Annotated in this window: 54 protein-coding genes, 1 tRNA gene and 1 pseudogene (1 of these 56 only partly in view); 25 read left to right on the top strand and 31 right to left on the bottom strand. The window is 60.0% G+C overall.

Annotation, left to right across the window (positions count from 1 at the left end; genetic code table 11):
• Positions 1–505 carry the 3' portion of a hypothetical protein gene (locus tag GA0061102_RS19565; RefSeq protein ID WP_092852323.1) on the top strand. 212 nt of this gene lie to the left of the window's left edge, so 505 of the gene's 717 nt are visible here — the last part of the coding sequence; the start codon falls outside the window, past its left edge; its stop codon occupies positions 503–505.
• 37 nt (positions 506–542) lie between these two features.
• On the opposite strand, the gene GA0061102_RS19560 is transcribed toward GA0061102_RS19565, so the two are convergent.
• Positions 543–619: transfer RNA gene (locus GA0061102_RS19560), tRNA-Pro, on the bottom strand.
• A gap of 86 nt (positions 620–705) precedes the next feature.
• On the bottom strand, positions 706–1,095 hold the full coding sequence (locus GA0061102_RS19555; RefSeq protein ID WP_092852321.1) for a BA14K family protein: 390 nt from the start codon (positions 1,093–1,095) through the stop codon (positions 706–708).
• Between the two features lie 175 nt (positions 1,096–1,270).
• Between GA0061102_RS19555 and GA0061102_RS19550 the strand changes: the two genes are divergently transcribed.
• Entirely contained in the window at positions 1,271–1,525 is a 255-nt protein-coding gene (locus GA0061102_RS19550) for a hypothetical protein (protein ID WP_092852391.1), read from the top strand.
• 78 nt (positions 1,526–1,603) lie between these two features.
• Here GA0061102_RS19550 and GA0061102_RS19545 read toward each other — a convergent pair whose 3' ends face one another.
• From GA0061102_RS19545 to GA0061102_RS19510, 8 genes are all read right to left on the bottom strand, one after another.
• Positions 1,604–1,948, bottom strand: a complete 345-nt coding sequence (locus tag GA0061102_RS19545; protein ID WP_092852319.1) for a hypothetical protein — start codon at positions 1,946–1,948, stop codon at positions 1,604–1,606.
• A 259-nt stretch (positions 1,949–2,207) separates the two neighbouring features.
• The gene (locus tag GA0061102_RS19540; RefSeq protein ID WP_092852317.1) at positions 2,208–3,311 is read right to left on the bottom strand and encodes a porin; all 1,104 of its coding nucleotides are present in this window, start codon (positions 3,309–3,311) and stop codon (positions 2,208–2,210) included.
• Positions 3,312–3,675: 364 nt separating this feature from the next.
• The gene (locus GA0061102_RS19535; protein ID WP_092852315.1) at positions 3,676–4,224 is read right to left on the bottom strand and encodes a MerR family transcriptional regulator; all 549 of its coding nucleotides are present in this window, start codon (positions 4,222–4,224) and stop codon (positions 3,676–3,678) included.
• Between the two features lie 229 nt (positions 4,225–4,453).
• Positions 4,454–4,792 carry an integration host factor subunit alpha gene (locus tag GA0061102_RS19530; protein WP_007692773.1) on the bottom strand — a complete coding sequence of 113 codons (339 nt, stop codon included), beginning with the start codon at positions 4,790–4,792 and terminating at the stop codon, positions 4,454–4,456.
• 108 nt (positions 4,793–4,900) lie between these two features.
• Positions 4,901–5,872 carry a beta-ketoacyl-ACP synthase III gene (locus GA0061102_RS19525; RefSeq protein WP_092852313.1) on the bottom strand — a complete coding sequence of 324 codons (972 nt, stop codon included), beginning with the start codon at positions 5,870–5,872 and terminating at the stop codon, positions 4,901–4,903.
• Between the two features lie 19 nt (positions 5,873–5,891).
• Complete coding sequence (gene plsX / locus GA0061102_RS19520; protein WP_092852311.1) at positions 5,892–6,938, bottom strand: phosphate acyltransferase PlsX; 1,047 nt, start codon at positions 6,936–6,938, stop codon at positions 5,892–5,894.
• Between the two features lie 102 nt (positions 6,939–7,040).
• Positions 7,041–7,598: a YceD family protein gene (locus GA0061102_RS19515; protein WP_092852309.1), complete on the bottom strand. Its 558-nt coding sequence runs from the start codon at positions 7,596–7,598 to the stop codon at positions 7,041–7,043.
• A gap of 15 nt (positions 7,599–7,613) precedes the next feature.
• The gene (locus tag GA0061102_RS19510) at positions 7,614–8,165 is read right to left on the bottom strand and encodes a ubiquinol-cytochrome C chaperone family protein (protein ID WP_092852307.1); all 552 of its coding nucleotides are present in this window, start codon (positions 8,163–8,165) and stop codon (positions 7,614–7,616) included.
• 279 nt (positions 8,166–8,444) lie between these two features.
• Between GA0061102_RS19510 and GA0061102_RS19505 the strand changes: the two genes are divergently transcribed.
• Positions 8,445–8,954: an outer membrane protein assembly factor BamE gene (locus tag GA0061102_RS19505; RefSeq protein WP_092852305.1), complete on the top strand. Its 510-nt coding sequence runs from the start codon at positions 8,445–8,447 to the stop codon at positions 8,952–8,954.
• A 190-nt stretch (positions 8,955–9,144) separates the two neighbouring features.
• On the opposite strand, the gene GA0061102_RS19500 is transcribed toward GA0061102_RS19505, so the two are convergent.
• From GA0061102_RS19500 to ribH, 3 genes are all read right to left on the bottom strand, one after another.
• Complete coding sequence (locus GA0061102_RS19500) at positions 9,145–11,283, bottom strand: sodium-translocating pyrophosphatase (protein WP_092852303.1); 2,139 nt, start codon at positions 11,281–11,283, stop codon at positions 9,145–9,147.
• Between the two features lie 248 nt (positions 11,284–11,531).
• Complete coding sequence (nusB, locus tag GA0061102_RS19495) at positions 11,532–12,014, bottom strand: transcription antitermination factor NusB (RefSeq protein ID WP_004122322.1); 483 nt, start codon at positions 12,012–12,014, stop codon at positions 11,532–11,534.
• A gap of 3 nt (positions 12,015–12,017) precedes the next feature.
• The gene (gene ribH, locus GA0061102_RS19490; protein WP_092852301.1) at positions 12,018–12,473 is read right to left on the bottom strand and encodes a 6,7-dimethyl-8-ribityllumazine synthase; all 456 of its coding nucleotides are present in this window, start codon (positions 12,471–12,473) and stop codon (positions 12,018–12,020) included.
• Positions 12,474–12,672: 199 nt separating this feature from the next.
• Between ribH and GA0061102_RS19485 the strand changes: the two genes are divergently transcribed.
• The 3 genes from GA0061102_RS19485 to GA0061102_RS19475 are packed head-to-tail and all read left to right on the top strand — an operon-like array spanning position 12,673 to position 14,241.
• Positions 12,673–13,182 (top strand): cupin domain-containing protein, encoded by a 510-nt coding sequence (locus GA0061102_RS19485; protein ID WP_092852299.1) that lies wholly within the window; start codon positions 12,673–12,675, stop codon positions 13,180–13,182.
• A gap of 35 nt (positions 13,183–13,217) precedes the next feature.
• Positions 13,218–13,736, top strand: coding sequence for a GNAT family N-acetyltransferase (locus GA0061102_RS19480; RefSeq protein WP_092852297.1), 519 nt, complete (start codon positions 13,218–13,220; stop codon positions 13,734–13,736).
• 22 nt (positions 13,737–13,758) lie between these two features.
• The gene (locus tag GA0061102_RS19475) at positions 13,759–14,241 is read left to right on the top strand and encodes a GNAT family N-acetyltransferase (RefSeq protein WP_092852295.1); all 483 of its coding nucleotides are present in this window, start codon (positions 13,759–13,761) and stop codon (positions 14,239–14,241) included.
• A gap of 54 nt (positions 14,242–14,295) precedes the next feature.
• Here GA0061102_RS19475 and GA0061102_RS19470 read toward each other — a convergent pair whose 3' ends face one another.
• The 5 genes from GA0061102_RS19470 to GA0061102_RS19450 all read right to left on the bottom strand — a co-directional run bounded on the left by GA0061102_RS19470 (position 14,296) and on the right by GA0061102_RS19450 (position 19,300).
• Positions 14,296–14,916, bottom strand: a complete 621-nt coding sequence (locus GA0061102_RS19470) for a riboflavin synthase (RefSeq protein WP_092852293.1) — start codon at positions 14,914–14,916, stop codon at positions 14,296–14,298.
• Positions 14,916–16,025: a bifunctional diaminohydroxyphosphoribosylaminopyrimidine deaminase/5-amino-6-(5-phosphoribosylamino)uracil reductase RibD gene (gene ribD / locus GA0061102_RS19465; protein WP_092852291.1), complete on the bottom strand. Its 1,110-nt coding sequence runs from the start codon at positions 16,023–16,025 to the stop codon at positions 14,916–14,918. Before ribD ends, GA0061102_RS19470 begins: the two co-directional genes overlap by 1 nt.
• Positions 16,026–16,027: 2 nt before the next feature.
• Positions 16,028–16,504, bottom strand: a complete 477-nt coding sequence (nrdR, locus tag GA0061102_RS19460) for a transcriptional regulator NrdR (RefSeq protein WP_092852289.1) — start codon at positions 16,502–16,504, stop codon at positions 16,028–16,030.
• A gap of 9 nt (positions 16,505–16,513) precedes the next feature.
• Positions 16,514–17,812: a serine hydroxymethyltransferase gene (gene glyA, locus GA0061102_RS19455; protein ID WP_092852287.1), complete on the bottom strand. Its 1,299-nt coding sequence runs from the start codon at positions 17,810–17,812 to the stop codon at positions 16,514–16,516.
• 174 nt (positions 17,813–17,986) lie between these two features.
• Complete coding sequence (locus GA0061102_RS19450; protein ID WP_092852285.1) at positions 17,987–19,300, bottom strand: L,D-transpeptidase family protein; 1,314 nt, start codon at positions 19,298–19,300, stop codon at positions 17,987–17,989.
• 602 nt (positions 19,301–19,902) lie between these two features.
• Here GA0061102_RS19450 and GA0061102_RS19445 point away from each other — a divergent pair.
• The gene (locus tag GA0061102_RS19445; RefSeq protein ID WP_092852283.1) at positions 19,903–20,943 is read left to right on the top strand and encodes a hypothetical protein; all 1,041 of its coding nucleotides are present in this window, start codon (positions 19,903–19,905) and stop codon (positions 20,941–20,943) included.
• A 247-nt stretch (positions 20,944–21,190) separates the two neighbouring features.
• On the opposite strand, the gene ldtR is transcribed toward GA0061102_RS19445, so the two are convergent.
• Positions 21,191–21,706, bottom strand: coding sequence for a transcriptional regulator LdtR (ldtR, locus tag GA0061102_RS19440; protein ID WP_069616333.1), 516 nt, complete (start codon positions 21,704–21,706; stop codon positions 21,191–21,193).
• Between the two features lie 133 nt (positions 21,707–21,839).
• Positions 21,840–22,280, bottom strand: a complete 441-nt coding sequence (locus tag GA0061102_RS19435; protein WP_092852281.1) for a DUF6163 family protein — start codon at positions 22,278–22,280, stop codon at positions 21,840–21,842.
• Between the two features lie 144 nt (positions 22,281–22,424).
• On the opposite strand from GA0061102_RS19435, the gene hemB reads away from it, so the two are divergent.
• The 6 genes from hemB (at position 22,425) to GA0061102_RS19405 (ending at position 26,507) form a co-directional block, all read left to right on the top strand.
• A complete protein-coding gene (gene hemB, locus GA0061102_RS19430) occupies positions 22,425–23,438 on the top strand; it encodes a porphobilinogen synthase (protein WP_092852279.1) in 1,014 nt (337 codons plus the stop codon).
• Positions 23,439–23,526: 88 nt separating this feature from the next.
• A complete protein-coding gene (locus GA0061102_RS19425; protein ID WP_092852277.1) occupies positions 23,527–23,985 on the top strand; it encodes an RDD family protein in 459 nt (152 codons plus the stop codon).
• A 183-nt stretch (positions 23,986–24,168) separates the two neighbouring features.
• Complete coding sequence (locus GA0061102_RS19420) at positions 24,169–24,948, top strand: arginyltransferase (protein WP_092852275.1); 780 nt, start codon at positions 24,169–24,171, stop codon at positions 24,946–24,948.
• On the top strand, positions 24,949–25,845 hold the full coding sequence (locus tag GA0061102_RS19415) for a DMT family transporter (RefSeq protein ID WP_092852273.1): 897 nt from the start codon (positions 24,949–24,951) through the stop codon (positions 25,843–25,845).
• 51 nt (positions 25,846–25,896) lie between these two features.
• Positions 25,897–26,118, top strand: coding sequence for an AbrB/MazE/SpoVT family DNA-binding domain-containing protein (locus tag GA0061102_RS19410; RefSeq protein WP_092852271.1), 222 nt, complete (start codon positions 25,897–25,899; stop codon positions 26,116–26,118).
• The gene (locus GA0061102_RS19405; RefSeq protein ID WP_092852269.1) at positions 26,118–26,507 is read left to right on the top strand and encodes a type II toxin-antitoxin system death-on-curing family toxin; all 390 of its coding nucleotides are present in this window, start codon (positions 26,118–26,120) and stop codon (positions 26,505–26,507) included. Before GA0061102_RS19410 ends, GA0061102_RS19405 begins: the two co-directional genes overlap by 1 nt.
• Positions 26,508–26,653: 146 nt before the next feature.
• Here the strand turns inward: GA0061102_RS19405 and parC are convergent, their stop codons facing one another.
• Positions 26,654–28,909, bottom strand: a complete 2,256-nt coding sequence (gene parC, locus GA0061102_RS19400) for a DNA topoisomerase IV subunit A (RefSeq protein WP_092852267.1) — start codon at positions 28,907–28,909, stop codon at positions 26,654–26,656.
• A 229-nt stretch (positions 28,910–29,138) separates the two neighbouring features.
• On the opposite strand from parC, the gene GA0061102_RS19395 reads away from it, so the two are divergent.
• Positions 29,139–30,326 (top strand): hypothetical protein, encoded by a 1,188-nt coding sequence (locus GA0061102_RS19395; protein ID WP_092852265.1) that lies wholly within the window; start codon positions 29,139–29,141, stop codon positions 30,324–30,326.
• Positions 30,327–30,402: 76 nt separating this feature from the next.
• Here the strand turns inward: GA0061102_RS19395 and GA0061102_RS19390 are convergent, their stop codons facing one another.
• A complete protein-coding gene (locus GA0061102_RS19390; protein WP_208858669.1) occupies positions 30,403–31,050 on the bottom strand; it encodes a TetR/AcrR family transcriptional regulator in 648 nt (215 codons plus the stop codon).
• 66 nt (positions 31,051–31,116) lie between these two features.
• Here GA0061102_RS19390 and GA0061102_RS19385 point away from each other — a divergent pair, with 66 nt between their 5' ends.
• Positions 31,117–32,286 (top strand): serine hydrolase domain-containing protein, encoded by a 1,170-nt coding sequence (locus tag GA0061102_RS19385; RefSeq protein ID WP_092852261.1) that lies wholly within the window; start codon positions 31,117–31,119, stop codon positions 32,284–32,286.
• 76 nt (positions 32,287–32,362) lie between these two features.
• Here the strand turns inward: GA0061102_RS19385 and aspS are convergent, their stop codons facing one another.
• The gene (gene aspS / locus GA0061102_RS19380; protein WP_092852259.1) at positions 32,363–34,153 is read right to left on the bottom strand and encodes an aspartate--tRNA ligase; all 1,791 of its coding nucleotides are present in this window, start codon (positions 34,151–34,153) and stop codon (positions 32,363–32,365) included.
• Positions 34,154–34,419: 266 nt separating this feature from the next.
• On the opposite strand from aspS, the gene GA0061102_RS19375 reads away from it, so the two are divergent.
• The 4 genes and pseudogenes from GA0061102_RS19375 to GA0061102_RS19360 all read left to right on the top strand — a co-directional run bounded on the left by GA0061102_RS19375 (position 34,420) and on the right by GA0061102_RS19360 (position 39,907).
• Complete coding sequence (locus GA0061102_RS19375) at positions 34,420–35,814, top strand: multicopper oxidase family protein (RefSeq protein WP_092852257.1); 1,395 nt, start codon at positions 34,420–34,422, stop codon at positions 35,812–35,814.
• Positions 35,815–35,988: 174 nt separating this feature from the next.
• Positions 35,989–37,134, top strand: coding sequence for a ribonuclease D (gene rnd, locus GA0061102_RS19370; RefSeq protein WP_092852255.1), 1,146 nt, complete (start codon positions 35,989–35,991; stop codon positions 37,132–37,134).
• A 197-nt stretch (positions 37,135–37,331) separates the two neighbouring features.
• Positions 37,332–38,384 carry an adenylate/guanylate cyclase domain-containing protein gene (locus tag GA0061102_RS19365; RefSeq protein WP_092852253.1) on the top strand — a complete coding sequence of 351 codons (1,053 nt, stop codon included), beginning with the start codon at positions 37,332–37,334 and terminating at the stop codon, positions 38,382–38,384.
• A 165-nt stretch (positions 38,385–38,549) separates the two neighbouring features.
• Positions 38,550–39,907 (top strand): annotated as a pseudogene (locus tag GA0061102_RS19360) (esterase-like activity of phytase family protein).
• Between the two features lie 61 nt (positions 39,908–39,968).
• Here GA0061102_RS19360 and ppx read toward each other — a convergent pair.
• The 4 genes from ppx to GA0061102_RS19340 all read right to left on the bottom strand — a co-directional run bounded on the left by ppx (position 39,969) and on the right by GA0061102_RS19340 (position 45,625).
• Positions 39,969–41,489 (bottom strand): exopolyphosphatase, encoded by a 1,521-nt coding sequence (ppx, locus tag GA0061102_RS19355; protein WP_092852251.1) that lies wholly within the window; start codon positions 41,487–41,489, stop codon positions 39,969–39,971.
• Positions 41,490–41,500: 11 nt separating this feature from the next.
• Positions 41,501–43,702: an RNA degradosome polyphosphate kinase gene (locus GA0061102_RS19350; protein WP_092852249.1), complete on the bottom strand. Its 2,202-nt coding sequence runs from the start codon at positions 43,700–43,702 to the stop codon at positions 41,501–41,503.
• Positions 43,703–43,778: 76 nt separating this feature from the next.
• A complete protein-coding gene (hdaA, locus tag GA0061102_RS19345; protein ID WP_092852247.1) occupies positions 43,779–44,492 on the bottom strand; it encodes a DnaA regulatory inactivator HdaA in 714 nt (237 codons plus the stop codon).
• Positions 44,493–44,494: 2 nt separating this feature from the next.
• On the bottom strand, positions 44,495–45,625 hold the full coding sequence (locus GA0061102_RS19340) for an AI-2E family transporter (protein WP_092852245.1): 1,131 nt from the start codon (positions 45,623–45,625) through the stop codon (positions 44,495–44,497).
• 222 nt (positions 45,626–45,847) lie between these two features.
• Here GA0061102_RS19340 and purM point away from each other — a divergent pair, with 222 nt between their 5' ends.
• Positions 45,848–46,921 carry a phosphoribosylformylglycinamidine cyclo-ligase gene (gene purM, locus GA0061102_RS19335; RefSeq protein WP_092852243.1) on the top strand — a complete coding sequence of 358 codons (1,074 nt, stop codon included), beginning with the start codon at positions 45,848–45,850 and terminating at the stop codon, positions 46,919–46,921.
• On the top strand, positions 46,918–47,589 hold the full coding sequence (purN, locus tag GA0061102_RS19330; protein WP_092852241.1) for a phosphoribosylglycinamide formyltransferase: 672 nt from the start codon (positions 46,918–46,920) through the stop codon (positions 47,587–47,589). The genes purM and purN overlap by 4 nt, the downstream gene beginning before the upstream one ends.
• Before the next feature lie 3 nt (positions 47,590–47,592).
• Here purN and GA0061102_RS19325 read toward each other — a convergent pair whose 3' ends face one another.
• The 3 genes from GA0061102_RS19325 to GA0061102_RS19315 form a co-directional block, all read right to left on the bottom strand.
• Complete coding sequence (locus tag GA0061102_RS19325) at positions 47,593–48,762, bottom strand: alpha-D-ribose 1-methylphosphonate 5-triphosphate diphosphatase (RefSeq protein ID WP_092852239.1); 1,170 nt, start codon at positions 48,760–48,762, stop codon at positions 47,593–47,595.
• A 148-nt stretch (positions 48,763–48,910) separates the two neighbouring features.
• Positions 48,911–49,504: an NUDIX domain-containing protein gene (locus GA0061102_RS19320; RefSeq protein ID WP_092852237.1), complete on the bottom strand. Its 594-nt coding sequence runs from the start codon at positions 49,502–49,504 to the stop codon at positions 48,911–48,913.
• Positions 49,501–51,624, bottom strand: a complete 2,124-nt coding sequence (locus GA0061102_RS19315) for a molybdopterin-containing oxidoreductase family protein (protein ID WP_208858670.1) — start codon at positions 51,622–51,624, stop codon at positions 49,501–49,503. The genes GA0061102_RS19320 and GA0061102_RS19315 overlap by 4 nt, the downstream gene beginning before the upstream one ends.
• Before the next feature lie 81 nt (positions 51,625–51,705).
• Here GA0061102_RS19315 and GA0061102_RS19310 point away from each other — a divergent pair, with 81 nt between their 5' ends.
• Both GA0061102_RS19310 and GA0061102_RS19305 read left to right on the top strand, forming a co-directional pair.
• Positions 51,706–52,557: a 23S rRNA (adenine(2030)-N(6))-methyltransferase RlmJ gene (locus GA0061102_RS19310; protein ID WP_092852233.1), complete on the top strand. Its 852-nt coding sequence runs from the start codon at positions 51,706–51,708 to the stop codon at positions 52,555–52,557.
• A gap of 33 nt (positions 52,558–52,590) precedes the next feature.
• Positions 52,591–53,184, top strand: a complete 594-nt coding sequence (locus GA0061102_RS19305) for a glutathione S-transferase (protein ID WP_092852231.1) — start codon at positions 52,591–52,593, stop codon at positions 53,182–53,184.
• 11 nt (positions 53,185–53,195) lie between these two features.
• Here GA0061102_RS19305 and GA0061102_RS19300 read toward each other — a convergent pair whose 3' ends face one another.
• Positions 53,196–54,095, bottom strand: coding sequence for a LysR family transcriptional regulator (locus GA0061102_RS19300; RefSeq protein WP_092852229.1), 900 nt, complete (start codon positions 54,093–54,095; stop codon positions 53,196–53,198).
• A gap of 123 nt (positions 54,096–54,218) precedes the next feature.
• On the opposite strand from GA0061102_RS19300, the gene GA0061102_RS19295 reads away from it, so the two are divergent.
• Both GA0061102_RS19295 and GA0061102_RS19290 read left to right on the top strand, forming a co-directional pair.
• Positions 54,219–55,061 (top strand): oxidoreductase, encoded by an 843-nt coding sequence (locus GA0061102_RS19295; protein WP_092852227.1) that lies wholly within the window; start codon positions 54,219–54,221, stop codon positions 55,059–55,061.
• Positions 55,062–55,158: 97 nt separating this feature from the next.
• A partial coding sequence (locus GA0061102_RS19290; RefSeq protein WP_139115075.1) for a transposase occupies positions 55,159–55,419 on the top strand: 261 nt, incomplete at its 3' end.

The raw sequence follows: 55,419 nt of genomic DNA, 5'->3' as shown, positions 1-55,419 counted from the left end.
GGCCAGACCGGCTGCGGTCATTCCCGAACCGCGTGCGACATCAGCCCTTCCCGTGCCGCCGGCTTCTATCCCGGCGGTACCGGCCGCTATCCCTGTGGCGCTGCCGATCACCAAGCCGTCCATCGACCGGCCAATTCCCGGACTACGGGCTCAGGCAGGTGGCCGGTTTGTGCTTTGCAGCGCCGGTTCGGGCACGAATTGCGTGGTTGACGGCAATACGTTCTGGCAGGACGGCATCCGGATCCAGCTCGCCGATATCGACGTGCCGGGCATGGAGGCTGCGCGCTGCCCGGGCGAGAGGCAGAAGGCCATGGCTGCGAAACTGCGCCTGCAGGCCATTCTCAACGATGGGACTTTCGTGCTCTCCGGCAGCAACCGCCGCGACGACCAGAATGGCGGCAAGCTGCGCATCGCCATGCGCGCCGGCCGCTCGATCGGCGACCAAATGGTTTCGGAAGGGCTGGCACGACGCTGGACTGGCCAGGCATCCTCTTGGTGTAGCTAAATCGCTGGAAATTTGATTGGGAGTTCAAGGAAATAAATGGTCGGGGCGACTGGACTCGAACCAGCGACCCCTTGACCCCCAGTCAAGTGCGCTACCGGGCTGCGCTACGCCCCGACCTGCCGAAACGGCTTGTTTCGTTTAGAGTTTAGAGTTTCCCGACGCAAGCGAAAAGTGGCGGCTTGCTCAGAAAAAGTTCCGGCCTAGCGGCACTCCCGCCGCGGCCCCTGGCTCGGCTGATAGGTATTATCAGCGGGATCATAGGAGCGATAGCGGTTGGCGCAGGCGCGTGCATGGCCGTCGTAGTAGCCGCGAGAGCGCTGCCAGCTGAACAAGGTGCCTGTCACGAAGGATTTGAAGAGGACACCGCTGTCCGAATCGTCGTCGTAGTAGCTATCGGAACCGTGCAGGCGGTGGCCGCTGCCCCAGTGGTTGTGATGATGCCAATGGCCGTGATCATGAACCTGGATGACGTCCGACTGTTGGGGCACCGGCAGCGCCGGCACAGTGATGGCGCCGGCTGGCATTGCGGCACCTGCCGCCAGCAGCAAACCGAAGCCTGCGGCAGCTATCGACCTGGCAATCGTAAACATAAGCGACTCCTTCGAAATTCGGCAGCAGCGCCAAGCACATCTGCGTGAAAACCTTGTCGCCGAGCCCGCCGATATTACCTTTATATAGTGATTTGAAGCCACACTCATAGATGCCGTTCCGTCTTTATTGCGCGACGATTTCGCGGAGGCGGGAAGCGTGCAGAAAGCCGAAACAATGAAGCCCTTTGTCGCCCTTTTGCTATGCGCACCGCTGCTTGCAGCATGCAACACAACCGAATCTCTGCAACCTATTCCCGGCAGCATCACATATGGCGGTCAGCCGCACACGAAACTGTCGGAATCGCCGATCGGCAGCCGCATCCAGCACAGCTTCACCAATCAGTGGGGCCAGGATGTCTACGAGACCTATATTCTCCAGCCGGACCGGAGCCTCAAGCTTGTCAGCCGCGTGGAGGCAACACCCTTATGACGGTGAGCAGTGCAAACAAAAAACTCCGCCAGCATGACCGGCGGAGTTTTTGCACTCATACCAGCATAAGCGCGGCGGTTACCAGCAGCGATAGCAGCGGTGATAATAGGGCCGGTCGTAATAGGGCCGGTCGTAATAGCGGCGATGATGGCGGTTTTCGCTGGCTGCAGCACCGATGAGAACGCCGCCGATGATGCCTGCAGCGGCAAGCGTTGCGGCCTGATTTTCGGCTTGCTGCGCCTGGACGCGATTGGCCTGGTAGGTTGCACCGACGCAACGGGCGTAACGCTGGGAGCCAGGGCGGTAACCCTGCGACTGGCATGTCATTTCGGCATTCATCGCAGATTCCTGCGGTGTCTGACAGCTCGATAGAATGGTTGATATGGCGACAAGGCTCGCCGCCATGGTGGCACGTATACGCATATTCCCTCCGGCACTTAGCAATACAACCCCGTGATAGCGAAATACAGCCAAAGGTAACCTTTCGCAAGCCGAGCTTATCAAGCTATGCGCGAGCCACGGCAAGATGGCCTATAATTACGCGTGAAAATGTCATCGTGATTAACAGGCCGGTAGCGCCGGTATCGCCGTCAAAGAAAAGGCCCCGCACTGGCGAGGCCTTGTAGGTTCGCGTCGCGCCTGCGGCATCGTCGCAGGCGCAGACAAGTTGCTTCGTCTCAAATCAGAAGTTCCGCTCGAAACGGAGAATGCCGGCAACCGTATCATCCTTGATATAGTCGTAATGCATGTAGGTTACTTCAGGCTCGATCAGGAAATCCTTGACCGGGTGGATCTTGAGGTTTGTCGTTGCCTCGAAAATCTTCGATTCCGTATAGGCCAGCTGCAGATTCCATTTCAGCTTGTCATTGATCGGAACACCAACCCCGCCCCAAAGAGCCCAATCACCCCAGCCGCATTTGGCGGCATTGACGGTGCCGTTCGACGCCGTGCAGGCCGAAATATCCTGGTTGGTGCCGGCATATTTGTTCAGCTTGTCGCCATCAGTGTTCCAGCCTCCCATCAGGAAGGCTTCCACGCCACCGAATTTGGCATCGATGCGCGCCTTGATGGCGCCTTCCTCGGCGATCGAATCATAACCGCCGACGATCTTGAAGCCCCAATCACCGACCTTGTAACCAGCACCGGCGACGACGTCGGGAGCGTAGTGATTGGCCTTGCCGTCAGTCCACCAGCCTGCGCCATAGGATGCGCCGGAGCCGGTGGAGTAGCTGTCTTCGAGCGAGATGACCGCCGTAAAGCCGTTACCGGCATCGTAATTGTAGGTCAGCTGGTTCAGTTCATAAGGGCCATCATAGATCGCATCGTCGTTGATGACATCGCCGGCATAGCCCGCATAGAGATTGAATTGGGAATCGAGCTTGCCGACGGTGAAACCCGCGAGGCTGATATTGGCGAACAGCAGCTTGGACGAAGTGGCACCTCCATCGTGCCACTCCCAGCGGTCGACGGTGTTGGTCTTCAGGGGGCCGTATTCCGTGTCGGTGGCAGTATCGACATTGAGCTCTACGCGCTCATGCCAGAGCGTGCCGACCTTGCTGCGCGGATTGTAGGCATCGTACCACTCGCCTTCGGTACGGACCTTGCCGCCGATCTTCAGGCAGGTTTCAGTGCCCGGAATATAGAAATAGCCGGTGCCATAGGCATCGCAGATGCGGACATATTCCAGTGGCTCTGGTTCGGCAGACACGATTGCATCTGCAGCATGGGCAGCGCTCGCTGCGGCAATTGCAGCGGCGGAGCCAAGAAGAAGGCCCTTGATGTTCATGGTATCTCCATTCGACGATCCATCAGGGATGGAGTCTCCCGGCAGACAATCTCTTGCCTCTCCATAGCCTGACTGGCTGTTTCCCTTCCCCAAAGGGGTGAAGCAACGAAGCTTCATTATGAAGACTGGACCCGGAGATAAAGTGGAGCAAGTCAACAAGGCCGGCTAACGATTTCCCGCGGCACAGAGGCGGAGTCGTGTGACAAAATCGTCACCGCCATTCATTCGAGCCATCAACACGAAACAAGGTTGCGCCTGCAGGGGCGGGCGGCGCGTCTCAAGCTACCAAAGATTGCATTCGGTCAATCGCACCGACACCTGCGCAGGTCGTCTTCGACCGCATGCTTGTTCTGCGAAGCAAGTGTTATCGCACCTGGTCGAGTAGGCGCTTGCACTCCAGAAGGTCGTAAAGCGTTTCCTGCAGCAGAGCCCGATCTTCTTTGCCGACACTGGATTTGCCGAGAGAAACATCCGGCACGCCATCGTCACCGCTTACGAAATTGAAGAAGCGGCGGCTTATCGGCGCCTTGGCGCGGCCGACGACCTGATCTTCATCCGGATTGGCGGAGTTCACTCTCGGCTCGACGGGTGCGTGCTCCTGCGCCGCAGAGGCCAGAGCCTCCACGCTGGCGAGATCTCCATGACCGACCGCGATGACGAACTTGTTGCCATTGGTCTTCAAGAGCTTCTGCACGCCCTTGATCGTATAGCCGTGATCGTAGAGCAGGTGGCGGATGCCATTCAGCAGGTCGACGTCCTCGGGTCGATAATAACGCCTGCCGCCGCCGCGCTTCATCGGCTTGATTTGCGGAAAGCGGGTCTCCCAGAACCGTAGGACATGCTGCGGCAGATCAAGGTCTTCCGCAACTTCGCTGATCGTGCGAAATGCATCCGGGCTCTTGTCCATCATCATACTCCCACAGCGCGAATGCGGCGCCATTCGGGCCGGATCACGCAAAACCGGATATCGACATCGTATCTCGCCAGGATACGAATCACCATATTTCAACGGTTTGGCAGTGGAAATTCAAGTGGCTTCTGCGGCTGCTGCACAAGCAAGCTGCAAAAGCAGCGGAAAAACGAACGACAAAGGCCGCAGCGCAAGGCATACGGCCTATGGGAAAATCGATCTTTCGACTGAATTAGGAAGCGGGATTGGCCGGCCTGGCTTTCGCCTTACGACTGGCATGCGCCTTCAGAATGCGGGTCTTCAAAACATTCGATGCCTTGAAAGTCATCACCCGCCGCGGAGAGATCGGCACTTCCTCGCCGGTCTTCGGATTTCGACCAATGCGTTCGTTTTTATCGCGCACCTGGAACGTCGCGAACGAGGAGAGCTTTACAGTCTCGCCACGCACGATGGCGTTGCAAATTTCATCGATCACCGTCTCGACAAGCTCTGCCGATTCCGTCCGGGAGAGGCCGACTTTCCGGAATACCGACTCCGCCAAATCTGCGCGCGTCACTGTCTTGCCCGTCATGGCTCCCCGCCCGTATTGATAGGTGATCTTATTCTAGTCGTGCGAGACTATTGCCCTTGCGCCAAACGGTCAAGCTCTTGTTCGGAATCGGCTTTTAGAGATATGGCGTTACCAGCGCAGCAGCACCGCACCCCAGGTGAAACCGCCGCCCATGGCCTCGAGCATCACCATATCGCCCTTCTTGATTCGCCCGTCACCGGCAGCAACCGCGATCGCCAACGGGATCGAAGCGGCCGACGTGTTGCCATGAAGGTCGACCGTGACCACAACTTTTTCGGGAGCAATTCCAAGCTTCTTGGCGGAGCCGTCGATGATGCGCCGGTTGGCCTGATGCGGCACCAGCCAGTCCAGATCGTCCACGGTCGCGCCGGTCGCATCGAAGGCAGCCTGGATGACGTCCGTGATCATGCCGACGGCGTGCTTGAACACCTCGCGCCCTGCCATATGCAGAACGCCGACCGTACCCGTCGAAGACGGCCCGCCGTCGACGTAGAGCTTTTCCTTGTGCGCGCCATCGGAGCGCAGGCTTGCCGCCAGCACGCCACGGTCCGTATTGGCGCCGCTCCCCTCGCCCGCCTCGAGGATCAGCGCACCGGCGCCGTCACCAAAGAGAACGCAGGTGGTGCGGTCGGTCCAGTCGAGGATGCGCGAGAATGTCTCGGCACCGATAACAAGCACGCGCTTGGCAAGGCCACCGCGAATATAGGCGTCCGCAGTCGTCACCGCATAGACAAAGCCGGTGCAGACGGCTTGGACATCGAAGGCAAAGCCGTGATGCATGCCGAGCCGGTTCTGGATATTGACCGCAGTTGCCGGAAAGGTGTTATCCGGCGTCGACGTCGCGACGATGATCAAATCGAGATCGTCGGGCGTCATCCCGGCATTGGCGAGAGCGGCGCGCGCCGCCTGCTCGCCCAGTGAAGCCGTGGTCTCGCCTTCGCCGGCTATGTAACGCTGGCGGATACCGGTGCGCTGGACAATCCAGTCATCGCTGGTGTCGACAACCTGTTCCATCTCGGCATTGGTCATGACGCGCTTGGGGAGCGCCGCCCCAAATCCGCGAACAACTGAACGGATCATTTCGCTTATACCCCGTAGCTCATGCCGCTTCCGGCCCGATCGGGGGCAGCCGTTTGGCATGGTATTTTTTCAAATCGTTTTCGATTTTCTGTGTCAGCCCATTCTTGGCCATATCATAGCCGACATCGATGGCGGCCGCGAAAGCTTCTACATTCGCGCCGCCATGGCTCTTGATGACGATGCCGTTCAGGCCGAGAAAGACGCCGCCATTGACCTTGCTGGGATCCAGCTTCTCGCGCAGGAGATCGAAGGCGCCCTTGGCAAGGACATAGCCGATGCGCGCCAGCAGCGTGCGCGACATGGCCGCACGCAGATAGGAACCGATCTGCTTCGCCGTGCCTTCCGCCGCTTTCAGCGCGATATTGCCGGAAAAACCTTCCGTGACCACGACATCGACCGTACCCTTGCCGATATCGTCGCCCTCGACGAAGCCGAAATATTCCAGCGACTCGAGATTGGCTTCGCGGATCAGGCGGCCGGCATCCTTGACGTCTTCCTGGCCCTTGATCTCTTCGACGCCGACGTTCAGCAAGCCGATCGTCGGGCGCTCGATCTCGAAGAGCGCGCGGGCCATGGCGCCGCCCATCAGGGCGAAGTCGAGCAGCTGCTGCGCATCGGCGCCGATCGTGGCGCCGACATCGAGCACGATGCTTTCGCCGCGAAGCGTCGGCCAGATCGCCGCAATTGCCGGACGTTCGATATTCGCCATGGTGCGCAAACAGAATTTCGCCATCGCCATGAGCGCGCCGGTGTTGCCGGCGGAGACGACGACATCGGCGTCACCTGCCTTCACCGCCTCGATCGAACGCCACATGCTGGAAACGTAGCGGCCGCGGCGAAGCGCCTGGCTCGGCTTTTCATCCATGCTGATGGCAACGTCACATTCGTGAAAGACCGACTTTTCGCGAAGTTTCGGGTATTTAGCGAGGACCGCTTCGCAGCGATCCTTCTGTCCGTACATGATGAATGTAATATCGGGATGCCTATCCAGCGCCTTGGCCGCGCCGGGAACAACAACCTCAGGGCCGAAGTCGCCACCCATTAGGTCAAGAGAAATTCTGATCACGCGTCCCTAGTCCTTTTTCTCCGCCGAGACCGGCGAATTTGGCGTCAAAATACCGTTTTCTCCCCCGGTTACAACTGATTTGTGCTCGATCGGCACCGGGACCTAATCCTTTTTCCAATCTTTTAGGACCGCAAACGGCGAAGGTTTCCTGTCATTTTCGCCGGTATCTTCCACATGCGCCTCGAACTCGACGCCGGGCTTGCGCGGGTAAGGATCGATGGCAAGAGCGGCGAATTCCGCAACGACGGCGCCGGCATCGATCGTATCCCCAGTGAACGTCTCCGGAAGATCCGGGCCGTCCGGATCGAGCACCATTTCGCCCGCATCCATCGAAGGCGAGCGCGCCAGCTTGGAATCCTCCGGCACGAAGATGTGCTCGAAATCCTCATCGATCTCAGATTCGACCGGCTCGAGCGTGACGACGCAAGCCTGGGTGATCTTTGCCTTCACGTTGCCTTTAACCCGCACCCCGTCACGCTTCCAGCGCGAGATCTTGAGATCGGCCTCCAGCTTTTCCACGGAAAGGACATCCCAAAGCTTAGCAAGCCCGGCAAGCTCGCGCTTGTCCGCCTCGACACGCACGTCGACGGGATTGGCCGAGATGTGGCCGACCTTCACGAGATAGGAAAAGGGCGTTTCGTCGGAACCGTGTGTTTTCATACCTGCCTCCTATAACTACTCTTGGCCGCGCCCGGACGGCAGCGGCAGCGCCGCCGAACCGGTAGCGAGCTCGGCCTCCGTCACGGCAGCCAGATGCGCCTCCGCCGTCATCATCCAGTCGGCCAGCGGGACCATCGACGCCGCGCCCTCATCCGCCTTCGGATAGATGTTGCGCCGAAGCGCCGCCGCAAGGGCGATGCGATCATCGACGTCCATGGCAGCCGCATAGCTTTCAAGCCGCCCGTAAAACATACCGGCCAGTTTCTTCATGCGCTTCGGCACGCTGTTGTCACCGATTCCCAGTTCGCGGATCGAATAGTCGATATCCTCGAAAAACGCATCGACGATTTCCTGCGCAAGTTCCTGGCCGCTGGTCGCGGAAGACCGCGTGCGGCGAAAAAACAGGATCATGACCACCGAAAGCAATTCGAAGCGCCCCATCACCGTGTCGGGCACGTCATAGTCGGTATAGAAAACCGGCTGCCGCGCCGTCGATGTCAGGAGTTCATATTGCCTGACGACGATGATCTGATTGTGATTTCTTTTGCGAAAGAGCCCAAAAATCATGAGAATTCCCGGTATTGGCTCATTCAGAGCGCGCCGTTTTTGCTTGGCCTTGTTGCATCCACGCAAAAGCTGGTTTACCGAAGCAGGCGCGAATTGCAATGCCGTTTTGCCCGCTTCGAGGCTCCTGCCCTTAACCGTCGTCACGTTGTGAATGATCGGTGACGAAGAGTGCCGAACAGCATCTTGTGCCTTTTTCAATCGCGGAAAGGCCACAATGATGTGCACAGCAAGGTCATACCGGCCGTCCGGCCATCGGATTGATTCATTAGGGGAGATGAGATGTCGTTGACCAGACGGTATTTCAAGTCTGACATATCTTTCAGCAGCACTGCCGCCATCGCCCTGGTGATTGCGACCATGGGACTTTCGGGTTGCAAGACCAGCGAGGTCATGAACAACGGCTACATCTTCGATCCGCAGTCGCTCGCGCTTGCGCCGGTCGGTTCAAGCCGCGAGCAGGTTCTGCTCTCGCTCGGCACGCCTTCGACCACCGCGACGTTCGACGGCGAGGTTTTCTACTACATCTCGCAGAAGCGCACGCGCGCTGCTGCCTTCATGAAGCCGAAGCTGGTCGACCAGAACATCCTGGCGATCTACTTCGACAAGGATGGCATCGTGAAGCAGGAAGCCAATTACGCGCTGAAGGACGGCAAGGTCTTCGACATGATCAGCCGCACGACGCCGACGGGCGGTCGCGACATCACCTTCCTGCAACAGATCCTGCAGGGCGGCGGCAGCGGCATCAACGGCGCGAGGAACTTCCTCAACAACCTCAATCCGGGCCAATAAGCCGGGAAGCTATTGCAGAGAAAAACCCGCGAGGCTTGCGCCCCGCGGGTTTTCTTTATGCATCCGGTTTGCTTTCCCTAGAGCCGGATGATTTTAGGTCGAACCGACCTAAAATCTGAATCCGCGCTAGAATCAAAGAAGTAGAGCATGATGTCGTGCGAAAACCGCAGACACTTTTCGGCATCATGCTCTATCCGGCAAGGATGGCGAGCAGCAGCAATGCGACGATATTGGTGATCTTGATCGCCGGATTGACGGCGGGGCCAGCCGTATCCTTGTAGGGATCGCCGACGGTGTCGCCCGTGACTGAGGCCTTATGCGCTTCGGAGCCCTTCATATGGCGTGTCCCGTCCTTGTCGACGAAGCCATCCTCGAAGCTCTTCTTGGCATTGTCCCATGCACCGCCGCCCGACGTCATCGAGATGGCGACGAAGAGGCCGTTGATGATCACGCCGAGCAGCGAAGCGCCAAGTGCGGCGAAAGCCGAAGCCTTGGAGCCGGAAAGCAGCAGAACGCCGAAATAGACGACGATGGGTGCTAGAACCGGCAAGAGCGACGGGATGATCATTTCGCGAATAGCGGCCTTGGTCAGCAGATCGACGGCGCGGCCGTAGTCGGGACGCTCCGTGCCCAGCATGATGCCCGGCTTCTCGCGAAATTGCCGGCGCACTTCCTCGACGATGGAACCGGCAGCGCGGCCGACGGCCGTCATGGCGATACCGCCGAAGAGATAGGGAATGAGGCCGCCGAACAGCAACCCGGCAACAACGTAAGGGTTCGAAAGCTCGAACGAGATCGTGCCCACATTGGCGAAGTAAGGGAACTTATCGCCGTGAGCGGCGAAGTACCGCAGGTCGTTCGAATAGGCTGCGAACAATACCAGCGCGCCGAGGCCGGCCGAACCGATGGCATATCCCTTGGTGACGGCTTTGGTGGTGTTGCCGACCGCATCCAGCGCATCGGTGGATTTGCGCACTTCCGGCGGAAGATGCGACATTTCCGCGATGCCGCCGGCATTGTCCGTGACCGGGCCGAAGGCGTCGAGCGCGACGATCATGCCGGCGAGGCCAAGCATGGCCGTCACGGCAATGCCCGTGCCGAACAGGCCGCCAAGCTGATAAGTAGCGATGATGCCGCCGACGATGACGATTGCCGGCAGCGCCGTCGATTCGAGCGAGACAGCGAGGCCTTGGATGACATTGGTGCCGTGACCGGTCACCGACGCCTGGGCGATGGAGTTGACCGGCCGCTTGTTCGTGCCGGTATAGTATTCGGTGATGACGACGATCAGCGCCGTGACGATCAGACCGACGATGCCGCAGGCAAAGAGCCTCGTGCCGGTGATATCGAAGCCGGCGACGGTGCCGATAGAGCCCCAGCCAATGGTCAGCGAGGTGGCTGCACCGAGACCGATGATCGACAGGATGCCCGTGGCGATCAGGCCCTTGTAGAGTGCGCCCATGATGGAGCCATTGGCACCGAGCTTTACGAAGAACGTGCCGATGATCGAGGTGATGATGCAGGCGCCGCAGATCGCCAGCGGATAGATCATGGCGGAGCCGAGGATCGGTGAGCCGGCAAAGAAGATTGAAGCGAGAACCATCGTCGCGACGACGGAAACCGCATAGGTCTCGAACAAGTCTGCCGCCATGCCGGCGCAATCGCCGACATTGTCGCCGACGTTATCGGCGATGGTGGCTGGGTTGCGCGGATCGTCCTCCGGAATACCGGCCTCAACCTTGCCGACGAGGTCGCCGCCGACGTCGGCGCCCTTGGTGAAGATGCCGCCGCCGAGACGGGCGAAGATCGAGATCAGCGACGCACCGAAACCGAGGGCCACCAGCGCGTCGATGACATCGCGCGAGCCGGCTTCATGACCGAGGACCACCGTCAGAAAATAGAAATAGATGGAAACGCCAAGCAGGGCGAGACCCGCGACGAGCATGCCGGTGATGGCGCCCGACTTGAAGGCGATGTCGAGGCCCGCGGACAAGCTCTGCGACGAGGCTTGCGCGGTGCGGACATTGGCGCGCACGGAGACGTGCATGCCAATGAAACCTGCGGCGCCTGAGAGGATTGCGCCGATCAGGAAGCCAAAAGCGGCTTCGGACGACAAGAGGAGCCAGGCCGCGATGAAAACAATGACCCCGACAATGGCAATGGTTCTATATTGACGCGCAAGATAAGCCTGCGCTCCTTCACGAATATACCCGGCAATCTCTTGCATGCGGGCGTTGCCCTGATCGGCAGCGAGCACCGACCGAGTTGCCCATACGGCATAGATGACCGAGAGCAGTCCGCATGCGATCACTCCTAAAAGAATCGACATTTCGCTTTTTCCCTCCAAAAAAACCGGCGGTTCACTCCTCCCCCGGCCGCCTGCGACGTCGGTCGCTCCCCTCCTCCAGGGCAATCGACAGATGTGCAATGCGAGATTGCTGTTGAGAAAACGTCGCGTCAAGACCGCCCGCGGGTAAAACGCCCGCAGGAGGTTCAAAAGAATATTCGGAGATGAAATCAGGCGCGAACGAAGGAAACGAAAGTGCTGAACTTTGCCTTATTCGGGCTTGGCGAAACCTATTTCTTGGCTTCGCCGCGAACCTGCTTGGCGATTCGGTCGAGCACGGCGTTTACGAGCTTCGGCTCGTCCTCTTCGAAGAAGGCATGCGCGATCTCGACATATTCGGTGACGATGACCGGAACCGGCACGTCCTTGCGGTCGAGCAGCTCGAATGTGCCGGCACGCAGGATGGCGCGTACGGTGCTGTCGAGACGCGACAGCGCCCAGTCGTCCTGAAGGGCGGAGCCGATCAGCGGGTCGAGCCGGGTCTGCTCGCGCACGACACCGGACACGATGGAGCGGAACCAGGAGGCGTCGGCCTTCAGATAGGTCTCGCCGTCCAGCTCCTGTCCGAGACGGTGGGCCTCGTATTCAGCCACCACCTCGAGAACGCCGGTTCCGCCGATATCCATCTGATAGAGCGCCTGCACCGCCGCAAGGCGCGCTGCGCCCCGCTGGTTGGCGGGCTTTGCCGGTCGCTCGTTATCCTGATTGCTCATGAATTATGCACCCAACTTCTCTTTCAGCGCGATCATGGTCAGCGCCGCGCGAGCGGCAAAGCCGCCCTTGTCCTTGTCCGAACGGCGGGCGCGTGCCCATGCCTGCTCATCGTTCTCGACGGTCAGGATACCGTTGCCGATCGCGAGGGATTCGCTGACGGCCAGATCCATCAGCGCCCGCGAAGATTCATTGGCGACGATATCGAAATGATAGGTTTCGCCGCGGATGACCATGCCGAGGGCGACATAGCCATCATAGATGACGCCGCCATTATCGCCGCCGTCGAGCGCCATTGCAATCGCAGCCGGGATCTCCAGCGCGCCGGGCACGGTAACGATGTCATAGGTCGCGCCGGCGGCGTCGAGAGCGGCCTTGGCGCCGTCGAGCAGAGCATCGGCCATATCATCGTAGAAGCGGGCTTCGATGATGAGGATATGGGCATTGGAAGAGCTGGACATACATCACCTGAGGATTGAGAGGGGGCGCGGCACCTTATTAGGCCGGGTCAAACCACGGCGGGCCTCACTTGGCAAGTGTTTTTCAATGGTCCATGCCGATTCCGACCCTATTTGGAAATGATCGGAGCGACGCAGAAATTGTGGCTTCCGCGCACGCAACCGCTTCGATAATAATTTCGGGCCTGCAAAGGGGGAATTCATGACGAAGAAATCCGCACCCGCCGTCAATGTCGGCGAGCTTGAACTGGAGCACTGGCAGCAGGGCAGCTTCTTTGCCGGCAGCGATACGTCCTTCGGGTCGATGCTCGGGCTGAAGCAGCTCGGGATCAGTTACAACGAGGTGCCGCCGGGCAAATCCGGTTGTCCGTTTCACAATCACCACGTCGAGGAAGAGCTTTTCGTCATTCTCGATGGCGAAGGCGAATATCGCTTCGGCGATCAACGTATCGCGGTCAGCAAGGGCGATGTGCTGGGTGCTCCGGCAGGCGGCCCGGAGACGGCGCATCAGCTGATCAATATCGGCCCCGGCGTGCTGGTCTATCTTGCCATTTCCACGAAGGCGCGAACCGAAATTGTCGAATATCCCGATTCCGGCAAATTCCTGGCCAAGACCTACAGCGACGGCAAGACAGCGTTCCGTGCGATCGGTCGTGCCGCCGCTGCCAACCTCGATTACTGGGACGGCGAGCCCGGCGCCTCGAACGACTGAATATCACCAAATTTTGTCAGCAAAGATCCGTAGCTATGACCGTTATTCCGACGTTGACGACCGACCGCCTTTTGCTGCGCGGACACAGACTGGATGATTTCGATGACTTCCTGGCTCTCTGGAAGCACAAGGATCTCGTCCGCTTCATCGGCGGCGAGATGCCGACGCGCGAGCAGGTCTGGGCTCGCCTCCTGCGCTATGCCGGCCTGTGGCACCATCTCGGCTTCGGCTTCTTCGCAGTCGAGGAACGGCAAAGCGGGAAGCTGATCGGCGAAGTTGGCTTCCTCGATCTGCATCGGGACATGACCCCGTCAACGGAGGGCACGCTGGAGGCCGGCTGGGGTATTACACCGCCGATGCAGGGCAAGGGCTATGCGACGGAAGCCATGAGCGCGGCTATCGCCTGGGCCGACGGGCAGTTCGCGGGCCGGCGCATGACTTGCATCGTAGAGATCGAGAACAGATCATCGCTACGCGTGGCCGAGAAAATCGGCTTCCGCCGGATCGGTGAGATCATCTTCAAAGATAAGTCCCACGTGATGTTCGAGCGTTAGGCATCGTTTCGGAGGGCTCATCATGCCGGTGTCGCACGAAAAGTTCTCGATCAAGCCTTACGATCCGGATGATACGCAGGCGACGATCGACATTTTCCTGCGGGCCATTCGAGAGGTAGCTTCAGAAGATTACAGCCAGGCGCAGATTGCCGCCTGGGCAAAGGTCGATGACGTCGAAGCCTGGACGCGGCATCGGGCAAGCCGGCCGACCTGGCTTGCGATGGATTGCTCCACGCCCGTCGGCTTTACCGATCTGAAATCGGATGGCTGCCTGGATATGATGTTCGTCGATCCCGACTATCAGGGAAGAGGTGTCGCCAGCCTGTTGCTTGCGACTGTCGAAAGCGCAGCCCGCAAACAGGGCTTTCAGCGGATTTTCACCGAAGCGAGCCTGACCGCCCGCCCCTTCTTCGAGCGCAAAGGCTTTGCCGTCGTGGCCGCGCAGAAGGTCGAAAAGCGCGGCCAGACGCTGGCAAATTTCCTCATGGAGAAGATACTCGCATAAGACTGCCGAGGCGCCCCCAGAGCGCGCGCCTCCCTGGCGGCTAGCCAGTGAAACTCAGGCCTCGCGGACGACCGGGAACTCCGCCAGCCGTGCAGCGTAGCGCGCCATGGTGTCGACCTCGAAATTGACGAAGTCGCCGGCCTTGCGTGCGCCCCAGGTCGTGACCTCGAGCGAGTGGCGGATCAGCAGCACGTCGAATTCCAGGCCATCGACAGCGTTAACCGTGAGCGATGTGCCGTCGAGCGCAACCGAACCTTTCGGAGCGACGAACTTGGCGAGGTGTTCCGGCGCACGTAGGCGGAAGCGGGTGGCCTCGCCTTCGGGCGTCACGGAGAGAATTTCCGCCTTGCCGTCGATATGGCCGGAAACGATGTGCCCGCCGAGTTCGTCACCGATCTTGAGGGAGCGCTCGAGGTTGATCTTGTTGCCGGTTTCCCAGGTGCCGATCGTCGTCAGGCGCAGGGCTTCTTCCCACGCCTCAACCTCGAACCAGCGCCCATTGCTGCCCTGCTCCGGCAGTCCGGTGACCGTCAGGCAAACGCCGGCATGCGAAATCGAAGCACCCATGTCGATCGTTGCCGGATCGTAATTGGTGGCAACGCGCAGCTTGATGCCTTCCTTCATGGGGGAAATGGATTCGACCGTGCCGACGTCGGTGACAATTCCGGTAAACATCAAAAACCTCTTTCGTATTCGTCGCAGACATCATCGCCGAAGCGGCTCTGTCCGATATGCATGAAACTGGCTGGGATATTGGATTTGAGGACCGGGGATTCAATACCGCCTTCGCCGATATCAGCCGGCCCCTGAAACAAGAGGATGCGATCGACGAGATCCGCATCGAGGAACCGCTGCGCCATCCTGGCGCCCCCCTCCACCAGCAGAGACGAGATGCCGCGGGTGCCAAGCGCCTCCAGCAACCCTCCCAGTTCGTTCGTATTCGATTGCAATACCTCGACGCCCGCAGCATCCAGGGCAGCTCGGCGCCCCAGGAAGGCGGCATCGGTGCTGTCGTCGAAGGACGGTGGATGAGCGGCGACCGCGATGACCGGATACTTCCGCGCCGTCCGCACCAGCTTGCTGCCGAAGGGAAGCTGCAGTTGCTCGTCGATGACGATGCGCAAGGGCGAGCGGTCTTCCAGGCCGGGAATCCGGCAGGTCAATTCCGGATCGTCGGCGATCGCCGTGCCGATGCCGACGAGAATGGCGTCGCTTTCGGCGCGCAGCATCTGCACTTCCGCCCGAGCGGCATCTCCGGTGATGCGCACCTGCCCCTCGCCCGTTTTACCAATCATGCCATCGGCGGAAATGGCAAGTTTCAGAGTCACATAGGGCCGATTTCTCGTCTGGCGCATGAGGTAGCCTGCCAGAGATCGCCTGCCCTCCGTCTCCAGAATGCCGGTATCGACTTCGATGCCGGCATTGCGCAGCATGGTGATGCCACGGCCGGAAACGCGCTGATCGGGGTCGGTGACGCTGATGACGACACGCGCTACGCCGTACGCGATCAACGCCTCGGCGCAGGGCGGCGTTTTGCCGTAATGCGAACAGGGTTCGAGCGTCACATAGGCTGTGGCGCCCCTCGCCGCTTCACCAGCCTCGGCAAGCGCCTGAGGCTCGGCATGCGGGCGGCCACCCACGGCTGTGACGCCGCGGCCAATGACCACGCCATCCCTGACGATAAGGCAGCCGACGGAGGGATTGGTCGAGGTCAGCCCCAGATGCGTGCGCGACAGGCGGATCGCCTCCGCCATGAAACGCTCGTCTTCCGGCCGCTGCGCCATGGTCAGGGATCCAGCGGATCGCGGGCGATCTTCGCGTTGATCTCGTTGATGACGTGCTCGAAATCCTCCGCATGGGAGAAATCGCGATAGACCGACGCGTAGCGCACGAAGGCGACATCATCGAGGCTCTTCAGCGCTTCCAGCACCTGGAGACCGATCTGTTCGGAACTGATCTCGGTCTCGCCCGAGCTTTCGAGGCGGCGGACGATGCCGGAAACGGCCCGCTCGATGCGGTCGCGGTCGACCGGACGCTTGCGCAGCGCGATATCGAACGAACGCACCAGCTTTTCACGATCGAAAAGCACCTTGCGGCCGGTCTTCTTGATGACCATCAGCTCGCGAAGCTGCACGCGTTCGAACGTGGTGAAGCGACCGCCGCAATCCGGGCAGATCCGCCGCCGGCGGATGGAGGTATTATCCTCCGCCGGGCGCGAATCCTTAACCTGGGTATCTTCCGTACCGCAATAGGGGCAGCGCATGCGCCCTCCTTAGCCCATGTAGCCGTACATCGGGAAGCGGTCGGTGAGCTTGACCACCTTCTCGCGCACGGCAGCCTCGACGGCGGCATTGCCTTCGTCGGAGTTGGCGACCTTCAGGCCATCGAGCACTTCAATGATCAGATTGCCGATTTCGCGGAAGTCTGCCTCTTTGAAGCCGCGCGTCGTGCCAGCCGGCGTGCCGAGGCGGACGCCCGAGGTGACGAAGGGCTTTTCAGGGTCGAACGGGATGCCGTTCTTGTTGCAGGTGACGTAAGCGCGGCCGAGAGCTGCCTCGGCACGCTTGCCGGTGGCGTTCTTCTTGCGCAGGTCGACCAGCATCAGGTGGTTGTCGGTGCCGCCGGAAACGACGTCAACACCGCCGGAAATCAGCGTTTCGGCAAGTGCCTTTGCGTTCTTGACGATCTGAGCGGCGTAGTCCTTGAACGCGGGCTGCAGAGCCTCGCCGAGAGCTACAGCCTTGGCGGCGATGACGTGCATCAGCGGGCCGCCCTGGAGACCGGGGAAGACGGCCGAATTGAACTTCTTGGCCAGATCCTCGTCATTGGTGAGGATCATGCCGCCGCGCGGGCCACGGAGCGACTTGTGCGTGGTCGTGGTGGCAACGTGGCAATGCGGGAACGGCGACGGATGCTGGCCACCGGCAACGAGGCCGGCGATATGGGCCATGTCGACCATCAGATAGGCGCCGACGCTGTCGGCGATCTCGCGGAAGCGCTTCCAATCCCAGATACGGGAATAGGCGGTGCCGCCGGCGATGATCAGCTTCGGCTTGGTTTCTTCGGCCTTGCGCTGAACAGCTTCCATATCGAGCAGGTTGTCGCCTTCACGCACGCCGTAGGAAACGACGTTGAACCACTTGCCGGACATGTTGACCGGCGAACCATGCGTCAGGTGACCGCCCGAATTGAGATCGAGGCCCATGAAGGTATCGCCCGGCTGCAGCAGCGCCAGGAACACGGCCTGGTTCATCTGCGAACCGGAATTCGGCTGGACGTTGGCGAAATTGACGCCGAACAGCTTCTTGGCGCGCTCGATGGCAAGCTCTTCGGCGATATCGACGAACTGGCAGCCGCCGTAGTAGCGCTTGCCCGGATAGCCTTCGGCATATTTGTTCGTCATGATCGAGCCCTGTGCTTCCAGCACGGCGCGCGACACGATGTTTTCCGAGGCGATCAGTTCGATTTCATGCCGCTGACGACCCAATTCCTTGCCGATCGCTCCAAAGATGTCCGGATCGGTATCGGCAAGCGAGCGGTTGAAGAAGGGTTCGGTGGACGCATTTGTCATCGTGAAAGCTCCTGAACGGCCGGAACGGCAATGCAGACGGTATTAACGTCAGGGTCGCCGGAGAGCAATACGATCAACGACATTTGCTGGGCATTCTACGCTGAGCGGCGCCGGCCAATGAAAAAGCCGCGCCCAAGGACGCGGCTTCGACAATAATTAAGATCGAAAGGCCGATTATTGAACCGGCTTTTCCATGCCCTGGGTCGTGTCGAGCGCCAGCTCGGAATTGCCGTCGAGCTGATAGATATCGTCGCGGAACTGGACGATGCCGTCGGCCGCACTCCAGGCGGAGATATAGACGAAATAGACCGGCACTTCCGTCGCCAAGGTGATCGGCGTGTTGACGCGGCTGGCGATCACCTGCTCGATGTGCTGGCGCGGCCAGCCGGGCGTGTCCATAAGCAGCCAGTTCGTCAGGTCGCGCACGTTCTGAACGCGGACGCAGCCGGAGCTGTCGAAACGCATCAGCTTGTTGAACAGGCCCTGCTCGGGCGTGTCGTGCATGTATTCGTTGTTGGGGTTGTGGAAGTTGATCTTCGTGGACGCCATGGCGTTGGTCTTGCCTGGGTCCTGGCGGAACATCAAATCCGGCGCCTTGTCGGAATTCCAGTCGATCGTCTCCGGCGCGACTTCCTGACCCTTGCCGTCGATGAGGCGGATGTTGCTCCGCTTCAGATAGGTCGGGTCCTTGCGCATCAGCGGCACGATGTCCTTGATGACGATAGAACGCGGCGCCGTCCAATACGGGTTGAGGATGACCTCGTAGATCTTCGAATTGATGATGTGCGTCGGGCGGGAGATGCGGCCGACGATCGCCTCGTGGCGCAGCGCAACCTGGCCGTCCTGCACGGCTTCGATATAGGTCGCCGGAATGTTGACCATGACATGGCGACGGCCGAGATCGGACGGGAACGTCTGCAGGCGAACGAGGTTGGTGTTCAGCTGCTGCAGGCGGACATTGGCGGAAATGTTCATCGCCTTCAGCGTGAAGTCGCCGATAACGCCATCCGGCGGCAGGCCATGGCGGGCCTGGAAGCGCTTGACCGCGCCGTCGACATAAGAATCGAAGGCCGACGAAACGCCTGCTTCACGCGGCAGGTCGCCGGTGACCATCAGATGCTGGCGCAGCGCCTGCACGGCCGGATCGGTTACGCCGAGCTGCAGCGACTGCTGACTGGTCGGGTTGATCTGCGGCCAGCCGCCATTGGCGACGATGCTCTGATACTGGGCAATCGCCCGCTGGATATTCGGTACGGAATCGGGGCCGAGGATCGGCGTGTTGGACAGGACGGCAGCTGCCGTGCGTGCGGCGGCCTTGGCGTCGAACTGATCATCCCAATTGCCGCGAGAACGGTCATTGATCAGCGCTTCCAGCGGGGAAGCGTTTTGCGCGAGGGCCGGCGCGGCCAATGCGGCAGCGCCGAACGTTGCGACCGACCGCAGGAAGGAGCGGCGCGAGAATGGTTCAATTCCGTTTTTCTTCGACATATCCCTACCGTTCAACGCTGCGATCCAGTTGTGCGCAGCTTAGAGAGGAAGCAGTAAATAGCGCGGTTCGCGCCAAGTAACGCAGCTCAGTGTCGATCCGTCCCCTTAAAGTGCCATCAAGAGCTTCGCCCCGAACTATCACAATATTGCGAAGCGCGGGCTTGAGGGCAGGAAAATCGGAACTTGAGAACGCCGCTTGCCGTGAGTTTCCGCTGTCACAGTAATATGGCCAATTCGTGTCACCCGGCATGAAACTTGCCCTGTCATACCGCCACGAAAGAAAAGCCATGTTGCGATTGCTAAAATACCACAAGTGCGGGTGGTTCATAGCGTGTATTAACCCGCCGTCAATGGCGCAAATGCGCCGGACGTTACATATGACGGAAGGCTGGGCGTGGACGTGGCAAAAAGCGCACAATTACTGGATTAACCAGGACCCGAGTAGCGGGTGATTAATGTAAACAGTTTTAAACAGTAATCCCCCCTCTCAGGGCATCCTCTTCTTGGGGATAACTTCCTTACAGATAGATCACATCCGGTATTATTTATACCACTTCCTCACCCTAGAATGGTATGCGTAAGCAACTTTTCGAGGACAAACTTTGTTTAAGCGAAAGACGCTATTCATCGTGGGTGCGGGTGTCAGTGTTGAATACGGCCTCCCAATGGGGAACGAACTCAAAGGCACAATCGCCAAAAAACTCGATATTCGTTTTCAGGGTGGATATGAGCTAATTTCCGGCGACAAGAGCACCGCCTCTGCTGTCGAACACTTAGCTCGTGAGCAAGGCTCCCGCGATCCTAATAACATGTTTCGACTTGGGCGCGAGTTATCCGCAGCGATGCCCAATGCTATTTCGATAGATAATTTCCTTCACTATCATTCAGACGATACGCATATCGTTGCGTTAGGGAAAACCGGCATAGCGTCCAGCATCCTTGAAGCCGAACGTAATAGTGCGCTGTTCAGTGACACGCACGGTAGTCCGATAGATTTTTCCAAAACACAAAATAGATGGCTGAATGCCTTCTGTCAGATTCTCTCAGAAGGCGTGCAAAAGTCAGGACTGGACACCATTTTCGATAAAGTCAGTATCATCACTTTCAATTATGACCGATGCATTGAGCACTACATCGCCCAATGGTTAGTGAGCTATGCTCGTGTCAATCACGAGACGGCCTATGGGCTAACTGGCCGTCTTAGAATTATTCACCCATACGGCCAAGTTGGATGGCTACCTTGGCAATCAAATCCGTTTCGAGTGCCGTTTGGCGAAGATCTCTGGGACGAAAAACTCCTGGCAGTTTCCAAAAGAATACGGACATTCACTGAAGGAGTTGATGATGACGATCTTATCAACGCGATGGATGAGGAGATTAGTTCCGCGTACCGTATCGTCTATTTGGGCTTTTCTTACGGCGAAATGAACCTTGAGCTTTTGAAGCTCAAAACCGATGGTGTCGCTAAAGATGTTTTCGGAACCGCATTTGGAATATCGGCTCCAAATCTTGGCGCCATAAAATCGGATGTGGTTCGTTCTCTGTCATCCGGGCGTGGCAGCCTTATCAATAACATCAATCTTGAACGTGATTTGAAGTGCCACGGGCTTCTGAATGATTATTGGCGAATCCTGACTAGTTAGTTGCATCAACCACTACGCGCGGCTTGCCCATAACAACGGCGGCGCAAGGCGGTGGCTTCTTGCTGCCATTGAGATCCTCGCCCAAACCATTCGCCTGGCCCGAACCAAGTATCGCAGATCCAAATTGAATTGACCGAAGCGTGGCTTGCGCGAAAACGGGCATAACGGCACACTGTTCGTACACCGTTACGCCCGTTCACGCGTCTGGAGGTTCTAAGAAGCCGGAGGGAACGCCGGCTTGGTTAGATTACAGCCGATACAGGATCTGGTCGTTCCAGAAGCGGTCGAGGCGCTGCAGGAGCTTGTTCATCTGGGTGAATTCGTCGGTGCCGATGCCGCCGACCTTGTCGATCGAGCCGATGTGGCGCTCATAGAGCTTGGCGACGGTTTCGGCGATATCCTGACCGGTTTCCGTCAGGCTGATGCGAACCGAGCGACGGTCGATGCGTGAGCGCTGATGGTTGATGAAGCCGAGGTCGACCAGCTTCTTGACGTTATAGGAAACGTTGGAGCCGAGGTAGAACCCGCGGGAGCGCAGCTCGCCGGCCGTCAGCTCGGAATTGCCGATGTTGAAAAGGAGCAGCGCCTGGACGGCGTTGACGTCGTCGCGACCCTGGCGGTCGAACTCGTCCTTAATGACATCAAGCAGGCGGCGGTGCAAACGCTCGACCAGGTGGAGGGATTCCATGTAGAGAGCCCGGATATCGTCAACCTGCTGGTCCCGAGCGTTCGCAACTGCCTGCGGCTTGATTTTCGTGTTCATCATGACTTGGCCTCACTCTGTTTTGTTTGGCGGTGTCGTTTTCTTCCCGCCTTGAGTGAGACCCTATCGAATACACATAAAATTCTACTTAAACTGCAGGCTTAACAGCACCTTACCAGGAAGTGTTGCTGTCTCAGGGTAAATCAACCATTACCTGCTGGCGACGGCGCCGGCGCTTTTCCTGCCACAACAGGACGCGGAAGAGGCAATAAAGCACGGCGACGCAGGCATGCAAGATCATGATCAGCGGATTGGATCCGAACACCTCCGGCCACACGCCATACATCAATCCCTGCCCGCCTGCAGCGAGCACCCACATGACCGGTCCCCAGGATACGGTAAGCCACAATCCGAGTGCTGCGACCGGGAAGACGACGGCAAGCCCGGCGCCGGCAACTTTCCAGGGCAGATTGAGAAGATCGAAGCGGGCATGACCATCCAGCGAATAGCCGACCAGCATCGCCCAATATTGCAGGCCGAGCCAGAAGCAGGCAATCGCGATCAGCCGCAGGAACAGCACGAACAGCATGTCCGTCAGCGTATTCTTGGGTACGGTCGAAGAATCAGGTTCCATGCGCGAACAATACGTAGGAGGCTCATGCCTCGCCAGAGAGATCTTGGCTGCGGCCTTTCGCCCGCTTTTGAATCCTGGGGACAGCGTGATAGGTACGCTCTCTATATAATAGGCCTTAATTAGACGAAGAAGGATGGCGGCATCATGGAAAACAAGACGCATCTCGTTGACGAGATCACCGGACATCGCCGCATGCGACGCAACCGCAAGGCCGACTGGACGCGCCGCCTCGTGCAGGAAAACAGGCTGACGGTCGACGATCTGATCTGGCCGATCTTCCTCATTCCCGGCACAGGCATCCTGGAGCCGATCCCGGCCATGCCCGGCGTGAACCGCATGACCGTGGACAAAGCCGTGGAGGCGGCTAAGGAAGCGGCCGATCTCGGCATCCCGGCTCTTGCCACTTTCCCGAACATAGAAATGGCGCTGCGCGACGAGACCGGCTCGAACAGTCTCGAGAAGAACAACCTCATCAATCTTGCCAGCGCCGCTATCAAGAAGGCCGTACCGAACATTGGCGTCATTACCGACGTCGCCCTCGACCCCTTCACCAGCCACGGCCATGACGGCATCCTGCGCGGCAACGAAATCGTCAACGACGAGACGGTGGATCAAGTGGCGCAGGCGGCCGTCTATCAGGCCGACGCAGGTTCCGACATCATCGCGCCCTCGGAAATGATGGACGGGCGCATCGGTGCGATTCGCCAAGCGCTCGACGCCGCCGGCCATCAGAATGTCGGCATCATGAGCTACGCGACAAAATTCAGCTCGGCCTTCTACGGCCCCTACCGTGAGGCGATTTCGACCGGCGGCCTGCTGAAGGGCGACAAGAAGACCTATTACATCGATCCGGCCAACGGCACCGAGGCCGTGCGTGACGCCGCGCTCGACGTCGAGGAAGGCGCCGATATGCTGATGGTCAAGCCCGGCCTGCCCTATCTCGATGTCTGTTGGCGGCTGAAGGAGGCGTTCGGCCTTCCGACCTTCGCCTATCAGGTCTCCGGCGAATACGCGATGATCAAGGCCGCGGCTGCCAACGGCTGGATCGACGGCGACAAGGTGATGCTTGAAACCCTGCTCGCCTTCAAGCGCGCCGGTTGCGATGGCATCCTCACCTATTTCGCGATGGATGTCGCAAGGCAGCTGGCGAAAAAATAGTTTCAAGCCGCGCGCCGGTGGCCTGCTTATTGTATTTGCAGGCCCGGATACCATATGTTCGGCAAATGTTTCCCCAAGGAGGAAAACGATGAGCCTGAACCCCAGCCCGCTTTACGCAGCACCGGATGACTGGCGCGCCTATAGTGGCGTGCTGAGCCGGCGCGTCTTCGCCTTCATCGTTGACTACATCATCGTGGCCCTGCTCTGCATTCCGGCAGCGGTGCTTCTGTTTTTCGTGTCGATCCTGACGCTGGGCCTCGGTTTCGTCCTCTATCCGGTGCTCTTCATCCTTGTGGCCGGACTATATTTCGGCTGGACGCTTGGCGGCCCCTACCAGGCTTCGCTCGGCATGCGTGCCATGGGCATCACCATGGTGCGCGTCGATGGCCGCCGCATGGACTTCCTGACGGCGATCGTTCATCTCGCGCTGTTCTGGATCCTGAACTCGGTGCTGACACCGCTGATCCTGCTGGCAGGCCTCTTCACCGACCGCAGCCGCCTGATCCATGACCTGCTGCTCGGCACGGTCATCGCCCGCACGGTTTAACACCAAGGCAGCCCCTCATGCCATACAGATTCCCTGCACCACTGATTGGTGCTGCAGGGTGGCATTATCTTGTCTGGTCAATTAGGAAACTGTGATCTTTAGCAAAGGACGTAGTTGACGTTTTCCAAACTTGGGCCATGCTTGTGAAAACGCCAATGCCGAAAGAAGGGCAATCAACGGCAGATGAATACGCAGTCGACGCCATCTCCGCAGTTTTATCTGACGGCACCGGCTACCTGCCCGTACTTGCCGCACGAGATGGAGCGCAAGGTCTTCACGCACCTTGTCGGCCCGCGTGCGGCGGAGATGAACGATATCCTGACCCAGGGCGGCTTCAGGCGCTCACAGAACATCGCCTATCGCCCCGCCTGCGAAGCCTGCCGCGCCTGCATATCGGTCCGCATCCTCGCCCAGGAATTCGAGGCCAGCCGTTCGATGAAGCGCGTGCTGGCGGCGAATAACGACGTCATCGCTACCGAATTTCCGGCACAGCCCTCCAGCGAACAATATTCCCTCTTCCGCCGATACCTCGACTACCGCCACCAACAGGGCGGCATGTCCGATATGACTGTGCTCGACTACGCGATCATGGTCGAAGACACGCATGTCAACACCCGCATCATCGAGTATCGTCGCCGCGAAGAAGGTTCGGGATTGGAACAGCGCCCGAAAGGCGAGCTTCTAGCGGCAGCCTTGACCGACGTGATGAGCGATGGGCTGTCGATGGTCTATTCCTACTTCAACCCTGATCTCGATCAACGATCGCTCGGCACCTTCATGATCCTCGATCACATCAAGCGAGCGAAGGCGCTGGGATTGCCACACGTCTACCTCGGCTATTGGGTCAGGGGATCGCGCAAGATGGATTATAAGACACGCTTCCAACCGCAGGAGCACCTAACCCCGCGCGGCTGGGAGCGGTTCGATCCCGCCATAGACGGCGACAAAGACAACGCCCGCTGAATGTTCGCCAATCTCTCCGACCACAGGAAAGGCCTATTGCTGACCACGTTCGGCGGCTTGGTCCTGTCGATGGACATACCGCTGATCCGGCTTTCCAGCGGCGAGGTCTGGTCGGTGCTATCGGCCCGCAGCCTGGCGACCGTCATCGCGGCGATTACCGCTCTCTTCGTCATCCGGCGCGTCACCGGCTCGGTGCGACACGTACTGCCGGGCTGGCTCGGAATTCCCGTCGGCTTCTTCTATGGTTTGACGACGATCTGCTTTCTTCTCGCCGTCTATTACACGACGGCGGCGAACGTGGTGTTCATCATCGCCCTCAACCCGATGTTCACCGCGCTGCTTTCCTGGATCTTCCTCAAGGAGCGCCCGGCCCTTTCGACATTCATCACCATGGCCGTCATGATCCTCGGGGTCGGTCTGATCGTTGGGGATGGCATGGAAGCTGGCCATCTGCTCGGTGACGCACTCTCCGTGCTCGCATCGCTTTCCAGCGCCTGCGCCATCACCATCAGCCGCGCCTCCCGGCGGGATATGGGCTTCGCCTCGCTGCTGGCCGCCGCCCTTCCCGCCGTCGTGGGACTCTATCATATGCTGCCAACCGGCTTTTCCATCGATCACCCCGGCTGGATCCTGCTCGATGGCGGCGTGCTGATGCCCCTCTCCTTCTGGTGCCTCGCGACAGGCACACGCTTTCTCACTGCGCCGGAAGTCGCAATGTTCTATCTCTTGGAAACGATCCTAGCACCAATCTGGGTCTGGCTGATCTTCGCCGAGGCGCCCGCCAACATGACGCTGGCCGGCGGCGCGATACTCATCCTGGCGCTCGCCACCCATTCGCTGTGGCAGGCGCGGGTGAAGGCGAGAGCGGCAGTTGCCGCGCAGGGCCTTGCGCATTGAAGCAACAAGCACCCTATGTTATAACTGGGTTATTACATAGGAAACCAAGACATGAACGTCACTATCCGCAAGATCGGCAATTCCGAAGGCGTGATTATTCCGAAGGAAGTTCTCGACCAGCTGGGGCTCGGCACTGGCGACACACTAGAACTCAGCCTGAAAGATGGCGGACTGCTCATGCAGCCAACCGACGCGGACTTTGCGCGTCAAATAGAACACGCACAGCGTTTCATGGATCAGTATAAAGTGGCACTCAAGAAGCTGGCGGAGTAATGCCATTTATTTTCCTGACTAGGCCGCTCATCGAACAATTGCACAGGATGCAGATCAAAAGGTTCGGCGGCTCCCGTGGCCTACGAGACGAAGGTTCTCTCGAATCCGCCTTGGCACGCCCGATTAACAAAGCCCAATACGGCAGCGATGATATCATCGAGCTGGCAGCGGCCTATCTATTTGGGCTGGTGAAAAACCATGCCTTCATAGATGGTAACAAACGCATCGCCATCGTGGCGACGGCAGTCTTTCTTATGGACAACGGCTACCGAATTCAAACGACGGACGCCAATCTTTACAGCTTCGTCGTAGCAGTGGCCGCCGGAGAAATCGATGAAGAGGGAGCGACACATTTCCTGCGAGACGTCTGTGTTCCCTACGGTGATTGAATCGTTCAGGCACCGACCAGCTCCTTCAAGACTCAGGCTCTTCGCCGTCCAGACGGCCTGCCACCCGGCACTTCGCTAGGGCTCAGGGCGTTCGTCGCTGCGATCGACCCACTGGGCCGATCGCCCGGTCTTCGCCCGACCGCTCCTCACCCCGAAAACCTGCCGCTTCTGGGGAAGCCCTTCGGCACGGCTCTGCCGACGCCGGCGCGATCACCCAGCCACTCCGTCAGTTCATCCTTGCTCTTGGTGAAGGTGCGGCCAGCGCTGTCTTCCCAGGTCAGGCCATCGGCGATGACGAAGCAGCGGATGTCGGAAATGCCGCCATCCTTGTATTTCTGAAGGCGCACGCCCTTGCCACGCGACATCTCAGGCACCTGCGAGAGTGGGAAGAGGACCATCTTGCGGTTCTCGCCGACCACAGCGACATGATCGCCGGAAACCGGTACCAGAAGCTTGGTCTCGTCGGGATAGGAGACGTTCATGATCTGCTTGCCCTTGCGGGTATTGGCGACCAGTTCCGCCTCAGCCACGATGAAGCCGTTACCTGCAGTGGAAGCAATCAGTTGCTTGCGTTGGGGATCGTGGACGAAGGCCGTCAGCACGTCCTGATCGTTTTCCATATCGACCATGATGCGCAAGGGCTCGCCGTGACCACGGCCGCCGGGCAGCTTGTCACCGCCGAGCGTATAGGCCTTGCCGCCCGTCGTAATGATCAGGATCTTGTCCGTGGTCTGTGCCGGGAAAGCAACCTTGAGACCGTCGCCCTCCTTGAAGGTGAGTGACGAGGTATCCGAAATATGGCCCTTCAGGGCGCGGATCCATCCCTTTTCCGAGACGACGACCGTGATCGGCTCCTTCTCAATCATCGCCTGCTGGATGGCGGCATCGTCGGCTTCAGGCGCTTCGGCAAACTGCGTACGGCGACGGCCGATTTCCGTGGCCTTGGCGAATTTCTTCTTCACCTCGCCGATTTCCCAGGAAACCGTCTGCCACTGCTTTTCTTCCGAGGCGAGCAGTGCCTCAATATCGGCCTTTTCCTTGGTCAGACCGTCGAATTCCTTGCGGATCTCGAACTCTTCCAGCTTGCGCAAGGAGCGCAGCCTCATGTTGAGGATCGCCTCAACCTGATTGTCCGTGAGGCCAAACCGCTCCATCATCACGGGCTTCGGCTCATCCTCCTCGCGGATGATGGCGATGACCTCATCGATGTTGAGATAGGCAATCAGCAAGCCGCCGAGAATTTCGAGCCGCTTTTCGATCGCAGCGAGCCGGAAACGCGAGCGGCGCAGCAGGACTTCGCGACGGTGATCCAGCCACTCCTTCAGCACCTCGTTCAGGGCCATGACCTTGGGAATGCGGCCCATGGACAGAACATTCATGTTGAGCGGGAAGCGGCTCTCCAGCTCCGTCAGCTTGAACATCGATTCCATCAGGATCGTCGCGTCGACAGTGCGGCTCTTCGGTATCAGGACGACGCGGATATCCTCGGCGGATTCATCGCGGATGTCCTCGAGCAGCGGCAGCTTGCGCGCCAAAAGCAACTCGGCGATCTTCTCGATCAGCCGCGACTTCTGCACCTGGAAGGGAATTTCGGTAATGACGATCTGGTAGCCGCCGCGACCGAGGTCCTCGATCTCCCATTTGGAGCGGACGCGGAAACCGCCACGGCCGGTCTTGTAGCTTTCGATAATGCTCCGGCGATCGTCGATGATGATGCCGCCGGTCGGAAAGTCGGGACCGGGAATGTACAGCTCCACCAGTTTCTCGACAGTGGCATCGCGATCCTTGATCAGATGCAGCGCGGCGTCGCAGATCTCGTGGGCATTGTGAGACGGGATGGAGGTCGCCATGCCGACGGCGATGCCGGAGGAGCCGTTGGCGAGCAGATTGGGGAAAGCGCCCGGCAATACGATTGGCTCGGAATTCGACTCGTCGTAGGTGTCGCGGAAATCCACCGCGTCCTGGTCGATACCTTCGAGCAGCAGTTCGGAAACCGCCGTCATCTTGGATTCGGTGTAACGCATCGCAGCCGGGCTATCGCCGTCGATATTGCCGAAATTGCCCTGGCCGTTCACCAGCGTGTAGCGCTGCGAGAAATCCTGCGCGAGGCGCGCCAGCGCATCGTAGATCGATTGGTCGCCATGCGGGTGGTAGTTACCCATCACCTCGCCGACGATCTTGGCGCATTTGCGGAACGCGGCGTTGGGGCGAAGGCCCATCTCGCTCATCGCGTAAACGATGCGGCGATGCACCGGCTTCAACCCGTCGCGGACGTCGGGAAGCGCGCGTTGCGTGATCGTCGACAGTGCATAGGCCAGATAGCGCTCTTCGAGCGCGGCCTTCAGATCGACCGGAAGGATATGGTCGCCATCACCGGACGGCGGAGTAAGATTTTGTCCCATGGCTCTTGACTATCGGAGATGGCGATTCCCGGCAAGAAATCAGCGGAAAGCACCTGTGGATGAAGGCGGCTCCAGCACCTTTCGACGCGGATGCACACAGATTTTTGCTGCGCTTGCACACAAGCCTCTTTGTCATTGGATTTTTAGAGAAAGATCAATATAAATCGCGCAGCACATGCCGAATATGTACACCCCGCCGATACCAACGGCCCAACGAGGAAACGCCAATATGACTTTCTACCGGACCACGCGGTTGATGCTGAGCAGCGCCGCCATCCTGTCTTTCGCCAGCTCGGCCTTCGCGCTTGACGGCAATGACCTGCTGAAGAAGATCAACGACGTTTACGGCCAGCAGGGCGGTTCGATCGCCGCCGAAGGTATCGATATCGACGGCAGCACGGTAACGCTGAAGGGTGCCACCATCAAGGCAGCCGGTATGGAAACCAGCATTCCGCTCGGCGACATCACCATGGACGGCGTGGAAGAAAATGGCGGCGGCTACACGATCGAAGAGATCGACTTTGCCGATGTCGATTTCAACAAGGATGGCGCGGCCGTTTCCGCTACCGACCTTAAGCTGAACGGCGTTGAGATCCCAGCTGATGCAAGCAAGGGCGACCTTGGCGCGCTCCTCTACTATAAGAGCGCCCATGCCGGCGCCGTGTCCGTTACCAAGGACGATGCCGAGGTGTTCTCGATCGAGGGCGCCGACGCCACCATGAACAAGCGCGACGACAAGTCGGGTATCGATTTCGACGCCAAGATCAATGGCATCAAGGGCGACCTGAGCAAGGTTGACGATGCCAAGGCCAAAGAAGCCATCGAAGCGCTGAAATTGCAGCAGATCGACGGCACGATCGCCATGAAGGGCAGCTGGGAAATCGGACCCGGCACCATCAACGTCAGCGAATATTCCTTCGACTTCAAGGATATCGGCAAGCTGAATCTGGCCTTCAGCATTTCGGGCTACACGCCTGCTTTCGCCAAGTCGATGCAGGAAGCGCTGAAGACGGTTCGTTCCAACCCGAACCAGCAGGAAGCGCAGCAGTCGGCCGGCCTCGCCATGCTCGGCCTGCTGCAGCAGCTGACGTTCAACAGCGCCAAGATCCGCTTCGACGATGCGTCGATCACCGGACGCGCGCTTGAGTTCGCCGGCAAGCAGCAGGGCGTCAGCGGCAAGCAGCTGGCTGACACGCTGAAGGCGATGACGCCGATCATGATGGCGCAGCTCAACGTTCCGGAACTGCAGAACGCCGTCTCCAGCGCCGTCAACGCCTATCTCGACAATCCGAAGAGCCTGACGGTTACCGCCGCTCCGGGCAAGCCGGTTCCGGTGCCGATGATCATCGGCGCCGCCATGGGCGCTCCGCAGTCGATCCCGCAGGTCATCGGCCTCAAGGTTTCCTCGAACGACTAAGCGGTCGTTCCCGAGCCATTTCCAGAAACCCGGCGATCTCGGTCGCCGGGTTTTTCTTTGCCGTGAACTAAATCCCCTACCCCGGCTGGTATCTCCTGAGCTCGCTGAGCGCATGGGAGATCAGAGCAAGCAATTCCTCCGTCGTTGCGCCATCGCGCGCCTGAACGGACATGCCCTGCACGATCGCACCCAGAAAGCGGGCGAGCGAGCGAGGATCGGCATCCGGCCTCATGTCGCCTTCGGCGATGCCGCGTTCGATGCGTTTGGCGAAGATGTCCAGTGACTGAAGGCGCATGGACGCCACATGATGGGCGACCGGCTCGTTCTCCTCCGCACAATTCAGCACCGCCGTCGATATCATGCAGCCTTTCGGATGTTCCGGCGCCGTGAAGATCTTGGCGGAGTTCGTCAGAAAGCGCTCAAAGGCGGCGACCGTATCCAGCTTGTCGTGAAACGGATTGCCAGGCTCCGGCCGGGGCATGCGCCGATATTGCTCGAGCGTCTCGCGATAGAGCTCCGCCTTTGAATTGAAGGCCGCATAGAGGCTCTGCGGCGTGATCCCCATCGCCGCCGTGAGATCGGCGATCGAGGAACCGTCATAGCCATGCTTCCAGAAGGTGTCCCGCGCCGCTGCCAGAACCGTCTCGCGATCGAAGGCGGGCGGGCGTCCGCGTTTGCGCGGCGAAGAATTTTTCGCCTCCTTCTCATTTTTCACAATAGTCACTCTAGAAATAATCTCCGACTTGGTTTATTCAGGAATGGTCATTGTGATTATACAAGGTTTTGTCCCATGAGTCTTCCCCTGGAAAATTCCACCCGACCAAGCCACGGTATCGTTGCCACGGGCGTCGATGCTGCAATTGATTCCGCCCTGGCGGACAAGAGACTGGTCGGAACCGTAGTCCTGGTCGCCCGGGACGGAGAGCTGACCTATGCCCGCGCCGCCGGCCTGGCTGATCGTGAAAACAAGCTGGCGATGCAGGAAGATACCATCTTCCGCCTTGCCTCCGTCACTAAGCCGATCGTCACCATCACCGCTATGCGGCTCATCGAACAGGGCCGCATCGGGCTCGACGATCCGATTACCAAATGGTTGCCGGATTTCAGGCCGCGACTGGCCGATGGAACCGAGGCCGTCATCCGCATCCGCCATCTCCTCACGCACACGTCCGGACTGGGTTACCCTTTCGCGGAAGGGCAAGATGGTCCCTATCATCGTGCCGGCGTATCCGACGGTCTGGACACTCCAGGCCGGTCGCTGGACGACAACCTCAAGCGCCTCGCCAGCGCTCCTCTTCTCTTTGCGCCGGGTGAAAGCTGGCGCTATTCGCTGGCGATGGACGTGCTCGGCGGCATTATCGAAAAGGAAACCGGTGGTGCTCTCGGCGATGCCGTCGCCGATCTGGTGATGAAGCCGCTCGGCCTGTTCGATACGGCCTTCTCGGTCCGAGATCGCAACCGCCTGGCAGCCGCCTATGTGAATGGCGCTCCCGAGCCGCAACGGATGGGGGACGAGGCGATCGTTCCGATACTCGACGGCACGATCCGCTTCGTACCGGACAGGATTTTCGATCCCGCTTCCTATCACTCGGGCGGCGGCGGCATGGCCGGAACGGCAGGCGACGTGCTTGCCATTCTGGAAACCGTGCGCAAGGGCGGTGCGCCGCTGCTGTCGGCCGATACGGTGAAGATAATGATGACCGATCAGGCGGGCGGCAATATGCAGACGCAGCAAGCCGGCTTCGGCTTCGGCTATGGCTGGTCCGTTGTCGCCGATCCCGTTGTGGCTCAAGTCCCCTTCTCGCCGGGCACCATCAAATGGGGCGGCGTCTACGGCCACAGCTGGTTCGTCGATGCCGAAAAAGGTCTGACTGTCGTCGCATTGACCAATACGACCCTCGAAGGCATGTGGGGGCAGTTCACCACCGATCTCGCCAAAGCGATCTATGCCGGGATCTAGCTGACATCGTTGTCCCAAACAAAAACCCGGCGATTTCTGTCGCCGGGTTTTGCATTTCATCAAGCCTGTAAAAAGCTTAGTCCTTCTTCACCGGCGGCACCGGGCGGATCGCCAGTTCGCGCAGCTGCGTCGGCGTTGCGGCCGAGGGAGCGCCCATCAGCAGATCCTGTGCCTGCTGGTTCATCGGGAAGAGCGAGATCTCGCGCAGGTTCTTGGCGCCGACCAGCAACATGACGATGCGGTCGATACCGAAGGCAGCACCGCCGTGCGGAGGCGCACCGTACTGGAAGGCGCGATAGAGACCGCCGAAGCGCTCTTCGACGTCAGCCTGGCTGAGGCCGACCTTTTCGAAGGCGGCGACCATGGTTTCCGGCGACTGGTTACGGATTGAACCCGAAGCGATTTCGAAGCCGTTGCAGACGGCGTCGTACTGGAACGCCTTGATCGTCAATGGATCCTGGTTCTGCAGCGCCTCAAGGCCGCCCTGCGGCATCGAGAAGGGGTTGTGGGCGAAATCGACCTTCTTTTCTTCTTCGCTCCATTCGAAGAACGGGAAGTCGACGATCCAGCACAGCTCGAAACGATCGCGATCGATCAGGTTCAGCTCGTCGGCAGCGCGGTTACGGGCTTCACCAGCAAACTTGTAGAACTTGGAAGGATCGCCGGCGACGAAGAAGCAGGCATCGCCGTCATCGAGGCCGAGCTGGGTGCGGATCGCATCCGTGCGCTCTTCGCCGATGTTCTTGGCAAGCGGACCGGCGCCTTCGAGCTTTTCACCTTCCTTGCGCCAGAAGATGTAGCCGAGGCCCGGCTGGCCCTGGCTCTGTGCCCAGGCGTTCATGCGGTCGCAGAACGCACGCGAACCGCCGGTCTTGGCCGGGATGGCCCAGACCTCGACCTTCGGGTTGGAAGCGATCATGTTGGCGAAGACCTTGAAGCCGGAGCCGGCGAAATGCTCGGTGACGGCTTCCATGACGATCGGGTTGCGCAGATCCGGCTTGTCGGAGCCGTATTTGCGGATGGCGACGTCATAGGGGATACGCGGCCATTCCTTGGTGACCGGCTTGCCGTCGGCAAACTCTTCGAACACCTGGGTCATGAGCGGGGCCATCGTGTCCCAGACGTCTTCCTGAGTCACGAAGCTCATTTCTAGGTCGAGCTGGTAGAATTCGCCCGGCAGACGGTCGGCACGCGGGTCTTCATCACGGAAGCACGGCGCGATCTGGAAATAGCGGTCGAAACCGGCGACCATCAGCAGCTGCTTGTACTGCTGCGGCGCCTGCGGCAGTGCGTAGAAGGTGCCGGGATGGATACGGCTCGGCACGAGGAAGTCGCGCGCGCCTTCCGGCGAGGAGGCCGTCAAGATCGGGGTCGTGTATTCGGTGAAACCCACCTCGCCCATGTGGCGGCGCATGGAGGAGATAACCTGCGTGCGCTTGACGATGTTCCGGTGCAGCGTGTCGCGGCGCAGATCGAGGAAGCGATACTTCAGGCGGACATCTTCCGGATAGTCCGGCTCGCCGAAGACCGGCAGCGGCAACTCCTTGGCGGCGGAGAGCACTTCGATCTCCCGAGCATAAAGCTCGATCTCGCCGGTCGGCATGTTCTTGTTGACGGTGTCTTCCGTACGGGCCTTTACCAGACCGTCGATACGGATGACCCATTCGCCGCGAACGGTTTCGGCAAGCTTGAAGGCCGGAGAATCAGGGTCGGCGACGACCTGGGTGATGCCGTAGTGATCGCGAAGGTCGATGAACAGCACGCCGCCATGATCTCGGACGCGATGAACCCAGCCGGAGATGCGGACGGTCGAACCGACGTCGGACTTGCGCAGGGCGGCGCATGTGTGGCTGCGATAGCGATGCATAGTATATATCCTGGACTTGGCGGGCCGCGGCGAAAGGACATGCAAGCCCCTCGCCTGCCGACGAGAAAATCGGGCGGAAAAGCGCATGGTGCGCCCGATTTGTCAAGGCTCGAACGCCGGAAGTCGACTTAAAGCTGTCTCGGCCGCCGCCCATATCGACATCTGAAAGTAGCCGCTGCGGCAGTTTGGCTACCTTGATGCTATTGCTGAACGCTGCAGTCAACTTTAAACAGGCATCCATATCTCGCCATCCCCCGGAGCCTGACATGCCGATCCTCACCCGCCGCAATCTCCTGAAAGCCTCAGCGGTCACCGGTGCCTATGGTGTCGGCCTCGGCATCGCCGGAAAATTTGCAGGCAACGCCGCGGCAGCAGCCGAACCGCGCGTGATGAAGACAGCCAAGATCGAGGCCAATCTCGCCGATGGCGGAGCGACCAAGAATGTCCTGACCTATGGCGAAGCAGGCATGCCGCCGGTCCTGCGCATGAAGAAGGGCGAGGCTTTCGCGGCCCGGCTCATCAACGGCATCGACGATCCGACGACCATCCACTGGCACGGCATCCGGCTGCCGAACAATATGGACGGCGTGCCCTTCCTCACCCAGCCCTATGTCTATACCGGCGATCATTTCGACTACGCTTTCACGCCACCCGACGCCGGCACCTTCTGGTATCATCCGCATTGCAATACGCTGGAGCAGATGGGCCACGGCATGACCGGCGTCATCGTGGTCGAAAATCCCAAGGATCCGGTATTCGATTCGGAAGTGGTGCTCAATTTGCGCGATTGGCGATTGGGTGGAGATGGACAGTTCATCGCGCAGTTCCGTCCGCGCGATGCGGCGAAGTCGGGTACCTACGGCACGGTGCGGACCGCGAACTGGCAGCAGCAACCGCAATATGACGCTCCCTCCGGCAGTCTGGTGCGGCTGCGCATCGCGATCACCGATGTCACCCGAATCTATTCCTTCCGCATGGACGGCGCCGAAGCGACCGTGATCGCGATCGACGGCAATCCCGTGCCGCAGCGCTTTCCGCTGGATGTCCTGCAGCTCGGACCGGGACAACGGCTGGAGCTGGCCGTTCGCATGCCGGACAACGAGGGTGCGATCGTCAAGCTTGAGGATATCAAGGGCACCGACCCGAAGGTGCTGGCGACACTGCGCGCGGTGGGTTCCTCGCTGAAGCGCGATGTCCGCGATCTGGCGCCGCTGGAAGACAATCCGGTCAAGAAGGTCGATCTGGGGTCGGCGACCCGCATTCCTCTGGCTCTCAGTGCTACGGCGGAAAACACCGCCGACAACAGCATTTGCGGCTCGCTCGGCTACAGTTTCTGGGCGATCAACAAGGTGCCGTGGCCAGGCGACACCCCCGATCCGACCGCACCGCTTGCCGATCTCAAGCTCGGCAAGAGCTATATCATCGACATGGAAAACCTGACGCCGCACAGCCACCCGATCCACCTTCACGGGATGAGCTTTACGGTCGTCTCCTCCTCCTCTCGCCAGGTACAGCCGTTCGTGTCCGACACTTATCTCATCCAGCCGGACGAAAAGGTGCAGCTCGCCTTCGTCGCCGACAATCCCGGCGACTGGCTGCTGCATTGCCACATCATCGAGCATCAGAAGACCGGCATGACCAGCTATGTCCGCGTGGCATAGCGAAGAGCGGCAAACCGCTCTCGCCCCGCATCGCACGCGTCGTAGCAGCATCATGTTTCGGCTAATTTCAGCCAAAAGCGAAATGCGGTGGGAGCTTTGCTCGCGAAAGTATTGACATATCCGGCTGAAAGGAGAAGGAAGTTAACGAACTATTTTATCGATGAATGTGTTGAGATGATCGAAACTACCGCCCAATTAGAGGCGGCCTGCCAAGAGCTGGCCAAGTCGGATTTTATTACCATCGATACCGAATTCCTGCGAGAAACGACCTTCTGGCCGGAACTGTGTTTGATACAGATGGCGAGCCCGACGACCGAGGTATTAGTCGATCCGCTCGCCAAGGGGCTGGATCTGGCGCCCTTCTTCGAGCTGATGGCCAACCCGGCCGTGCTGAAGGTTTTTCACGCCGCGCGCCAGGATATCGAAATCATTTTCCATCGCGGCAATCTCATTCCGCATCCGATCTTCGATACGCAGGTCGCGGCGATGGTGTGCGGTTTCGGGGATTCCGTGTCCTACGATCAGCTGGTCAGTCGTATCAAGAACGTCCACATCGACAAGTCCTCGCGCTTCACCGACTGGAGCCGCCGGCCGCTCTCGGAAAAGCAGCTGGACTACGCACTCGCCGACGTAACCCATCTGCGTGACGTCTATCTTTCGCTGAACGAGCAGCTGACACGCGAGGGACGCGCTTCCTGGCTGCAGGAGGAAATGGCAATCCTCGAAGCGCGCGATACCTATGATCTGCATCCTGACGATGCCTGGCAGCGGCTGAAAATGCGGCTGCGCAAGCCGCAGGAATTGGCAGTCCTCAAATATGTGGCCGCTTGGCGCGAGCGCGAGGCACGCAACCGCAACGTTCCGCGGGCCCGCGTGCTGAAGGACGATGCGATCTATGAAATCGCCCAGCAGCAGCCGAAGGACAGCGAGGCGCTTGCCCGGTTGCGCACCATCCCGAAGGGCTGGGAGCGCTCGGCTGCAGGTAATGCCGTGCTCGAGGCGATCAATGCGGCACTGGAGTTGCCGAAATCCGAAATGCCGCATCCGCCACGCCATCAGCAAGCCCCGGAAGGCACCGCTGCGGCCGCCGAACTGCTGAAAGTCCTGTTGAAGCTGATCGCTGAAAAGCACGGCGTCGCAGCGAAAGTCATCGCCAACAGCGACGACCTCGATAAGATCGCCGCCGAAGGCGAGAAGGCCGACGTCGCTGCCCTCACCGGCTGGCGGCGCGATCTCTTTGGCGCAACGGCTTTGCAGCTCATTCAAGGCCAGGTGGCATTGCGCTTCGTCGGAAAGCGAATCGAAACGGTCGCCCTCTAGCCGAAGCCGTGACATTCTCCTTCCCGACCGCGCTGCGATTGCGTATGATTCGCGGAAGGAGATGCCCGCCGTCATCACGATTGCGCCGCAAATCTCATGGAATGAACGTCTGATGTAATCGTTCTATTCGATGACGTTCCGGTTTGCCGGCGCAATCCCGCGTCGATGACAGGCGTCGCTTCTCGGCGGAAAAGTGAATGGGCATTCTCCATTCGATACGCAACTGGACCCTGACGTCGCTGGTTGTCGCCTCGACCGGCGTCATCTATGGCAAGATCTTCTTCCACGAAGCGCCGCTGTATATCGGTGCAGTCTTCGCGCTGTTCTGCGGCATGCCGCTGCTCGCCTTCGAGCGCCGCATGATCCTGCCGCGGCTGAACGTCTGGATGCACCGCCTGCCGACGCCGGCCTTCATTCTTTCCGCTCTCATCGTCGATTTCATCCTGATGAGCGCCGGCTATGCCGTGGCGGGCAGCCTGATGAAACTGCTGGGCCTGGTGGACGGCACGTGGGAGCAGCTCACGCTCCTCAAGTTCGACGTCTATCTCTATGCCGTCCTGGTGACCGCCGTCATCATCTTCATCGGCCGGGTGCGTGAGCTCCTCGGCCGTGACGTGTTCCTTAGCCTCTTGACCGGCCGATACCGAAATCCAACGCAGGAGGAACGCGTTTTCCTGTTCATCGATCTCGTCGGCTCCACTGCCTTTGCGGAGGAGCATGGCGACCTCAAGACCCAGGAATTTCTCGGCGCCGTGTTTGCCGCCATGGCCGAGCCCGTGCGCCGGCACAAGGGCGCGATCGACGACTATATCGGCGATGCCGCCATCATTACCTGGCCGCTCCGCCGCGGCATCAAGAATGCCAATTGCGTGCGCTGCGTCTTCAATATCCTCGACGATATCGAAGCGAACTCCGAAACCTGGCTGAAATCCTACGGCAGGGTGCCGCGCCTGCGCGCCGCCCTGCATGGCGGCAGCATCGTTACGGCCGAAATCGGCGTCGACCATCACAAGATCGCCTATTTCGGCGACACGGTGAATACCGTCGCGAGACTGGAGTCGCTTTGCAAGTCACTAGAGCGCCAAGTGCTGATTTCGAGTGATCTCGCCAGACGGCTCGAACTCCCCGGAGCGATCGTCAAGGAAGAACTCGGAGAGCATGCGGTACGCGGCCGCGACCAGTCGCTCGGCGTCATCGCGCTTCATACGCAAAGCCGACAAGCCCTTAAGGCAGCCCGCGGAAGATCGTAAGCAATACAAATTATAAGCTGCATTTCGAAATCAATACGCGTCTTAGCTTCACACCCTATGGGTTGTCCACAGTCACCAAATCTTCACCTAAGCGTTAATTCGTCGACATGGCTCGCCTGTTAAGCGGGGGGTGTTTTCGCCACTCCCCACCAACAAGGTGACATGATGACTCGAATTCTTTCCGCCTCTACGGCACTCTTCATTCTGCTCGCCGCATCGGCCCAGGCAGACGAGCAGCAGTTCAAGGCAAAGCTCATCGGCCAGGCTATCCTGCCGGCCAATACCATTGCCGCGGCTCCTGCCGATGCACCGGAATTTCTGAAGACCTCCGGCAAGTTCACCACGCCGGATCGCAAGCGCACCGAAGCGCTCGGCACCGTGCCGGGCAAGGATGGCGCCCGCATCACCGACCTGAAGCTGCCCTTCGCAGGCCAGCCGACCAGGGCTTCTCCGGCATCAAGACCATGCCCGACGGCACGTTCTGGACGCTCACCGACAACGGCTTCGGCTCCAAGCAGAATTCCAGCGACGCGATGCTCTTCCTGCATCAGCTCAAGTTCGATTGGGATAGCGGCAAGGTCGAAGTGGTCAAGAACCTGTTCCTGTCCGACCCGAACAAGAAAGCCCCCTTCCCGATCGTCATGGAAGGCGCCGACAAGCGCTATCTGACCGGCGCCGATTTCGACATCGAATCGATCCAGCCGGTCGCCGACGGCTTCTGGATCGGCGACGAATTCGGTCCCTATCTGCTGAAGTTCGATACGAGCGGCCAGCTGACGGACGTTTTTGCCACGACGCTTGACGGAAAACCTGTCATGTCCCCCGATAATCCGCTGCTCCAGCTGCCGGGCAATCCGACGCAGAAGATGCCGGCCTTCAACCTGAAGCGCTCGGGCGGCTTCCAAGGCCTCGCCATGTCGAAGGACGGCTCCAAGCTCTATGGCCTGCTGGAAGGCCCGATCTACAAGGATGACGGCCAGGTGGAGAACGTCGATGGTAAAACGGCCATCCGCGTCATCGAATTCGACGTTGCTTCGAAGAGCTGGACCGGCCGCAGCTGGCTTTATCCTTTCGCCGACAAGGGCATCGCCATCGGCGATTTCAACATGCTCGACGAAAAGACGGCTCTCGTTATCGAACGCGACAATGGCGCGGGCACGAAGGACAAGGCTTGCGCCGATCCCAAGCAGCCGAAGCCGGATTGCTTCGAGGCTCCGGCCGAGCTGAAGCGCGTCTACAAGATCGAGTTCAGCGACGCCAATGTCGGCAAGTCCGTTCGCAAAATCGGCTATATCGACCTGATGCGCATCGAAGACCCGGACCACAAGCGTCGGCAGGGCGGCGGCGAAGGCTTCTACGACATGCCTTTCGTCACCATCGAGAACGTCGATCGCGTCGATGCCACGCACATCGTCATCGGCAACGACAACAACCTGCCGTTCTCGGCAGGCCGCGCCGTCAACAAGGCTGACGACAACGAATTCAGCCTGCTCGAAGTCGGTGATTTCCTGAACGCGAAGTAAGCAGCGACAAAACCGCCTCTCCCTGCCATGCGGGGAGAGGCTTCAGGCCTGTTCGAAAAGTCTATTCGAAGCAAAAGGCCAGCCGGCGGTTCGTGAGCTTGCCGAGCTGCTGCAGGCGCCCCTCGAGCCTCTCACCGGCAAAATCGTGATATTCGGCCGGAACCACGAATTCGAGATCCAGATCCGGATTTGTCGAACGGCGGAACGACAGGTTGCGCACGACGCCGGGCATCGACGCCGAAAACAGGTAGACGACCCTCAAAAGGCCGCCGAGAAGCTTCGCCCGTTCGATGTACATCGGCGTTGCGATCGTCGACAGCGGTTCGGTTGCGCCGTCGTCGTTCAAGCCCTCAAAGCGGTAGTAGTTAGCAAGCGCGATGAAGGCGCGACCGGCATGGGTGATGCCGACGAAAGACGTATGGGCGATGATGTTCAGTGCCTGCAGGCCGCGATAGTCGGGATGGGCACGCCAGCTGATATCGGCAAGCAGGCAGGCTGCCTGACGATAGCGGCTTTCCTCCTCCGTCTCGGTGATCCCGAAGAACGGCATCATCCGCCCTGTCCACTCGGCGAGTTCGCGGGCATGCTCCGGCGAACGGGCACGCAGGATGGCAAGCTCGCCCGCCGCCACCAGCAACGGATCGCTATGGCGCTCGGCCTCCGTCAACAACGAATAGAGATAGCCTTCGCGCACACCCTGTGCGGAAAAGGAGATGATGGAGGGGTTCATGGCCGTCAGCACTTCGCGCATGGCGACCGCGCCAAAGGGCAGCAGCGAACGGCGGTGCTTGGAAATCGTCTGCAGCGCCGGATCCTTGGCATCTCTCGCCTCGCCCAGCTGGTCGAGGAAGCGAATCATTTCGTCGAGCGGCACTTCGTAGCCCTGCATCATGTGCAGCGGATACTTTCGGATTTCCATATGCAGCTTGGCGATGTTTCGCCATGTGCCGCCAACGGCGTAGAACGTGCGGCCCTCGCCCTTGCTCAAGAGCTTCGCCGTCTTGACGTGCTTACGCGCAAAGCCGCGCGCCTTTTCGATCGAGCCGCCGGCATATTCGGACAGGCGCAGGCCACCGAGCGGCAGCGTGATGCCCTTGCCGATTTCGCGGTCCTTGATGTCGATCAGCTCCAGCGAGCCACCGCCGAGATCGCCGGCGATGCCATCCGGATGGAAGAAGCCGCTGATGATGCCGAGCGCGGAAAAGCGCGCTTCTTCTTCGCCCGAAAGCACACGCACCTTGCGCTGCAGGATCGTTTCGGCCTGATGGATGAATTCGGGGCCGTTGCTGGCCTCGCGTGCCGCTGCTGTCGCGAGCACATAGATGGTTGAGGCACGAGCCTGATCGGAGAGCGCCTTAAAGCGATGCAAGGCCGCAAGGGCCCGCGCCACGCCTTCTTCATCCATCTTTCCCGTCAGTGCTATGCCTCTTCCGAGGCCACAAAGCACTTTCTCGTTGAAAAGAATGGTTGGCGACCGCGAGTGGCCTTCATAGACGACGAGACGGACCGAGTTCGACCCGATATCGACAACGGAGACAGGGGCAATACCGGGAAGGCGCCCCTGGGCTTCTGATTCAACCATGCAGGTCCAGTTTATTTGTTGCGGCCCGACAACAGCCCAGCGATCAGTTTCGGCGCACTGGATTTCAAGGCTTCACCGCGGCCCGACAGGCTGGGGTTAGTCATGAAATACTGCTGCGCATTGAATGGCTCTTTTCCCTGGCGCACTTCCATGCGCCTTGAAGTACCGTCCGGCAATATCTCGTAGCTCTGTTGATTGTCAATAATATTGCCCAGCATGATCTGTGAAAGAACCTGTTCGTGCACCGTCTTGTTGGTCAGCGGCACGAGGGTTTCGACGCGGCGGTCGAGGTTTCTTGGCATCATGTCGGCCGAACCGATATAGACCAGCGCCTTCTCCGACGGCAGACCCTGACCGTTGCCGAAACAGAAGATGCGGCTGTGTTCGAGGAAGCGGCCGATGATCGACTTGACGCGGATTTTCTCGGAAAGACCGGGCACCTGCGGACGCAGGCAGCAGATGCCGCGAACGACGAGGTCGATCTCGACGCCCGCATTGCTGGCGCGATAGAGCGCGTCGATGATATCGGGATCGACGAGCGAATTCATCTTCATCCAGATCGCCGCCGGCTGGCCGCTCTTGGCATGCTCGATCTCGCCCTCGATATGCTCGAGGATGCGGCTGCGAAGCGTGTAAGGCGAAACCGCAATCTTCATGTCATGTTCCGGCTCGCCATAGCCGGTGATGAAATTGAAGATGTTCGCCATGTCGTGGGCGATCTTCGGATCGCAGGTAAAGTAGGAAAGGTCGGTATAAATCTTCGCGGTGACCGGATGGTAGTTGCCGGTGCCGAGGTGGCAATAGGTGCGCAGCTTGCCGTCCTCGCGGCGCACGATCATCGACATCTTCGAATGGGTCTTGAGTTCGATGAAGCCGAACACGACCTGCACGCCGGCACGCTCCAGATCGCGCGCCCAGCGGATGTTTGCCTCTTCATCGAAGCGGGCCTTGAGTTCCACCAGGGCCGTAACCGACTTGCCGAGATCGGCCGCATCGATCAGGGCGCGCACGATCGGGCTGTCGTTCGAGGTACGATAGAGCGTCTGCTTTATCGCCAGAACGTCAGGATCGCGCGCAGCCTGGAGAAGGAACTGGACCACCACGTCGAAGGATTCGTAGGGGTGGTGGACCACCATGTCCTTTTCGCGGATGGCGGCGAAGCAATCGCCGGCATGCTCGCGGACGCGCTCAGGAAATCGCGCATTGTAGGGCTCGAAACGAAGATCGTCGCGCGGGGCCTTGCAGATCTCGGAGAGCGTATTGAGGGCGAGCAGACCCGGCAGAACCGCGATACGGTTGCCCGGCACGTTCAGCGATTCCACCACGAACTGACGCAGTTCGAGCGGCATTTCGGAATCGGTCTCGATACGGATCACCGAGCCGCGGCGGCGGCGCTTCAATGCGGTTTCGAAAAAGCGTACCAGGTCTTCGGCCTCTTCCTCGACTTCAATATCGCTGTCGCGGATGATGCGGAACGTACCGGAGCCCTGCACCTCGTACCCGGGATAGAGCCGGTGAATGAAGATGTTCACGACGTCTTCAAGCGTAATGTAGCGGATGACGTTGCTGGCATCCGGCAGGCGGACGAAGCGATCGAGCGCCGGCGGCAGGCGGAGCAGCGCCGTCATCGGCTCGCGGCCGTTCATGCTCTTCAGCTGCAGCGCGATGGAGAAGCCGAGGTTCGGGATGAAGGGGAACGGATGCGCCGGGTCGATAGACAGCGGCGTCAGGACCGGGAAGATCGCCTGTTCGAACTCGGTGTGGAGCCATTGCCGGTCCATATCGGAAAGCGCGGCCGGGCGGACGATCAGAATATCTTCCTTGGCGAGATATTGCTGCAGGACGGCAAGCGAGGCCTGCTGCTCCATCTGCAGATTGTCGATCTCGCGCAGGATGTCGTCGAGCTGCTCGGCGGGCGTCTTGCCGTCGGGCGTGCGCACCAGGATCTTCTGGCGGACCTGGCCTTCGAGGCCTGCGACACGCACCATGAAGAATTCATCGAGGTTGGCGGCGGAGATGGAGAGGAAGCGGACACGCTCAAGCAGCGGGTGCGCCGTATTCAATGTTTCCTCGAGGACGCGGCGATTGAACTGCAGCCAGGAGAATTCACGGTTGATGAAGCGCTCGGGGCTGGTCAGCAATTCGCTGATGGGAGGTGCTGCCTCCGGGGCCTGCTGGTTGGCATCCTGATGTTCCGTGAGTGCCGAGTCCATGTTCCACCTACCCTCTTTTTAATCTTGTGCCACGTATATCAGTTTGACGACGGAACTGTGACAGTTCGGCATCAACTCAATCCGGCTGACCGGAATTGCCCAGCTCATTCAAGACTTCAGCGGCCAATACGCGCGTGATCCTCGTGCCTCGCGCCAGCGCCAGCCGGTCCAAACGGTCGACGATCAGCTGCGCCGCATTCATGGAACGCTCCATCCGATTGACGATATAAAGAACGAGTTTGTCATCGATATAAAGCTGGCGGTCGGCGAAGAGCTTTACGATGATCTGCGACAGCAGTTCCTCGTCGGGTTCTCCGATCTCGACGACCGTTGCCGCTTTCAGACGAGAGCGCAGATCGGGAAGCGCGACCGGCCAGGACATCGGCCAGAGACGCGTCGTCATCAGCAGGCTGGTGCCATTCTCGCGGACGCTGTTGATGACGTGGAAGAGCTCGGTGTCGTCAAAGCCCAGGCGATCCACATCCTCGAAAATGACCGGACCGTCCGCCGCAATAACGGCAGCATTGGAGCCTGCCACGGGATGAATGGGGGTTGCGTCGCATCTCTCGCTCCAGATGCTGGCGAGATGCGATTTTCCCGAGCCGACGGGACCCGCCAGAATGACGACCGGCGACGGCCAGTGCGGCCAGGAATCGACAATCCTCACGGCCGCGCTCAGCGGATCGGCGACGAGCAGGTCGTCGCGACCGCTTGCGGGGTCGTGCGTAAAGGCCAAGGGTAGCTGTTCGGCGGCCCTGCGCCTCAAATCAGCATTCTTTGCGTCGGTCATGTCTAGCTATTCTCAGGCTTGCCGGCCTTGGCTCTGCGGGCCCGGCCAGCTTCCGAGCGTCCATGATAGAGATCGCTCTGAAGGTACCGCGAAAGGGCGAAGCGGACAAGGACGCCGCAGGCGGCTGCAGCCGGAACCGCGATCAGCAGCCCGACGAAGCCGAAGAGGGCGCCGAAGGCGAAAAGCGCGAACATCAGCCAGACCGGATGCAGGCCGACGCTTTCGCCGACGAGTTTCGGCTGCAGCACATTGCCTTCCAGGAACTGGCCGGTGAAGAAGACGACAAGCGTCAGGCCGACCCACAGGTAATCGGGCCAGAACTGAACGAGCGCTACGCCGACGGCCAGAACGAGGCCGACCATCGAACCGACATAGGGAATGAAGCTGATCATGCCGGCGAAGAGGCCGATCAGCAGACCGAAGTTCAGGCCGACCAGCGAGAGGCCGACACCGTAGTAGACGCCGAGAATGATGCAGAGCGAGCCCTGCCCCCGGATGAAGCCAGCAATCGCCTGATCGATCTCGCGAGCAATCTGGCGGACGGTGGCGACATGGTCGCGCGGGATCCAGTCGTCAACCTTGGAGATCATCCGGTCCCAATCGAGCAACATGTAGAATGCGACGACGGGCGTGACGACCATCAGCGAGATGATGTTGGCCAGCGCCTTTCCGGAGCTCCAGATCTGCGCGAAGAGCCCACCGACGAAGCTCAGCCCATCCGACATGATGCTGGAGAAGTTGTCCTTGATGGCTCCGAGCTGATTGCGGATCCAGTCCGGCAGCACCATCGTCTGCGCCTTGGCGACCAGCTGCTGCGCTTGCTGCACATAGGTCGGTATGTGCTGAATGAAATCGTTGAACTGGTTGACGATGATCGGGATGAAGATCGTCAGCGCCAGCGCGAAGATGAGCACGAAGGATACGAGGATCACCACCGTCGCCATCAGGCGGTTAAGGCCGATCCGCTCCAGCCGGTCGGCGACCGGATCGAGAAAATAGGCAACCGCCATGCCGGCGATGAACGGCAGCAGGATCGTGCTGAAGATATAAACAAAGGAGACGAAGGCGACGAGCACGATCGCCCAGAACGTGACTTGACGCTTGAGGCTCGCTCCGCTGACCTTTTGCTCCATCATCTTCCCCGTTGCTTCGCGCCCGTTTGCCGTGTGCTTAGGACATAGGATGATGCCGCAATTATGGTCAAGCCTGAGGCCGGAAATCTGCCTCAGGCAATGGGAAGCGGGGAAAATCGAGGGGTTTGCGGCGCTTGCGCCTTGCATAAAGGCCCCTATCATGCAATGGCGACCCGATCAAAGCCCTGTCGCGACGGACAGGCTGCCATCGGAGGCGGAAGCATGAGCCAGTCTAGAAAAAACGGTCTGACCTATAGCGACGCGGGCGTCGATATCGACGCCGGCAACCTGCTGGTCGAAAAGATCAAGCCTGCCGTCCGTTCGACGCGCCGACCCGGTGCTGACGGCGAGATCGGCGGCTTTGGCGGCCTCTTTGACCTCAAGGCTGCAGGCTTTACCGATCCGGTGCTGGTTGCCGCCAATGACGGCGTCGGTACGAAGCTGAAGATCGCGATCGACGCGAACTATCATGATACCGTCGGCATCGACCTGGTCGCCATGTGCGTCAACGATCTTGTCGTCCAAGGCGCCGAGCCGCTGTTCTTCCTCGATTACTTCGCCACCGGCAAGCTCGATCCCGATCAGGGCGCGGCGATCGTCGGCGGCATTGCTGCCGGCTGCCGCGATGCAGGCTGCGCGCTGATCGGTGGCGAAACCGCGGAAATGCCGGGCATGTACTCTCACGGCGATTATGATCTGGCGGGCTTTGCCGTCGGTGCCGCCGAGCGCGGCCAGCTGCTGCCGTCAGGCGATATTGCCGAGGGCGATATTATTCTCGGCCTCGCTTCCTCCGGCGTGCATTCCAACGGCTTTTCGCTGGTGCGCAAGATCGTCGAGCTTTCGGGCCTTGGCTGGGATGCGCCGGCTCCTTTCGCAGAAGGCAAGGCGCTTGGCGAAGCGCTGCTGACGCCGACGCGCATCTATGTGAAGCCGCTGCTCAAGGCCATCCGCGAAACGCATGCCCTCAAGGCGCTCGCCCACATCACCGGCGGCGGCTTCCCGGAAAACATTCCGCGCGTGCTGCCGAAGCATCTCGCCGCTGAAATCGATCTGGCCGCCGTCAAGGTGCCGCCGGTCTTCTCGTGGCTTGCAAAGGTCGGCGGCGTCGAGGCCAAGGAAATGCTGCGCACCTTCAATTGCGGCGTCGGCATGATCGTCGTCGTCGCTGCTAAAAACGTCGAGGCCGTGAAGGCCGCACTCGAGGCCGAAGGCGAAGCGGTGGTTACGCTCGGCCGCATGGTCGCTCGCGCAGAAGGCGCCCCAGGCACCGTCTACAAGGGCACGCTGGCTCTATGACCACGCCGCGCAAACGCGTCGTCGTCTTCATCTCCGGCGGCGGCTCCAACATGCTGGCTCTTCTGAAGGCAACGGCGGCTGCCGACTATCCGGCCGAGATCGTGGGCGTCATCTCCGACAAGGCGGATGCCGGCGGACTGGCGAAGGCTGCAGCCGAGGGCATCGCGACCTTCGCTTTCGCGCGCAAGGATTTCGCCAGCAAGGAAGCCCATGAAGAGGCGATCCTTTCACAGCTGGAAGCTCTCTCGCCCGATATCATCTGCCTCGCGGGATACATGCGGCTGCTTTCCGGCCGCTTCATCCAGGCTTACGAAGCGCGGATCATCAATATCCATCCGTCGCTGCTGCCGCTTTTCCCCGGCCTGCACACGCATCAGCGCGCGATCGACGCCGGTATGCGCATCGCCGGCTGCACCGTGCATTTCGTCACCGAAGGCATGGATGAAGGCCCGGTTGTCGGCCAGGCCGCCGTGCCCGTACTAACAGGCGATACCGCCGACAGCCTCGCCGCCCGCGTCCTCACGATCGAGCATCAGCTCTATCCGCAATCGTTGCGGCTGGTGGCGGAAGGCAAGGTCAGGATGAAAGACGGCAAGGCCGTGAGCCTTGCCAGCACACCTGCCGCCCACGGACGGCAGGTCATGTCACTGCTCGGTGACGCAAGCTAACCTTCAGGCTGCCACAGCCATCAACGGATGGAGCGTGCCGTCGCTATAGACGATACGGCCGCCGCGGAAGGTTGCGCGAATACGGTGAACCGAACCGGGTTCGACCGCAACTAGATCGGCAAGCTGACCGACAGCGATTTCGCCGCGATCCGTCAGGCCGGCCGAGCGAGCCGCGTTCGAGCTTGCCATGGCGACTGCCGCCGGCAAGCCACCGCTGGCAACATCGGCAATCTTGAAGATCGCCGGCACGAAGGCAGCCGGGTGATAATCGGCCGCGATGATGCCGAGCAGACCGGCGCGAGCCGCATCCAGGGCACTGAGATTGCCGGACATCGACTGGCCGCGCAGTGCGTTCGGCGCACCCATCAGCGTCCAGAGCCCGCGGCGGCAGGCTTCTTCCGCAGCCGGTCCTGTCACAGGAAACTCGCTGATCGTCACGCCGAGATCGTGCATCGCCGCCACCTTTTCGGCGCTGTCGTCGTCATGCGATGCCAGCGACAGCTTGTGCTTCAGCGCAAGCCCGACGACGTCATGCAGCTTGCGCTCGATCTCCGGATCCTGGCGCTGCGCGATGCGTGTCGCCACGACTTCCTCGGCGGCCTCGCGCGACATAGACCGGCGCTCCGACATGCTGCGAATATAACTTTCGATATCGTTATACTGCCCCTGCCCCGGCGTATGATCGGTCAGGGACACCATGTCGACGGAGCCCTCCTCCAGCAGCCACTCCAGAGTGGGAGCAGCACCCAGATTGGTGATTTCGTAGCGGGCATGGACACGATGGTCGATCAGCAGCTCGTTGCGCAGGCCGCCGATGCCGCGGATGACAGCCGAGGTGGTTTCGAGCGAACGGACGTGACCGTAGACGCTTTCAGTCGCAAAGGAGAGCGCCGCGAAGGCCGTGGTGACGCCAGCTGCCGCCAGCTTCTTGTCGAGCTCGTGAATGCCGAAATCGATCGGCATCATCGCATTCGGCCGCGGCGCGATTTCGCGCTCGATCATGTCGCAGTGCAGGTCGACGAAGCCAGGCATCAGCAGGCGGCCGCCGCCGTCGAATGTCGGCTGCTCCACCGGCTCGGAGCGGATTTCGGCAATCACGCCGTCCTCGACGCGTACCGCGCCATTTTCGACGACTTCATTGGGAAGAACGAGCGTGAAATTGCTGAGCCACATCGGCTTTCTCCTGAAACAGCGTCAATGATTGAGAAGGCTCGGAAACATTCGAATGTTTTCAGCCAGCACGCCCCGGTAAGCTCGATTCGTGACATTGTGATGAAAGCTTGAAAGATAGCCTCATCACGCTTCCCGACGGTTGAAGGAGCTACTTCAGGCTGGCCCTGTTCAGAACTGCCCATTGCAGCAGCATGATCGTCTTGGCGTCATAGATATCACCGCTCTCGATCATCGCCACCGCGTCGGACAGCCGAACTTCCAGGACCTCGATATCCTCATGCTCCTCCGCGAGCCCGCCGCCATCGGCAACGCGATCGGAAGTGTCGATCACGGCAGCGAAGAAATGGATGATCTCGGTGATGGAGCCCGGTGAGGTCATCGCCTTGAAGAGGAAGCGGACATCGCGCACGCGGAAACCGGTCTCTTCCATGGCCTCGCGGCGGATGGCTGCATCCGGATCGTCGCCATCGAGCAGGCCAGCGGGCACTTCGATCATCCAGGCCGGCTCGCCGACAAGCTGGGCCGGCAGACGGAACTGCCGAACGAGCACCACCGTTTCACGCTTGGGATCATAAAGCAGAATGCAGGCGGCCGGCGTGCGATGATAGATCTCGCGCTTCAGGCGATGCTTCTCGCCGTGCGAATCCGTATAGTCGAGATCGAAGCTACTCAGCCGCGTCCATTGATCCGCCAGCGTCTTTTCACTGACGATTTCGGCTTTCGCCTTTTCGAATTTACTCATGCAACATCCTTGCGGAGCCATACTTTGTTGTCATGGACAGCCGCGCCGCCATACGGCGCGACCGGATCGGCGCCGGTAAGTACGTTGATGCCCTCACCGTCGACATGGGCCTTGTTCGGCCACAGGCCCTCGGCGATCAGCACACCCGGCTTCACTTCCGTCGTCACGCGCGCATGAATGCGGATGTCGCCTCTGATGTTGCCAATACAAACGAGTTCGCCATGGGCAATATCAAGCGCCTCCGCATCGGCCGGATTGATCATCACTTCGGGACGACCTTCCTTCTGCCGCGAGGTCTTGGTTTCCGAGAAGCTCGAATTCAGGAAATTGCGCGATGGCGAGGTCGCAAGCCGGAACGGATGCTCGGGATCGGCCACCTCGATCACGTCGACCTGGTCCGGAAATTCCGGCAGCTCGACATGCGGCCCAAGCAAGCCGACCGAGGCAGGCGGGCGGTTCGGCGCCGGCTGGTTGGACCAATCCGGGCGGAACCGGAACTTGCCGTCAGGATGGCCGAAGCCATTGATGAAATGGGCATCGTCAAAATCCGGCTGACGGTCGAACCATTTGTGTTCGAGGAAATAATCGTAATCCGGCAGGCCGCTCTTCGAGAGAACCCGGTCGACCATTTCGCGGGCGGAAAAACCGAAACCGGGACGATCCGCTACGCCGAGGCGCTTGGCCAACTCCTCGATGACGAAGAGATTGCTGCGCACGGTTGGCGGCGGTTCCACCAGTTTCGGGCCGAGAAGAATGTGGTTCTGCCCGCCGGCCCGGTAGATGTCGTCATGTTCGACGAACATGGTGGCGGGGATGACGATATCGGCCATGTCGGCCGTATCGGTCATGAACTGTTCGTGCACGGCGACGAAGAGATCGGAGCGGGCGAAGCCACGCTTCACCAGCCGCTGTTCCGGCGCGATGTTCACCGGATTGGTGTTCTGGATCAACATGGCCGTGACCGGACCGCGATGGCGGAGCGCCACGGCATCGCCGGTCAAGGCGCGGCCGATCTGCGACTGATCGATCATACGGATATCCTGATCCTTCATGGCGCGACCAGTCAGTTCGCTCGCGTCCATGCGAAAGATATCGCTGTTCGAATGAAAGGCGCCGCCGCCCTCATATTGCCAGGAACCGAGAACGGTGGCGATCGACGCCGCCGCATGCATGGCGATCGCGCCGTTGCGCTGGCGGGTGAAGCCGTAGCCGAGACGGAAATAGGTCTTCTTCGTCGTTCCCACGAGCTTGGCGAAGGCTTCGATCTCGTCGACCGAAAGGCCGGTGATGTCCGCCGCCCATGCCGGGGTCTTTGACTTCAGATGCTCTTCGAGGCCGTTGGGGTCGTCGGCATACTTTGCCATGTAGGCGCGGTCGGCATAGCCGTCGCGGAAGGCGACGTGCATGACGGCGCAGGCAAGTGCTGCATCGGTGCCCGGCTTGACGATCAGGGCCATGTCGGCCTGCTTCATCGTCGGGTTGTCATAGATATCGACGACGACGATCTTGGCACCGCGTTCCTTGCGGGACTTGATTGCATGGGTCATGACGTTGACCTGTGTCGCGACCGCATTCGTGCCCCAGATAACGACACAATCCGTGCGGCTCATTTCCCGCGGATCGGGACCGCGCAGCACGCCCGTCGCCATGGTGAAACCGGTCCAGGCCGGATTGGTGCAGATCGACGAGAAGAAGCCGGAATAGCGCTTGGCATGGCGGAGGCGCTCGATGGAATCGCGCTGCACCCAGCCCATCGTGCCGGCGTAGAAGTAAGGCCAGATCGCCTCGCTGCCATCCTTGGCTTCGGCCTTCACAAAGGCTTCGGCAATCTCATCAAGCGCTTCGTCCCAGGAAAGCTCCTGCCACCGCCTCTCGCCCTTGGGGCCGGCGCGGCGCAAGGGCTTCATCAGACGATCGGGGTGATAGAGCCGCTCCGCATAGCGGGCAACCTTGGCGCAGATGACGCCCGAGGTGTAGGAATGGTCGTTGGCACCGCGGACCCGGCCGATCTTGCCGTCATCCGTCAGATCGACCTCCAGCGCGCAGGTGGAGGGACAGTCGTGCGGACAGGCCGTGTAGCCTATGCGCGATTTGGCTTGAATGGGGGTCGCAATGTTCATGATGTTTGTATATTTCAAGCCATGTCCGGCCACTAGCGATAATCCGGCCCATCTCAACAATTCATGCGGACTTCACCGACAATGAACTATCGGCACATCTACCACGCGGGCAATTTCGCCGATGTCTTGAAACACGCGATCCTCGCGCGGCTCGTCCGCTACATGCAGAACAAGGACAAGGCATTTCGCGTGCTCGACACGCATGCCGGCATCGGCCTTTATGATCTGTCGTCCGAGGAAGCCCAGAAGACGGGCGAGTGGCGGGACGGAATCGGCCGGCTGCTGGAGGCGGACCTTGTGCCGCAGGTGGCCGATCTGCTGGAGCCTTATCTTGCCGCCATCCGCGAGCTGAACCCTGAAGGTGGCCTCAGGCTCTATCCCGGCTCGCCGAAGCTTGCTCGCATGCTGTTTCGCCCACAGGACCGGCTTTCGGCCATGGAACTGCATCCGGACGACTTTCAGCGGCTTCACCGACTGTTCGAGGGCGACCACCACGCGCGCATTACCGAGCTGGACGGCTGGCTGGCGCTCGGGGCACATCTGCCGCCGAAGGAAAAGCGCGGCATCGTACTTGTCGACCCGCCTTTCGAAGAGGAAGGCGAATATGAGCGGCTGGTCGACGGCCTGGCGAAAGCCTGGCGCCGGTTCCCCGGCGGCACCTACTGCCTCTGGTATCCGATCAAGAAGGATGCGCCGATCAAGCAATTTCATGAAGCATTGCAGACGCTGGAGATTCCGAAGATGCTGTGTGCCGAGCTCAGCGTTAAAAGCGATCGCGGTTTCACAGGACTCACCGGCTCCGGCCTCATCATCGTCAATCCGCCCTTCACGCTGAAGGATGAGTTGCATGCGCTGCTGCCGGCTTTGAAGGATATGCTGGCGCAGGACCGCTTCGCCTCGCAGCGCGCCTTCTGGCTGCGTGGTGAACATTGAGATTTTTCACATACACATCCCACAGGTGATTCCATGAGACTGCTTTGCTCGTCCACCTCCCCCTTCTCCAGCAAGGTGCGCATGGCGGCGCGTCATCTCGGCATCAAGCTCGAGGAAATCCATGTCGACACGAATGCAGGGCCAACGCTTCTCATCGACAACAATCCTCTCGGCAAGATCCCGACATTGCTGACCGGCGAAGGCGAAGCCATTTTCGATAGCCGCGCCATCATGCATTATTTCCATCGGCGCAAGGGCGGGCTCTACCCCGCAAAGAAAAGCAAGCGCACAGAGATCGAGGTTCTGGAGGCACTCTGCGACGGCACCAACGAGTGCCTCCTGTCGATCGTCTACGAACGGCGTATCCGCGAGCCCGAAAAGCAGCACCAGCCGTGGATCGACCGGCAGTGGACGAAGGCAAAGCGCGCCCTTACCCATCTCGACGCCGAACCGCCTAAGCTCGGCAAGAAGCTGCATGCCGGCCATTTCGCGCTTGCTGCCCTCATCGGCTATCTGCAGCTCCGCTTCGAAGGGCAGTGGGAAGCGGACTATACAGGATTGATCGACTGGGCCCACAAGTTCGAGAAGCACTTCCCGGATTATCCGGCGATGAAGCCGCAGGTCTGACGCCACCCGGCTTAGCTTTGTTTGATATCGCCGCTCTTCACGAAATCGACGAAGGCGCGCAAGGCTGTCGGCAACTGCCGGCGGCTCGGATAATAGAGGAAGAAGCCGGGGTAATACGGGCACCAATCCTCCAGCACGCGGATCAGTCGGCCGTCCTCCAAAGCCGGCAGCGCGTAATCCTCAAACAGGAAAGCAAGACCTGAGCCGTTAACCGCGGCGTCGAACATCATGTCGAGATCGCCGAGCGTCAGCGGCCCCTGTACCTCGATCTCCAGCTCGATACCTCCACGTTCGAACTCCCAGCGATAGTAGGTGCCACTCGGAAAACGGTAGCGGATGCAGGGGTGATCCTTCAGATTGTGGGGCGTGACCGGTTTAGGGAAACGCTGAAAATGTTCGGGCGAGCCGACGATCGCCGTCCGCTGACGGGGGCCGATGGCGATGGCAATCATGTCGGCGGCGATGCTTTCGCCGAACCTTATGCCAGCGTCAAAACCGCCGGAGACCGTGTCCACCAGCGCATCGTCCACCACAACCTCCATTTCGACGGCGGGATAAGCGCTCAAGAACTTTGACACGATCGGCAGCAGCACCTTCTTGGCGGCGCGCGGGGCGTTGATGCGCAGTTTGCCGTAGGGTTGGCCGCGGAATTTATCGAGATCCTCCAGCGCGTCATCGATATCGAGGAAAGCCGGGCGAATGCGGTCGAACAGGCGCTCGCCAGCCTCCGTCAATCCGACGCCACGCGTGGTGCGGTTGACCAGCCGCACGTCCAACCGTTCCTCGATCGCACGCAACGAATGGCTGAGCGCAGACGCCGTCACGCCGAGCTCCACCGCCGCCTTGCGAAAGCTGCGGTGTTGAGCAATCGCCAGGAAGATCGCCAGATCGGTGGAACGGATGCGTCGCATTGATGAGATTTTCTCATTACTTCATGGAAGACAAAGTAGATTATCTCAACGATGCCATCAAGCTACCTTTCTCCTGCAAGCGAATTCCACCCACGGAATTGCAAACTCACGAAGGAGCAAGTCATGCGCGTTTGGTTCATTACGGGTGCATCCCGAGGCTTCGGCGCCCTTATCGCCCAGGAAGCCCTCGCCGCCGGCGACGCTGTTGTCGCTACGGCTCGCAATCCCGCCGGCCTGGCGGAGAAATTCGGCAATCACCCGAACCTCCTGCCCGTCGCCCTCGACGTTTCGAACGAGACGCAGGCCCATGAAGCTGCTGCGGAAGCCGTCAAGCGCTTCGGCAAGATCGATATCCTCGTCAACAATGCCGGATACGGGCTGCTGGGTGCGGTGGAGGAGGCAACCGCCGAGGAAATCGAGAAGCTCTATGCGACCAACGTCTTCGGCCTGCTGAAGGTGACCCGCGCTATCCTGCCGCATATGCGCCGGCAGCGCTCAGGCCATGTGATCAACATGTCCTCGGTCGGTGGCTATCAGAGCTTTGCCGGTTGGGGCGTCTATTGCTCGACAAAGTTCGCGATCGAAGGTCTGTCCGAGGCAATGGCGGTTGAACTTCAGCCGCTCGGCATCAAGGTCACGGTCGTCGAACCCGGCTTCTTCCGGACCGACTTCCTTGACGAAAGTTCGCTCGCCGTCAGCCCAAGCTCGATTGCCGACTACAAGGACACGCCTGCCGGCGCCATGCGCGATTTCGCTGCCGGTCACAACCACCGCCAGCCCGGCGATCCCAAACGGCTGGCGAAGTCGATGATCACGCTTGCACATTCGGCCAACCCGCCGCTGCGCATGCCTTTCGGCTCCGACACAGTCGGCGCGATCGAGGCCAAGAATGAATATGTCGCCAAGGAGCTGGCCCACTGGCGCGAACTGGCCGTATCGACGGACTTCCCGAAGGACGCCGCATAATATTCAGAAGCAGAAAACAAAAAAGCCGGGGCGAAACCCCGGCTCAGACTGCTGACAAACCTCTGGCTTTGGCCGGAGGTTTTTGATTCAATGGGACATGTTGAAGAAACCTGCTGCCGAACAGACGGCTCTCGAGATGGTGACGCTCGACAGCCTGGTGCCGAGAGATCATCTGCTTCGCAAGATCGATGCGGTGATCGACTTTACTTTCATCCATGATCGCGTTGCGGGATTGTATTGCGCCGACAACGGCCGGCCGCCGCTCGATCCGACATTGATGTTCAAGGCGCTGTTCATCGGTTATCTTTTCGGCATCCGCTCGGAACGTCAGCTGGTGCGCGAGATCGAGGTCAATGTC

Source organism: Martinezella miluonensis, from assembly GCF_900094545.1.
GTDB lineage: Bacteria > Pseudomonadota > Alphaproteobacteria > Rhizobiales > Rhizobiaceae > Rhizobium > Rhizobium miluonense.
Note: the sequence above shows the minus strand (reverse complement) of the source record. Positions and strands in the feature narration are given on the sequence as shown.

What these genes read in the sequence shown, in the direction of transcription:
- GA0061102_RS19450 (WP_092852285.1), bottom strand. Translation starts at nt 19,300, where the DNA reads ATGTCGAAGAAAAACGGAATTGAACCATTCTCGCGCCGCTCCTTCCTG.
- rnd (WP_092852255.1), top strand. Translation starts at nt 35,989, where the DNA reads ATGATCGAAACTACCGCCCAATTAGAGGCGGCCTGCCAAGAGCTGGCC.
- GA0061102_RS19340 (WP_092852245.1), bottom strand. Translation starts at nt 45,625, where the DNA reads ATGGAGCAAAAGGTCAGCGGAGCGAGCCTCAAGCGTCAAGTCACGTTC.
- GA0061102_RS19310 (WP_092852233.1), top strand. Translation starts at nt 51,706, where the DNA reads ATGAACTATCGGCACATCTACCACGCGGGCAATTTCGCCGATGTCTTG.
- GA0061102_RS19500 (WP_092852303.1), bottom strand. Translation starts at nt 11,283, where the DNA reads ATGTCGATTCTTTTAGGAGTGATCGCATGCGGACTGCTCTCGGTCATC.
- GA0061102_RS19325 (WP_092852239.1), bottom strand. Translation starts at nt 48,762, where the DNA reads ATGTGGCTCAGCAATTTCACGCTCGTTCTTCCCAATGAAGTCGTCGAA.
- GA0061102_RS19505 (WP_092852305.1), top strand. Translation starts at nt 8,445, where the DNA reads ATGTCGTTGACCAGACGGTATTTCAAGTCTGACATATCTTTCAGCAGC.
- GA0061102_RS19435 (WP_092852281.1), bottom strand. Translation starts at nt 22,280, where the DNA reads ATGGAACCTGATTCTTCGACCGTACCCAAGAATACGCTGACGGACATG.
- glyA (WP_092852287.1), bottom strand. Translation starts at nt 17,812, where the DNA reads ATGACAAATGCGTCCACCGAACCCTTCTTCAACCGCTCGCTTGCCGAT.
- GA0061102_RS19530 (WP_007692773.1), bottom strand. Translation starts at nt 4,792, where the DNA reads ATGACGGGCAAGACAGTGACGCGCGCAGATTTGGCGGAGTCGGTATTC.
- GA0061102_RS19475 (WP_092852295.1), top strand. Translation starts at nt 13,759, where the DNA reads ATGCCGGTGTCGCACGAAAAGTTCTCGATCAAGCCTTACGATCCGGAT.
- GA0061102_RS19515 (WP_092852309.1), bottom strand. Translation starts at nt 7,598, where the DNA reads ATGAAAACACACGGTTCCGACGAAACGCCCTTTTCCTATCTCGTGAAG.
- hdaA (WP_092852247.1), bottom strand. Translation starts at nt 44,492, where the DNA reads ATGACCGACGCAAAGAATGCTGATTTGAGGCGCAGGGCCGCCGAACAG.
- ldtR (WP_069616333.1), bottom strand. Translation starts at nt 21,706, where the DNA reads ATGAACACGAAAATCAAGCCGCAGGCAGTTGCGAACGCTCGGGACCAG.
- ppx (WP_092852251.1), bottom strand. Translation starts at nt 41,489, where the DNA reads ATGGTTGAATCAGAAGCCCAGGGGCGCCTTCCCGGTATTGCCCCTGTC.
- parC (WP_092852267.1), bottom strand. Translation starts at nt 28,909, where the DNA reads ATGGGACAAAATCTTACTCCGCCGTCCGGTGATGGCGACCATATCCTT.
- GA0061102_RS19415 (WP_092852273.1), top strand. Translation starts at nt 24,949, where the DNA reads ATGTTCGCCAATCTCTCCGACCACAGGAAAGGCCTATTGCTGACCACG.
- GA0061102_RS19535 (WP_092852315.1), bottom strand. Translation starts at nt 4,224, where the DNA reads ATGATGATGGACAAGAGCCCGGATGCATTTCGCACGATCAGCGAAGTT.
- GA0061102_RS19555 (WP_092852321.1), bottom strand. Translation starts at nt 1,095, where the DNA reads ATGTTTACGATTGCCAGGTCGATAGCTGCCGCAGGCTTCGGTTTGCTG.
- GA0061102_RS19315 (WP_208858670.1), bottom strand. Translation starts at nt 51,624, where the DNA reads ATGAACATTGCGACCCCCATTCAAGCCAAATCGCGCATAGGCTACACG.
- ribD (WP_092852291.1), bottom strand. Translation starts at nt 16,025, where the DNA reads ATGGCGCAGCGGCCGGAAGACGAGCGTTTCATGGCGGAGGCGATCCGC.
- GA0061102_RS19375 (WP_092852257.1), top strand. Translation starts at nt 34,420, where the DNA reads ATGCCGATCCTCACCCGCCGCAATCTCCTGAAAGCCTCAGCGGTCACC.
- GA0061102_RS19485 (WP_092852299.1), top strand. Translation starts at nt 12,673, where the DNA reads ATGACGAAGAAATCCGCACCCGCCGTCAATGTCGGCGAGCTTGAACTG.
- nrdR (WP_092852289.1), bottom strand. Translation starts at nt 16,504, where the DNA reads ATGCGCTGCCCCTATTGCGGTACGGAAGATACCCAGGTTAAGGATTCG.
- GA0061102_RS19550 (WP_092852391.1), top strand. Translation starts at nt 1,271, where the DNA reads ATGAAGCCCTTTGTCGCCCTTTTGCTATGCGCACCGCTGCTTGCAGCA.
- GA0061102_RS19300 (WP_092852229.1), bottom strand. Translation starts at nt 54,095, where the DNA reads ATGCGACGCATCCGTTCCACCGATCTGGCGATCTTCCTGGCGATTGCT.
- purM (WP_092852243.1), top strand. Translation starts at nt 45,848, where the DNA reads ATGAGCCAGTCTAGAAAAAACGGTCTGACCTATAGCGACGCGGGCGTC.
- GA0061102_RS19525 (WP_092852313.1), bottom strand. Translation starts at nt 5,872, where the DNA reads ATGATCCGTTCAGTTGTTCGCGGATTTGGGGCGGCGCTCCCCAAGCGC.
- GA0061102_RS19395 (WP_092852265.1), top strand. Translation starts at nt 29,139, where the DNA reads ATGACTTTCTACCGGACCACGCGGTTGATGCTGAGCAGCGCCGCCATC.
- GA0061102_RS19295 (WP_092852227.1), top strand. Translation starts at nt 54,219, where the DNA reads ATGCGCGTTTGGTTCATTACGGGTGCATCCCGAGGCTTCGGCGCCCTT.
- GA0061102_RS19305 (WP_092852231.1), top strand. Translation starts at nt 52,591, where the DNA reads ATGAGACTGCTTTGCTCGTCCACCTCCCCCTTCTCCAGCAAGGTGCGC.
- GA0061102_RS19405 (WP_092852269.1), top strand. Translation starts at nt 26,118, where the DNA reads ATGCCATTTATTTTCCTGACTAGGCCGCTCATCGAACAATTGCACAGG.
- purN (WP_092852241.1), top strand. Translation starts at nt 46,918, where the DNA reads ATGACCACGCCGCGCAAACGCGTCGTCGTCTTCATCTCCGGCGGCGGC.
- GA0061102_RS19320 (WP_092852237.1), bottom strand. Translation starts at nt 49,504, where the DNA reads ATGAGTAAATTCGAAAAGGCGAAAGCCGAAATCGTCAGTGAAAAGACG.
- aspS (WP_092852259.1), bottom strand. Translation starts at nt 34,153, where the DNA reads ATGCATCGCTATCGCAGCCACACATGCGCCGCCCTGCGCAAGTCCGAC.
- GA0061102_RS19480 (WP_092852297.1), top strand. Translation starts at nt 13,218, where the DNA reads ATGACCGTTATTCCGACGTTGACGACCGACCGCCTTTTGCTGCGCGGA.
- GA0061102_RS19350 (WP_092852249.1), bottom strand. Translation starts at nt 43,702, where the DNA reads ATGGACTCGGCACTCACGGAACATCAGGATGCCAACCAGCAGGCCCCG.
- GA0061102_RS19385 (WP_092852261.1), top strand. Translation starts at nt 31,117, where the DNA reads ATGAGTCTTCCCCTGGAAAATTCCACCCGACCAAGCCACGGTATCGTT.
- GA0061102_RS19425 (WP_092852277.1), top strand. Translation starts at nt 23,527, where the DNA reads ATGAGCCTGAACCCCAGCCCGCTTTACGCAGCACCGGATGACTGGCGC.
- ribH (WP_092852301.1), bottom strand. Translation starts at nt 12,473, where the DNA reads ATGTCCAGCTCTTCCAATGCCCATATCCTCATCATCGAAGCCCGCTTC.
- nusB (WP_004122322.1), bottom strand. Translation starts at nt 12,014, where the DNA reads ATGAGCAATCAGGATAACGAGCGACCGGCAAAGCCCGCCAACCAGCGG.
- GA0061102_RS19365 (WP_092852253.1), top strand. Translation starts at nt 37,332, where the DNA reads ATGGGCATTCTCCATTCGATACGCAACTGGACCCTGACGTCGCTGGTT.
- GA0061102_RS19545 (WP_092852319.1), bottom strand. Translation starts at nt 1,948, where the DNA reads ATGCGTATACGTGCCACCATGGCGGCGAGCCTTGTCGCCATATCAACC.
- GA0061102_RS19410 (WP_092852271.1), top strand. Translation starts at nt 25,897, where the DNA reads ATGAACGTCACTATCCGCAAGATCGGCAATTCCGAAGGCGTGATTATT.
- GA0061102_RS19420 (WP_092852275.1), top strand. Translation starts at nt 24,169, where the DNA reads ATGAATACGCAGTCGACGCCATCTCCGCAGTTTTATCTGACGGCACCG.
- GA0061102_RS19510 (WP_092852307.1), bottom strand. Translation starts at nt 8,165, where the DNA reads ATGATTTTTGGGCTCTTTCGCAAAAGAAATCACAATCAGATCATCGTC.
- GA0061102_RS19540 (WP_092852317.1), bottom strand. Translation starts at nt 3,311, where the DNA reads ATGAACATCAAGGGCCTTCTTCTTGGCTCCGCCGCTGCAATTGCCGCA.
- GA0061102_RS19470 (WP_092852293.1), bottom strand. Translation starts at nt 14,916, where the DNA reads ATGTTTACCGGAATTGTCACCGACGTCGGCACGGTCGAATCCATTTCC.
- hemB (WP_092852279.1), top strand. Translation starts at nt 22,425, where the DNA reads ATGGAAAACAAGACGCATCTCGTTGACGAGATCACCGGACATCGCCGC.